General features: G+C 32.7%; 38 protein-coding genes and 1 tRNA gene (1 of these 39 only partly in view). 27 read left to right on the forward strand and 12 right to left on the reverse strand.

The window, feature by feature from the left end:
• Nucleotides 1–109, forward strand: the end of a protein-coding gene (locus tag Q0739_RS12780) for a DUF3667 domain-containing protein (RefSeq protein ID WP_298239131.1). Its footprint begins 686 nt before the window's first position; the window shows 109 of its 795 coding nt (coding positions 687–795); the start codon falls outside the window, past its left edge; its stop codon occupies nt 107–109.
• Between the two features lie 2 nt (nt 110–111).
• Here Q0739_RS12780 and Q0739_RS12785 read toward each other — a convergent pair whose 3' ends face one another.
• Both Q0739_RS12785 and truA read right to left on the reverse strand, forming a co-directional pair.
• Complete coding sequence (locus tag Q0739_RS12785) at nt 112–1878, reverse strand: ABC transporter ATP-binding protein (RefSeq protein WP_298239132.1); 1767 nt, start codon at nt 1876–1878, stop codon at nt 112–114.
• Entirely contained in the window at nt 1879–2622 is a 744-nt protein-coding gene (gene truA / locus Q0739_RS12790) for a tRNA pseudouridine(38-40) synthase TruA (protein WP_298239133.1), read from the reverse strand.
• 103 nt (nt 2623–2725) lie between these two features.
• Here truA and Q0739_RS12795 point away from each other — a divergent pair, with 103 nt between their 5' ends.
• On the forward strand, nt 2726–3220 hold the full coding sequence (locus Q0739_RS12795; protein ID WP_298239134.1) for a metallophosphoesterase family protein: 495 nt from the start codon (nt 2726–2728) through the stop codon (nt 3218–3220).
• 181 nt (nt 3221–3401) lie between these two features.
• On the opposite strand, the gene Q0739_RS12800 is transcribed toward Q0739_RS12795, so the two are convergent.
• Entirely contained in the window at nt 3402–3812 is a 411-nt protein-coding gene (locus Q0739_RS12800; RefSeq protein WP_298239135.1) for a DUF4293 domain-containing protein, read from the reverse strand.
• 193 nt (nt 3813–4005) lie between these two features.
• On the opposite strand from Q0739_RS12800, the gene rho reads away from it, so the two are divergent.
• A complete protein-coding gene (gene rho / locus Q0739_RS12805; protein WP_298239136.1) occupies nt 4006–5601 on the forward strand; it encodes a transcription termination factor Rho in 1596 nt (531 codons plus the stop codon).
• Nucleotides 5602–5786: 185 nt separating this feature from the next.
• Here rho and rpsT read toward each other — a convergent pair whose 3' ends face one another.
• The 3 genes from rpsT to proS form a co-directional block, all read right to left on the reverse strand.
• A complete protein-coding gene (gene rpsT, locus Q0739_RS12810) occupies nt 5787–6038 on the reverse strand; it encodes a 30S ribosomal protein S20 (RefSeq protein WP_298239137.1) in 252 nt (83 codons plus the stop codon).
• 28 nt (nt 6039–6066) lie between these two features.
• Nucleotides 6067–6138, reverse strand: a tRNA-Glu gene (locus Q0739_RS12815).
• 173 nt (nt 6139–6311) lie between these two features.
• Complete coding sequence (gene proS / locus Q0739_RS12820; protein WP_298239138.1) at nt 6312–7790, reverse strand: proline--tRNA ligase; 1479 nt, start codon at nt 7788–7790, stop codon at nt 6312–6314.
• A gap of 99 nt (nt 7791–7889) precedes the next feature.
• On the opposite strand from proS, the gene Q0739_RS12825 reads away from it, so the two are divergent.
• From Q0739_RS12825 to yidD, 6 genes are all read left to right on the forward strand, one after another.
• Nucleotides 7890–9068: a hypothetical protein gene (locus tag Q0739_RS12825; RefSeq protein ID WP_298239139.1), complete on the forward strand. Its 1179-nt coding sequence runs from the start codon at nt 7890–7892 to the stop codon at nt 9066–9068.
• Between the two features lie 66 nt (nt 9069–9134).
• The gene (locus tag Q0739_RS12830) at nt 9135–10613 is read left to right on the forward strand and encodes an outer membrane protein transport protein (RefSeq protein WP_298239140.1); all 1479 of its coding nucleotides are present in this window, start codon (nt 9135–9137) and stop codon (nt 10611–10613) included.
• Between the two features lie 167 nt (nt 10614–10780).
• Nucleotides 10781–11458, forward strand: a complete 678-nt coding sequence (gene folE, locus Q0739_RS12835) for a GTP cyclohydrolase I FolE (protein ID WP_298239141.1) — start codon at nt 10781–10783, stop codon at nt 11456–11458.
• A gap of 89 nt (nt 11459–11547) precedes the next feature.
• Nucleotides 11548–11910 (forward strand): four helix bundle protein, encoded by a 363-nt coding sequence (locus tag Q0739_RS12840; protein ID WP_298239142.1) that lies wholly within the window; start codon nt 11548–11550, stop codon nt 11908–11910.
• Nucleotides 11911–11923: 13 nt separating this feature from the next.
• Nucleotides 11924–13405, forward strand: coding sequence for a cysteine--tRNA ligase (cysS, locus tag Q0739_RS12845; RefSeq protein WP_298239143.1), 1482 nt, complete (start codon nt 11924–11926; stop codon nt 13403–13405).
• A 107-nt stretch (nt 13406–13512) separates the two neighbouring features.
• Nucleotides 13513–13749: a membrane protein insertion efficiency factor YidD gene (gene yidD / locus Q0739_RS12850; protein ID WP_298239144.1), complete on the forward strand. Its 237-nt coding sequence runs from the start codon at nt 13513–13515 to the stop codon at nt 13747–13749.
• Nucleotides 13750–14031: 282 nt separating this feature from the next.
• On the opposite strand, the gene Q0739_RS12855 is transcribed toward yidD, so the two are convergent.
• Nucleotides 14032–15492: an aminoacyl-histidine dipeptidase gene (locus Q0739_RS12855; protein ID WP_298239145.1), complete on the reverse strand. Its 1461-nt coding sequence runs from the start codon at nt 15490–15492 to the stop codon at nt 14032–14034.
• Between the two features lie 74 nt (nt 15493–15566).
• On the opposite strand from Q0739_RS12855, the gene Q0739_RS12860 reads away from it, so the two are divergent.
• The gene (locus Q0739_RS12860) at nt 15567–16634 is read left to right on the forward strand and encodes a DUF3810 domain-containing protein (protein ID WP_298239146.1); all 1068 of its coding nucleotides are present in this window, start codon (nt 15567–15569) and stop codon (nt 16632–16634) included.
• A 2-nt stretch (nt 16635–16636) separates the two neighbouring features.
• Here Q0739_RS12860 and Q0739_RS12865 read toward each other — a convergent pair whose 3' ends face one another.
• A complete protein-coding gene (locus Q0739_RS12865; RefSeq protein ID WP_298239147.1) occupies nt 16637–17425 on the reverse strand; it encodes a DUF6503 family protein in 789 nt (262 codons plus the stop codon).
• 115 nt (nt 17426–17540) lie between these two features.
• Nucleotides 17541–18479 carry a T9SS type A sorting domain-containing protein gene (locus Q0739_RS12870; RefSeq protein ID WP_298239148.1) on the reverse strand — a complete coding sequence of 313 codons (939 nt, stop codon included), beginning with the start codon at nt 18477–18479 and terminating at the stop codon, nt 17541–17543.
• Nucleotides 18480–18515: 36 nt separating this feature from the next.
• On the opposite strand from Q0739_RS12870, the gene Q0739_RS12875 reads away from it, so the two are divergent.
• Nucleotides 18516–19316 carry an RNA methyltransferase gene (locus Q0739_RS12875; RefSeq protein WP_298239149.1) on the forward strand — a complete coding sequence of 267 codons (801 nt, stop codon included), beginning with the start codon at nt 18516–18518 and terminating at the stop codon, nt 19314–19316.
• An 88-nt stretch (nt 19317–19404) separates the two neighbouring features.
• On the forward strand, nt 19405–20637 hold the full coding sequence (locus tag Q0739_RS12880; protein ID WP_298239150.1) for a M48 family metallopeptidase: 1233 nt from the start codon (nt 19405–19407) through the stop codon (nt 20635–20637).
• Nucleotides 20638–20697: 60 nt separating this feature from the next.
• Here the strand turns inward: Q0739_RS12880 and Q0739_RS12885 are convergent, their stop codons facing one another.
• Nucleotides 20698–21384, reverse strand: a complete 687-nt coding sequence (locus Q0739_RS12885) for a hypothetical protein (RefSeq protein WP_298239151.1) — start codon at nt 21382–21384, stop codon at nt 20698–20700.
• A 420-nt stretch (nt 21385–21804) separates the two neighbouring features.
• On the opposite strand from Q0739_RS12885, the gene Q0739_RS12890 reads away from it, so the two are divergent.
• Nucleotides 21805–23631, forward strand: a complete 1827-nt coding sequence (locus tag Q0739_RS12890) for a DEAD/DEAH box helicase (protein WP_298239152.1) — start codon at nt 21805–21807, stop codon at nt 23629–23631.
• 91 nt (nt 23632–23722) lie between these two features.
• Nucleotides 23723–24502, forward strand: a complete 780-nt coding sequence (locus Q0739_RS12895; protein WP_298239153.1) for a carboxypeptidase-like regulatory domain-containing protein — start codon at nt 23723–23725, stop codon at nt 24500–24502.
• Between the two features lie 172 nt (nt 24503–24674).
• Here the strand turns inward: Q0739_RS12895 and Q0739_RS12900 are convergent, their stop codons facing one another.
• Nucleotides 24675–25052 (reverse strand): VOC family protein, encoded by a 378-nt coding sequence (locus Q0739_RS12900; protein WP_298239154.1) that lies wholly within the window; start codon nt 25050–25052, stop codon nt 24675–24677.
• Between the two features lie 159 nt (nt 25053–25211).
• Here Q0739_RS12900 and rplS point away from each other — a divergent pair, with 159 nt between their 5' ends.
• From rplS to Q0739_RS12930, 6 genes are all read left to right on the forward strand, one after another.
• Nucleotides 25212–25562, forward strand: a complete 351-nt coding sequence (rplS, locus tag Q0739_RS12905; RefSeq protein WP_298239155.1) for a 50S ribosomal protein L19 — start codon at nt 25212–25214, stop codon at nt 25560–25562.
• Between the two features lie 856 nt (nt 25563–26418).
• Nucleotides 26419–28629, forward strand: a complete 2211-nt coding sequence (locus Q0739_RS12910) for an NADP-dependent isocitrate dehydrogenase (protein ID WP_298239156.1) — start codon at nt 26419–26421, stop codon at nt 28627–28629.
• An 83-nt stretch (nt 28630–28712) separates the two neighbouring features.
• Nucleotides 28713–31088: a TonB-dependent receptor gene (locus tag Q0739_RS12915; protein WP_298239157.1), complete on the forward strand. Its 2376-nt coding sequence runs from the start codon at nt 28713–28715 to the stop codon at nt 31086–31088.
• Between the two features lie 4 nt (nt 31089–31092).
• On the forward strand, nt 31093–31911 hold the full coding sequence (locus Q0739_RS12920) for a DUF4249 domain-containing protein (protein ID WP_298239158.1): 819 nt from the start codon (nt 31093–31095) through the stop codon (nt 31909–31911).
• 75 nt (nt 31912–31986) lie between these two features.
• Nucleotides 31987–32811, forward strand: coding sequence for an N-acetylmuramic acid 6-phosphate etherase (murQ, locus tag Q0739_RS12925; protein WP_298239159.1), 825 nt, complete (start codon nt 31987–31989; stop codon nt 32809–32811).
• The gene (locus Q0739_RS12930) at nt 32792–33037 is read left to right on the forward strand and encodes a DUF6095 family protein (protein ID WP_298239160.1); all 246 of its coding nucleotides are present in this window, start codon (nt 32792–32794) and stop codon (nt 33035–33037) included. The genes murQ and Q0739_RS12930 overlap by 20 nt, the downstream gene beginning before the upstream one ends.
• Before the next feature lie 2 nt (nt 33038–33039).
• Here Q0739_RS12930 and Q0739_RS12935 read toward each other — a convergent pair whose 3' ends face one another.
• Entirely contained in the window at nt 33040–33540 is a 501-nt protein-coding gene (locus Q0739_RS12935; protein ID WP_298239161.1) for a hypothetical protein, read from the reverse strand.
• A gap of 135 nt (nt 33541–33675) precedes the next feature.
• On the opposite strand from Q0739_RS12935, the gene Q0739_RS12940 reads away from it, so the two are divergent.
• From Q0739_RS12940 to Q0739_RS12970, 7 genes are all read left to right on the forward strand, one after another.
• Entirely contained in the window at nt 33676–37659 is a 3984-nt protein-coding gene (locus Q0739_RS12940) for a response regulator (protein ID WP_298239162.1), read from the forward strand.
• Nucleotides 37660–37761: 102 nt separating this feature from the next.
• Entirely contained in the window at nt 37762–37914 is a 153-nt protein-coding gene (locus tag Q0739_RS12945; protein WP_298239163.1) for a hypothetical protein, read from the forward strand.
• A 206-nt stretch (nt 37915–38120) separates the two neighbouring features.
• A complete protein-coding gene (locus Q0739_RS12950; RefSeq protein WP_298239164.1) occupies nt 38121–38948 on the forward strand; it encodes a hypothetical protein in 828 nt (275 codons plus the stop codon).
• 5 nt (nt 38949–38953) lie between these two features.
• A complete protein-coding gene (locus tag Q0739_RS12955; protein WP_298239165.1) occupies nt 38954–39904 on the forward strand; it encodes a DUF4412 domain-containing protein in 951 nt (316 codons plus the stop codon).
• Between the two features lie 36 nt (nt 39905–39940).
• Nucleotides 39941–40888: a hypothetical protein gene (locus Q0739_RS12960; RefSeq protein ID WP_298239166.1), complete on the forward strand. Its 948-nt coding sequence runs from the start codon at nt 39941–39943 to the stop codon at nt 40886–40888.
• A gap of 45 nt (nt 40889–40933) precedes the next feature.
• The gene (locus Q0739_RS12965; protein ID WP_298239167.1) at nt 40934–43225 is read left to right on the forward strand and encodes a tail fiber domain-containing protein; all 2292 of its coding nucleotides are present in this window, start codon (nt 40934–40936) and stop codon (nt 43223–43225) included.
• On the forward strand, nt 43225–43677 hold the full coding sequence (locus tag Q0739_RS12970; protein ID WP_298239168.1) for a T9SS type A sorting domain-containing protein: 453 nt from the start codon (nt 43225–43227) through the stop codon (nt 43675–43677). Before Q0739_RS12965 ends, Q0739_RS12970 begins: the two co-directional genes overlap by 1 nt.
• Nucleotides 43678–43787: the final 110 nt, after the last annotated feature.

The raw sequence follows: 43787 nt of genomic DNA on the forward strand, positions 1-43787 counted from the left end.
TATATTCTTATATATAGTTATAGTCATAGCAATTTTGGGAATCATGTTTTTAATTGAAGGGCCAGATTTTTTTAAGAATATTATTGAAGCTCAAAAGGCTGCAAAGTAAAGTTAAGCTACTTCTTCTTGCAAAAACTGAACCTCGTACAAATTTTTGTAATAACCATTTGCCTTTTTAAGTAATTCATTATGAGTACCTTGCTCAACAATTTCACCAGCATCCATAACTAGAATTTTATCAGCTTTTTTTATAGTCGCCAAACGATGAGCTATAACAATAGAGGTTCTACCCTTTGTAATTTTATCGGTAGCATTTTGGATTAGTTGCTCAGAATATGAATCTACTGAAGATGTGGCCTCATCTAAAACTAAAATACTTGGGTTGGTAACGTAAGCTCTTAAAAAAGAAATAAGCTGTCGCTGTCCAGAAGATAACATAACACCACGCTCTTTCACATTATAATGATAACCGTTTGGAAGTGTTTTAATAAAATCGTGTATACCAATATCTTTAGCTGCCTGGTGTACTTCTACTTCAGTAATTTCTGGATGATTGAGTGTAATATTATTTAAAATAGTATCTGCAAATAAAAACACATCCTGTAATACCACAGCTATTTGGGTTCTTAAAGAAGACAAAGTAACGTCTTTAATATTCGTGTTATCAACTACAATTTCACCAGCATTAATTTCATAAAAACGATTCAATAGATTAATTATAGTCGATTTACCAGCTCCAGTTGCTCCAACAATAGCAATGGTTTCTCCTGCATTTACATTAAACGATATCCCTTTTAATACTTCCTCATCTTTAACATAACTAAAATGCACATTTTTAAATTCTATAGTACCTTTAAAGTGTTCTGCAACATGTGTTCCAGTATCATCAATTTGAGATGTAGTATCTAGCACTTTAAAGACTCTTGTTGCCGCTACCATTCCCATTTGAAGCGTATTAAACTTATCGGCTATTTGACGAAGCGGTCTAAAAAGCATAGGAATAAACATTATAAAAGCTATTAAATCCCCTTCTGAAACTGTGCCTTGCAAAACCACATTTAAACCTCCATACCACGCTACAAGCCCAATGGTTATAGAACCAGACAAATCGGCTATAGGAAAGAAAATGGAATTATACCAAACCGTTTTTAACCACCCTTTTTTGTGACGTTCATTTATATTTTTAAAATTTTTATACTCTATTTTTTCACGCGTAAAAAGCTGCAAAATTTTCATTCCCGTTAACCGTTCTTGAACAAATGAATTCAAGTTAGAAACTTCTGTCCTTACTTCTTCAAAAGCTCTTTTCATATACTTTTGAAATATACGTGTTGCATATAACAAAATAGGAAGCATGATAAAAACAATGAGGCTCAATTTCAAATTAATATAAAACATCACAGCAAAGACTACGGTCATTGTCAATAAATCCCTAAAAATCATAAATAGTCCTTGACCAAAAATATCAGCAATACGCTCCATATCTGTCACAGCCCTTGTTATTAAAACTCCTACGGAAGAATTATCGAAATACTTCATTTTAAATCGAAGTAAATGATCAAAAAGTTTTACCCTTACATCCATGACTAAGTTTTGCCCTAGAAAAGCTGCATAATAAATAAATGATAACTGAAATACCGTTTGCATCATTAAAACTGCTAGCAAAATTAGTATGTAAAAAAGAAAATCCTTTGATTCTTTACTTGCTATACTATCATCAATAGCAAATTTTGTTATATAAGGTGTTGAAGCACTTAAACCAGCCAATAAAATTACCAATACAATAAGCCCAAAAAAGACTCCTCTATAAGGCTTTATGTATTGAAATAGTCGTTTAAACAACTTAAAGTCAAAAATATTTTCTTTTTTCTTCGTCATTTATATTCTTATCTCTTTTGGATATACAATTTTTGTTAAATATAAGCCATGAGCTGGAACCGAAAAACCAGCTTCACTCCTACTTTTAGATTTTATAATGTTATGTAAATCTTCTATATTAATTTTTCCTAAACCTATATTTATCAACGTTCCTACAATAGCCCGTACCATATTGCGTAAAAATCGGTCTGCCTGAATTACAAAATGAAGTTCATCGTTTTTATAAACCCACTCTGCCTTCATTATATTACAATTATACGTTTTAACATCGGTTTTATTTTTAGAAAAGCATTGAAAATCTTTATACTCTAATAAAACACGTGAAGCTTCTTTCATTTTTTCTAAATTCAAAGCTTGTTTAACATAATACGCATTATTGTATTCAAATACATTCTTACTCAGGCAAATTCTGTATAAATAGGTTCTACTTAGTGCATCAAAACGTGCATGTGCCTCTTCTTTTACTCTAAAAATATTTTTAATAGCAACATCTTCTTCTAAAAATGAATTTAACTTAAAAATTAGATTTGACGTTTCAAAAGTTTTTTCAGTATCAAAATGTGCGAACATTTGTTGAGCGTGAACACCTGTGTCAGTTCTACCAGCTCCCATTATGGCTACTTTTTCGCCTAATAATGTTGTTAACCCTTTCTCAACAACTTCCTGAACAGAAATTGCATTGGGTTGATTTTGCCATCCATGATAAGCACCACCATTATAAGAAAGCTCAATAAAATATCGCAATTTGTTTAATACTTTTGTAAAAACGCAAAGATAGATAGTTTTGTGATTCCTTTTAAAAAGGTAATCTTAATTATATATTAAAAGTTTGGGCAGAAATAAAAGGATGAAAAAAATATTGCTTCTTTCAGATACTCATAGTTACATTGATGAAGATATTTTAAAATATGTAAAAGAAGCCGATGAAGTTTGGCACGCTGGCGATATAGGTAATTTAAAAGTTACCGATGCTATAAAAAAAATTAAACCGCTTAAGGGAGTATATGGCAATATTGATGACGCTAAAATAAGAGTCGAGTACCCAGAAAACAATCGCTTTATGTGTGAAGATGTTGATGTTTGGATAACTCATATTGGTGGATATCCAAATGCATACAACGTTAGGGTTAGAGAAGAGATAAAAGCGAACCCGCCCAAACTATTTATAAGTGGTCATTCACATATTTTAAAAGTTATGCCAGATAAGAAGTTAAATTTACTTCATATGAACCCCGGAGCCGTTGGAAAGCATGGTCTTCATAAAAAGCGAACAATGCTACGTTTTACAATTGATGGTAAAAAAATTGAAAACTTAGAGGTAATAGAATTTAATAAAAGATAAAAAAACTTCCCTTGAACTTCCTTGAAGAAAGGCGAATACTCATTTTCTAAATAGTTTAATGTAAACACCTCCCTTAATCCCTCCTTTTTAGGAGGGAAACATTTCGATAATCCTCAAAGAGACAAAAAAACCCAAGGTTTTCACCTTGGGCTTACGCACTAATACTACTAAGATGTTAGGTTTATCGTAATCTATCTACAGATTTTACAAGATCTTCATCCTTCTTGATGGCCTTATTGGCTAAAGCCAAAAATACGATAGAAATGATAGGAAGAAGCATCCCAATACCTTTCTCAGAAACCGCCGTTTCTCCAGATATATTTAGAGATTGATATACAAAAAATCCTAGTAAAAAAAAGTTTAATATGATGTTAAGTCGTCCCAATATAAATTGGGACTTCCTATTCTTATATCTAAATATGGCTACAATTGAAAAGAAAGCTGATACTAAGAATGCAGCAAAAACATAATTAATATCATCTGCAAACACCTTAATATCATTAGATGATATCCATAACTCAAACACATAAATTAATCCTGCTGAAACACCAGCGGCACATAAAAGATAAATAGTTTGAATACGTTGTAGCATATAATTTTTAAAAACTAGACCGCAAAAATAATAGAATTAATGCTAAAAATTAAAATAAAGTTGTATAATTGCAGTAATAATTCACAACAATCGCAATAACAAGCGGTTATTTCTTCAGAATAAAATCATTTTTTTCAGAATAACTCAAGTTTGTATTCAAAATAAAATATTCAATATATCCAATTAAACATAAATGTTTGAAATTTCACAATTAAAAGAAAAGAAACTCACTGATTTACAGGAGATTGCAAAAAAATTAAACGTTCCAAAGTACCGTACGCTTAAAAAATTAGATTTAGTATACCAAATATTAGATCAACAAGCTGCAGACCCAAAAGCAGTTACATCTGCAGTTGCACCAGAAAAACCAGAGAGAAAACCAAGACAACGAGTGCAAAGAGAGGTTCCAGTTAAAAACACTACTGTGGATAAAGCCAAAGAAACTATAACACCAGAAGTAACAGTGGCTGAAATAGTTAAGGAAGAAAAAAAGCCTGTCCATAAGCCTAACCCTCGACCTTCTAATGATAATAATAAGGATGGGCAAAACAAACAAAACCAAAAAAGAGACAACAATCCTCAGCATAAAAATCAGCATAAAAACCAAAAAAACGGCAATGTAGATAGAGGAAATAAAGATGGAAGAAATCGCTATCGCGAGCCAGATTATGAATTTGACGCTATTATTGAAAGTGAAGGCGTTTTAGACATTATGCAAGATGGTTATGGTTTTTTAAGATCCTCAGATTATAATTACTTATCATCACCAGATGATATTTATGTATCTCAATCACAAATTAGATTATTTGGTTTAAAAACTGGAGACACAGTTTTAGGGCATGTACGCCCACCAAAAGAAGGAGAAAAATATTTTCCTTTAATTAAGGTGAGTAAAATTAATGGGCAGAGTCCAAATGTAGTACGAGACCGTGTGTCTTTCGAGCATTTAACGCCTCTATTCCCTCAGGAAAAATTTACATTGGCAGAAAAACAAAGCACCATTTCTACTAGAATTATGGACTTGTTCTCTCCTATTGGAAAAGGACAACGTGGTATGATTGTATCGCAGCCAAAGACTGGTAAGACCATGTTATTAAAAGATGTTGCAAATGCCATAGCAGCAAATCATCCAGAAGTATATCAAATGATATTGCTAATTGATGAACGTCCTGAAGAAGTAACAGATATGCAACGTAATGTACGAGGCGAAGTTATTGCTTCTACTTTTGATAAAGAAGCACATGAACACGTAAAAATTGCCAATATTGTTTTAGAAAAAGCAAAACGATTGGTAGAATGCGGACATGATGTTGTCATTCTTTTAGACTCTATTACTCGTTTAGCAAGAGCATACAATACTGTACAACCTGCCTCTGGTAAAATATTAAGTGGTGGTGTAGATGCCAATGCATTGCATAAACCAAAACGATTCTTTGGAGCAGCTCGTAACATCGAAAATGGAGGATCACTAACTATTATTGCGACAGCACTTACAGAAACGGGATCTAAAATGGATGAGGTTATTTTTGAAGAATTTAAAGGAACAGGTAACATGGAACTTCAATTAGATAGAAAAATATCTAACCGAAGAATTTTCCCTGCTATCGACTTAACATCTTCAAGTACACGTCGTGATGATATTCTATTAGACGCAAACACAATACAGCGCATGTGGGTAATGCGAAAATATCTTGCAGACATGAATCCTGTTGAAGCTATGGAATTCATTAATGAACGTTTCAAGCAAACTAGAAATAACGAAGAGTTTTTAATTTCTATGAATGGATAATTAAAAAACAGAATAACTAACTTCAAACTTTGAAAGCCTTAACCAATAAATTGGTTAGGGCTTTTTTTTAAAATTAAATTTTAGAAATACTCTTTTCCCTATTTAAATTCATTTCTAGAAATAGTAAACAAAAAAAAGCCTCTCATTTCTGAGAAGCTTTCATATATTTTAAAACTTTAATCTAATTAAAGCGCAGCAATGTGACTTGCTAAACCAGATTTAAGGTTCGCAGCTTTATTTGCATGAATAACGTTTTTCTTTGCTAATCTGTCTAACATAGAAACTACAGAAGGAAACATTTTTTCAGCTTCTTTCTTATCAGTTAACTCGCGTAATTTTTTAATCGCATTACGAGTCGTTTTATGCTGATACTTGTTAGTTAAACGTTTTGCTTCGTTACTTCTAATTCTTTTTAATGCTGACTTATGATTTGCCATTTTATTTTTTTTCTTAATTTTTTAATTGTAGCCCGTAGGGGAATCGAACCCCTCTTACCAGGATGAAAACCTGGCGTCCTAGCCGATAGACGAACGGGCCATTATTTTTTTGAGTGCGCAAATATAAATTTTTTAAAATCTAAACCTGCAATCGTTTCAAATAACGTACAACGTTTCCATTGCGGATGCAAAAATACAACTATTTTTAAATGTTGCAAGACCTATATAATCTTTTTTTAAAAAAAATTGTTTTGCACATATTCTTTAGAAGAATTAATACGCTTTCGCAAACAATACTCTACGTTTAGAAGGGTTTCCAGTATAGACACAAACGCCTATTTCTTCCTTACTTTCTAAAGGAATACACCTTATTGTAGCTTTCGTTAATTCTTTTATTTTATCTTCTGTTTCTGGAGTACCATCCCAATGAGCCGAAATAAAACCCGTTTTTGTTTCTAAAACTTCTTTAAATTCATCAAAATTATCAACTTTAGTAATATGACTATTTCTAAAATCTAAAGCTTTGCTAAACAACGCTTCTTGAATTTCCTTTAATAACCCTTCAATTTTTTGAGTTATACCATCTAAAGCAGTTACTTCTTTTGTTAAAGTATCTCTACGTGCTATTTCTACAGTTCCATTAGCCAAATCTCTTGCCCCAATAGCAATTCGTAAAGGCACACCTTGCAATTCGTGCTGTGCAAATTTAGCCCCTGGTCTATGCGTGGTTCTATTATCGTATTTAACAGTAATATTTTTTCCACGTAAATCACTTAAAATACCATTGGCAACTTCGGTAATTGCATTCAAGTCTTCTTCACTCTTATAAATAGGTACTATTACAACTTGGTTTGGAGCCAAACTTGGAGGTAAAACTAATCCATGATCATCACTATGAGTCATAATTAATGCACCCATTAAGCGTGTAGAAACACCCCATGACGTTGCCCAAACATAATCTTGCTTACCTTCCTTATTAGCAAACTTTACATCGAATGCCTTAGCGAAGTTCTGACCTAAAAAGTGCGAAGTTCCAGCTTGTAGTGCCTTTCCGTCTTGCATCAAGGCCTCTATACAATAAGTTTCTTCTGCCCCAGCAAATCGCTCACTTTCGGTTTTCAAACCTTGAATAACAGGTATAGCCATAAAGTTTTCAACAAAAGTAGCGTAAACATTATTCATTAATGCTGCTTCAGTAACAGCTTCCTGCTTAGTTGCATGTGCTGTATGTCCTTCTTGCCATAAAAATTCTGCAGTTCGTAAAAATAAACGTGTACGCATTTCCCAACGTACAACATTAGCCCATTGATTAATTAAAAGTGGTAAATCTCTATAAGATTGAATCCATCCTCTATAGGTATTCCAAATAATAGCTTCACTAGTTGGCCTTACAATAAGTTCTTCTTCCAACTTTGCTTCAGGGTCTACTCGCAACTTCCCAGGTTTATCTGGGTCGTTCTGTAATCTATAATGAGTTACAATAGCACATTCTTTAGCAAAACCTTCAGCATTTTTTTCTTCAGCTTCAAATAAACTTTTAGGAACAAAAAGTGGAAAATACGCGTTTTGATGCCCAGTTTCTTTAAACATTTTGTCCAATTCTGCTTGCATTTTTTCCCAAATAGCATAGCCATAAGGCTTGATTACCATACAACCCCTAACAGCCGAATTCTCCGCTAGGTCTGCCTTGACAACCAATTCGTTATACCATTTCGAATAATCTTCTGCTCTACTCGTAAGTTTTTTACTCATATTATTGTTTTGGCACAAATATTGTGACTAAGTTAAATAGAAAAATAGTTCAGCAAAACTAACTATTTTTGTTATGTTCAACAATTAAATTCTTGAGATATGCAATTAAATAACTACCTACAGAGAAAAATGCCTTTAATAGCCATTTTTGGATTACTAGTTAGCTTAGTATCATGTGGCTCTTACCAATATGTGGGCGTTGATAATGATGGTATTTACGGCACTAGCGATAATACAAATCAATATGAAGAAGCGGTTGTTGAAATACCAAACCAATCCAATAGCAATTATTATAAAAACTATTTTAGAAATAAATCTTTAGAAGCAGAAAATATCTCTGCCGAAGATGCCATTTTTACTGATATTGATTCTTACGAAAGTGGTAATTATGATGAAGCCGATCCTCTAGCAAATGATTATCAAGGTAATGCTGGTTGGGGTCAAAATAGCAATAATGTTACCATAAACTATATAGATAACGGTTGGAACAACTGGGGTTGGAACGCTGGATTTAATTGGGGATGGAATAATTGGAGATGGAACCGTTGGAACAGATGGGGATGGAATTCATGGGGCTGGAACAGCTGGGGATTCAACGATCCTTTCTGGTGTCCACCTTATTATGGTAGTGGTTTTGGCTGGGGCTGGAATACAGGTATTGCTTGGGGTTATAACAACTGGGGTTGGAATGGATTCTATGGCAATAGATATTATGGAAGAAATTACGCTTATAATGCTGGACGAAGAGGGTCTTATTATGGAAGAAACACCTCGGGCATAAGCAGCCGCAATAGTTCGTTATCTAGACGATCTAGCGTAACAAGTCGAAACACTAGAACGAATTCTAAATATTACACTTCAAGACGGAGTAGTGTAGCTTCAAATAGCAATAGGTCTGGCGTAAATTCAAATAATACCGCAAGACGTAGCAGTAGCACATATTCCTCTCCAAACAATAGATATAGTAGTCAAAATTCTCGAGGCACTTCAACCATGAGACGAAGTCGCTCTGTAACACCTTCTTCAAACTCAAGAGCGCGGTCTTCGTCATCTACAGCTAGAAGGAATTCTAGTTCGGTGTATAGATCATCGCCTTCATATAATAGAAGTTCTTCTTCAAATAATAATTCAACATACAGTCGAAGAAGTAGTTCATCTAGCAATAATCGCAGCTATTCACCTAGTAGAAGTAGCAGTAGTTCTAGATCTAGTTCTGCTTCCAGATCGTCAAGTAGTAGAAGGAGTTCAGGAACTTCAAGCACCAGAAGACGCGGATAAAATCATTAAAAAAAATAAATTTAACAGATGAAAAAGTTACAAATACTATTCATAAGCATACTTTCTATGTCCACAATATACGGGCAAGATATTACCGATGCTTTACGTTATTCGCAAGATGAAATTCAAGGGACGGCTCGTTTTAGAGCTTTAAGTGGCGCCTTTGGCGCACTTGGTGGCGACATGAGTGCCGTAAGCATAAACCCTGCTGGATCAGCTGTATTTAGCCAGAGTCATGCTTCCTTTAGTTTATCGAATGCCGAAGTTAGTAATGATACTCGTTACTTTAATGGTTTAGGATCATCAAGTGAATCAAATTTTGATATTCATCAAGGGGGTGCTTCTTTTGTTTTTGCAAGTAATAGTGATTCGCCATGGAAGAAATTCACCATAGGTGTTGCTTACGAAAGAACTAATAATTTTGATGATAATTGGTTTGCTTTTGGTACAAATACTAACAGTAGTAATTTCAATAATACAATTGGAAGTTATTTCTTCGATTATGCTGATGGACTTAGGCTGGATGAAATTTCTGCTTTTCCTGGAGAGGGTCTTAATCAAGCCTATCAAGAAATTGGAAGCGCTTACGGATTTGGTAATCAGCAAGCTTTTTTAGGCTTTGAGTCTTTTATAATTGATCCAGAAGTTGATGCTGACGATAACACTACTTATTTTTTAAATTTAGCTGAAGGCAACTTCGACCACGATTACACCAAAACCTCAACGGGATACAACGGGAAAATATCTTTTAATGTGGCTGCCCAATATGAAGAAAATTTGTACTTAGGGTTAAATCTAAATTCTCATTTTATAGATTACCAGCGTTCAACTTTACTTTTTGAAGAAAACTTTAACGGTTCTGATGTAGATTTTATTGAGTTCGAAAATAATTTATCTACTACAGGTACTGGCTTTTCATTTCAATTAGGTGGTATATTAAAATTAAGCCAAGAATTTCGAGTAGGACTAACTTACGATTCTCCAACCTGGTATACTATTGAAGAAGAAACGACACAATATTTAGGTACTGACGGCATTAATGGGTTTATAGAAATAAATCCTCAAGTAGTAAATTTATTTCCAGAATACAAAATTCAAACTCCTGCAAAAATCACGGGAAGCTTAGCCTATATTTTTGAAAAACAAGGTTTAATTAGCTTTGACTATTCAAGAAAAGATTATAGCAAAACCGAATTTAGACCAACATCTGATCCAGCGTTTGCAGACGAAAATAATTTTATTAGCAATACCCTAACAGATGCATCTACTTATCGTTTAGGTGGAGAATACAAACACAAACAATTTAGCTTTAGAGGCGGTTATCGTTTCGAAGAAAGCCCATATGCCAATGGCGTTACAGTAGGCGATTTAAATGGTTATTCACTCGGATTAGGATATAACTTCGGCAACACAAAATTAGATATCACTTATGATCAATCTGAACGATCGTTCGAAACACCACTTTATAGTTTAGGTTTAATTGACACCGTTTCAATTGATAGAACAAATTCTAATATAACCTTATCTTTAAGTTTTAACATATAATAAGAACAACTTCAATAAACCAAAAGCTTGAACCTAAAAATTCAAGCTTTTTTCATTTAAATGTAATAAGTTCCACATAAATGAGACTAACAAGCCATATTACAAATTGTTTAATTATGCAAAGTGAAATGCTTATCTTTGCAGACTAAAAACGTTATTTTTCGCAGATGAAATTTGAGAATAATTTAGAAGATTTTGATTCTTTAGGAAACGAACACATTGGCACTTCAGAAAACACGCCAATGCGCGGTGATGCTTTTAAGCTAAATAATGATGAAAAAATAGACATTATTAAGGATGATGTGCGCCATATTATGGAAACACTTGGACTCGATTTAAGTGACGACAGTTTGAATGGCACCCCAAATCGTGTTGCCAAAATGTTTGTTAACGAGATTTTTGGAGGCTTGAACCCTAATAAAAAACCAAATGCTTCTACTTTCGAAAATAAGTATAAGTATGGAGAAATGCTTGTTGAAAAAAACATTACCGTTTATTCAACCTGTGAGCATCATTTACTACCTATAGTAGGAAAAGCTCATATCGCCTATATTTCTAATGGAACAGTTGTGGGTTTATCAAAGATGAATAGAATTGTTGATTATTTTGCAAAGCGCCCGCAAGTTCAAGAGCGTTTAACCATACAAATTGTTAGAGAACTTCAAGAAGTGTTAGATACTAAAGATGTAGCATGTGTAATCGATGCTAAGCATTTATGTGTAAACTCAAGAGGAATTAGAGATATTGAAAGTAGTACGGTAACTTCTGAATTTGGGGGGAAATTTAAAGATATGGGTACACGTCGCGAATTTCTTGATTATATCAAGCTAGATACTAAATTCTAAATATGTTTGATGTTTAGTCGTAAAGACGTAAAGTTGAATAGAAATAATCAGCTTAACAACTAAACGACAAACAACTAAACAATATAAAGATGCACTTATACTCGTTTGAAAAATTAGAGGTTTGGAAAGAAGCTATTCAACTTGGAGTTAAAACGTATAAAATCACAGACTTATTTCCAAAAGAAGAAAAATTTGGATTAATTTCACAAATGAGACGATGTTCCGTTTCTGTTTCCTCTAATATAGCAGAAGGAACAGCTCGATTAACAAATAAAGATAAAGCACATTTCATGACTATGGCCTATAGTTCTGCGCTAGAATTGTTAAATCAAGCTATAATATCAAAAGAACTCGAATTTATTTCCGAAGAAAACTATAAAAATATTAGATTTGAAGTTGAATCTATAACCAACAAGATTAATTCATTACGAAATCATTTTCTAAAGTCCTAACGACTTAACAACTATGCAACTCTACAAAGAACACCAAATTAAATTATATAACTCGCTTACTGGCAAAAAAGAAAACTTCAAACCTATTAACGAAGGTTACATAGGCATGTATGTTTGTGGACCTACCGTTTATAGCAATGTTCATTTAGGTAATGTAAGAACCTTTATGTCTTTTGATATGGTTTTTCGTTATTTAAAACATTTAGGTTATAAAGTAAGATATGTTAGAAATATTACTGATGCTGGCCATTTAGAAAACGATGCAGACGTTGGAGAAGATAAAATTACGAAAAAGGCACGTTTAGAGGAAATTGAACCTATGGAAGTGGTTCAGCGTTATACTGTAGATTTTCATAACGTACTTAATACATTTAATTTTTTACCGCCAAGTATAGAACCCACTGCAACGGGACATATTATTGAACAGATTGAATTGATAAGTAAAATTATTGAAAATGGTTTTGCTTACGAGGTTAATGGATCTGTCTATTTCGATGTACATAAGTTTGATGAAACAAACGAATATGGAAAATTAAGTAAGCGTAAGCTGGAAGATTTAATACATAATACGCGTACACTTGACGGACAAAGTGATAAAAAGAATCCGCAAGATTTTGCACTTTGGAAAAAAGCCGAACCTCAGCACATTATGCGATGGCCTTCTCCTTGGAGTGATGGCTTTCCTGGTTGGCATTTAGAATGTACAGCCATGAGTACAAAATATTTGGGAGAACAATTTGATATTCACGGTGGTGGTATGGATTTAAAGTTTCCCCATCACGAATGTGAAATTGCTCAAAATGAAGCAGCCAAAGGAGTTAGTCCTGTAAACTACTGGATGCATGCCAATATGTTAGAGTTGAACGGGCAACGTATGTCTAAAACAACAGGAAACACCGTTAATCCTGATGAATTATTATCTGGAAATAACAAATTCTTCAGTAAAGCTTATGCACCTAGTGTTATTAGGTTCTTTAATGCACAATCATCTTACCGAAGTGTATTAGATTTAACGGATGATGGATTATTAGCAAGTGAAAAAGGATTTTATAGACTCATGGATGCTGTAAATCTTTTGGATAGTTTAAAAGCATCGGAAACATCTTCAATAGATATTCCTGCATGGAAACAGAGATGTTATGATGCTATGAATGACGATTTCAACTCCCCTATTTTAGTCGCTCATTTATTTGAAGCAGTAAAATATATCAACCAAGTTAAGGAAGGTTCTGAAACACTATCTATTGAGGATTTAAACTTACTAAAAGAAACAATTAACAATTTTGTTTACGACATTTTAGGCTTAGAAAACAACGCTAAAAGCGATTCTGGAACCGATAAACTTTCTGGAGCTGTAGATGTATTAATAAGGCTAAGACAAGATGCGAGAGCAAATAAAGATTTTGCTATGTCTGATAAAATTCGAGATGAACTTGCTGCCGTTGGCATTCAGCTTAAAGATGGTAAAGACGGGACGACGTTCAGCGTTAACTAAAAAGAACAATTGGAGTAATAAGTCATATTAAACCTGTAGAAATATATCAATTTATTTCATACTAAAAATAGGTTTCGACAAGCTCGACCTGACAGTATAGCACAAAAATGAAAAAACTACTCATAGCCCCATTTTTGTTTTTGATAAAAGTGTACCAAACACTTATATCTCCGCTAACACCTGCAACCTGTAGATTTCAACCAACTTGCTCTCATTACTCTAAAGAAGCATTACAAAAACACGGTTTATTTAAAGGTGGATGGTTGGCTATAAAAAGAATTTTTAGTTGTCATCCCTGGGGAGGCTCTGGCTACGATCCTGTACCTGAAAAGGATGACAACTAAAAACTATGCCATTGCGCCAGCTCGCCTGTTCTCTAAAAATGTACACTGTACATTTTCTTTACGCTCTATCGCCCTGGGGAGGCTCTGGCTACGATCCTGTACCCGATAATAATAAAAAGTAAAAAGCAATTTTTTGAATGTTTCTTTTTAGAGGCTGATTTGGGTGCTTACTTTATGTTTCACTCAAAAAATGCTTTTAACAAGTTTATTTTTGGTTGTTAACAAATATATATAAAATTATCCATGAAACGCAAATTTTATCGATTAAATGCGTTTTAGCGATTATTTACTTGGAATCTCTTTCAAAATCTCTAAAACAAAATTCCAATACTTTTGAACCGATGAAATTTGAGCGCGTTCATCAGGCGAGTGTGCGCCTTTTATATTAGGTCCAAAACTAATCATATCCATCTCTGGGTAATTTTGCCCTAAAATACCACACTCTAAACCCGCATGACAAGCAGCAACATGTGGTTTTTCACCGTTTAATTCCTCATATAACTTCGTCATAACTTTCAAAATTTCAGAGTCCATGTTTGGCGTCCATCCAGGATAATCTCCAGAAAGCGTCACTTCACAACCTGTTAATTCAAAAGTAGCACGAAGGGTATTGGCTAAATCCATTTTAGAACTTTCTACCGAAGATCGTGTTAAACAGCCCACCTTAATACTACAGTCCTTTACAATAACTCTTGCAATATTATTAGAAGTTTCAACCAAATCGGGAATATCTGCGCTCATTCTGTAAACACCATTAAGTGCTGTATACATAGCCCTTGTAAAACCTTCTTGAACCCCTAAATCCATGATTGATTTTGGTGTTTCAATTTTCGAAACCTCAATTATCAAATCAGGTTCCATAGTTTTAAGCTCTTTCTTTATGGCATTGGAAAGTATATTAATTTCTAATAAAAAAGCGTCTTCATGAATAGCATCTATAGCAACTATCGCACTACTTTCTCGTGGTATGGCGTTTCGTAAACTACCACCATCAATTTCAGAAATTCTTAACCCATAATTTTCGAAACCATCAAACAATAAACGATTCAAAATTTTATTGGCGTTACCCAAACCTTCATGAATTTGCATACCTGAGTGACCACCTTGTAAACCCTTAACCTCTATGTTATAGCCAATTTTAAACTCTGGTGTCTCCTCTTCCTCGTAACTTCTAGTCGCTGTAACGTCTATGCCTCCTGCGCACCCCACACCTATTTCATCATCTTCTTCGGTGTCTAGATTTAATAAAATACCTCCCGATAGCAAACCGCCTTTTAACCCCATCGCACCTGTCATTCCGGTTTCTTCATCTATGGTAAATAGGGCTTCAATTGCTGGATGTGGAATATCTGTACTTTCTAAAATCGCCATAATAGTTGCTACTCCTAGCCCATTGTCTGCTCCTAATGTGGTTCCTTTTGCTCTTACCCAATCGCCATCTACATACATTTCAATACCTTGTGTATCAAAATCAAAACTAGTATCTCCATTTTTTTGGTGTACCATATCTAAATGCGACTGCATAACTACAATGGTTCTATCTTCCATACCAGCTGTTGCAGGTTTTTTAATGATAACATTCCCAACTTCATCTTCAATGGTTTTTAAACCTAAGTTTTCACCAAAATCTTTCATAAAAGCGATTACACGTTCTTCTTTTTTTGATGGTCTTGGTACAGCGTTTAAATCGGCAAATTTATTCCACAATGCTTTTGGTTCAAGTTGTCTTATTTCTGAATTCATAATCTTAAAAATCTAATAAAACAAAGATACATTTTACTTGAGAGGATTAATAAACATTTTCCTATTTTTGATTTATGCTGAAGAAAACAAAATTAGTAATCGCACTAAGTATAGTTCCGCAATATTTACTTATAAAATTGCTTTCAAATTTCCCTGAATTTATTGAACACTATTACAGTAATGGACTATATCCTTTTCTATCAAAAATTTTTAGATATGTGTTTGGTTGGGTTCCATTTTCTTTTGGAGACATATTCTATGCTTTGGCTATTATATATTCTATTCGATGGTTTTATAAAAACAGAAAACGACTTAGAAAAGATACTAAAAATTGGGTTGTAGATATTTTTGCAGTTATTTCTATTATCTATTTTGCCTTTCATGTATTATGGGGAATTAATTATTATAGGTTACCATTACATAAGAATCTAAATTTAAAATCGGAATATTCGACCCAGCAATTAATAGATGTAACTAACAAGCTAATTGAAAAATCTAATTCAATACACTTAAAAATAACTGATAACGATACGGTTAAAATAAATTTACCTTTAAGCAAAAGTGATATACTTAAGTTAGCCCCAAATGGTTACGAAAACTTAAAAGAACGCTTTCCGCATTTAGAATACCATCCAAGAAGTATAAAAAAATCATTATTTAGTTACCCCTTGACATATATGGGGTTTAGTGGTTATTTAAATCCGTTAACAAACGAAGCGCAGGTAGATGGTATTATTCCTGTTTTTAAATTCCCAACGACGACTTCTCATGAAATGGCTCACCAACTAGGTTATGCTGCTGAAAATGAAGCTAATTTTATTGGCTTTATGGCTGCTACAAATCATGATAATATTTATTTTAAATATGCTGGATACACTTTTGGTTTACGTTTTTGCCTAAATGAAATTTATATGAGAGACGAATGTTTGTTTGAAGACATGGCCGCCGATGTAAATAAAGGCATCCTAAAAAACTATAAAGAAACTCGTGAGTTCTGGGAAGCTCATAAAAACCCAGTAGAACCATTCTTTAAACTTTTTTACGGTAATTTTTTAAAAGCCAACAATCAAGGTAAAGGTATGGAAAGCTACAGCTATGTTGTTGCTTTATTAGTAAACTATATCGAAAATCATTCCTTATAACATTACTCTACAAGTGTCGCACCTTCGGGAACTTCAAAAATTTCAGAATCAGGTTTTTCTTTTGAAAGTTTCGCATCAATAAACTTTAAATCGCTAGCTTTTACAGTAGGCATATTATTTTCGTATTTATACCATGTTAATGTTTCTGGCAATAACAAGCCATCTATAGTTTCCCAATTGCTATATTTTATAAACTTAAACGTTTTACTTTTTTCTTTAGAAAAATAGGTAACCGTATAACTTAACCAAACCATTTTGTATGTTTCGGCATCATAATACAACACATACTCATCATCTGGTGATTCGCCTACTCCTGCATCATAAGAAATTTTAATACCTGGATACGTTTTGCCTTCAAAAACCAAGGGATTAGTATCTTTATATATAATACCGTCATCTGCCAAAACAAATGGCATCGCATAAAAATAGAACATTAAATTATAATAAAACCTTGGATTTTCTTTAAATGCTGTACTGTCTTTACTTTGTAACCAAACATCTTTACCATTAAAACCAAGTGTATGTTTAGGCATTTCTATTAAAGATTTTCTGTTTTTTATGTTAGTAGTAGTTACTTCATTTCCATTTGCTCTTTCTATGGTAAACTCTGTTAATTTCATTGTATTCCATACATCTAAACCACCATGAGCATCAAATATTTTTGTAATATTCTCTGGGTAGATGCTTGTTGTTACGTCTAGGTTTTCTTCAGAATAATCTACTGTTGGTGTTGTTTTGTTTTTACAGCAGAATATTGAAATTACACTAATTAAGAAGAGTGTTTTTTTCATTTTAGTGTTTCTTAAATTTTATGATTTAGTATATCTATCTTATGGCGAACAAATTACAATAAAAAAAGCTTCAGATAACATCCGAAGTTTTTTATCAACTTAAATTAATGCCTCATTATTTCTTACATAGCCTTTTAATGTGCTCTTCTGTGTCATTGTCCACTTTTACAAAATACACACCAATCTTTAAGGAGGATATATTAAATTTATAAGTGTTGTGCTTTAGTTCATCTTTGAAATCTAAAACTAGCTTTCCTTGAATATCGTAAACTTTAATTTTTGTTTCATGAGATAAAGCTCTACCAAAGCTTAAGTTAACTAAATCGCTTGCTGGGTTTGGGTAAAGCAACACTCCTATACCATCAAAAGAATTGATACTCAAAGAATTTGAAGCAATAAGTTTCATCTCATGAACACTAAAACAACCTATATGAAAATCTGGTGTTGCTCGCACATATATGGTTTGCTCATTAGGAACAGTATTTACATAATTACCGTAAATTGCATTCTCATCATTTAAAGCATCATTTTCTGTTTCATGAAACGTAACGTAAGTATATAAGAAATTTGAAGATGAAGCTATTTCCGTACCTTTAACATCTAAGTCAAAAGTAGCAAAACCATTATCATCTTCATCTAATACTTCAAAATTTGAAACAGAAACCGACGGAGGTTCTGCTCCTTTTACTTCGCAAAAAACATTTACAAGAACAGGCAATCCTGATTCTAGGGGTTCTGCCCTTGCATATATAAATTCTCCTTCTTCACCATAAGTCATATAAACCTTATAAGCTTCGGGGTTATCTATTACATTAATACCTAAATTGGCATCATCCATACTATTATAATGTGTAGGAGTTTTGTACTTAGATGGATCTGCAAAAGTATAGCAAAAGGGATAAGTATCATTTAATTGGGTTAAATCAATAAGTACAGATTGATCAATTGACGAGCCATCATCACATTCGGTTAAAGATGTAATTCCACAAGGAACTTGAGAGTTTATGACCATTGAACATAAAATCATTAACATGAATAGTAAACTTTGCTTCATAATAACTTAAATTTGCATTATAAAATTAGTAAAAAATTGCCTACAAAGTTAATTACTAGTACACAAAACGCTTTTATTCGTCAACTCGCACAATTAAAAGATAAATCGCGCGAACGTAAAAAAACTGGCACTTTCATAATTGAAGGTGTACGCGAAATTTCTTTAGCCTTAAAAGGTGGTTATGAGTTTGAAACAATACTAATCTATTCTGAATTATTTTCTTTAGAACAGCTAAACAACTTAACAAATCAACAACTCAACATCATTGAAATTTCAAAAGAAATCTATCAAAAATTAGCTTATCGTGGAACTACTGAAGGTATTATAGCTATTGCAAAATCAAAAAAAAATTATTTAACTGATTTAACGTTTAAAAACGAAAACCCTCTAATTTTAATAGCAGAAGCTCCTGAAAAACCTGGAAACATTGGTGCCATTTTAAGAACTGCTGATGCCGCAAATGTGGATGCTGTCATTATTGCAAATCCTAAAACAGATTTATACAATCCTAATATTATTCGCTCTAGCGTGGGTTGTTTATTTACAAATAACATCGCTACAGGAACTACTACAGAGATTATTAAATTTCTTAAGGGTGAAAATATAAATATTTACTGTGCGGCTCTAGAAGTATCAGTGGGTTATCATACACTGAATTATACTAAACCAACTGCCATTGTTGTAGGCACAGAAGCTACTGGACTAAGTAGTGAGTGGTTAGAAAACGCGACTCAAAATATTATAATCCCTATGCAAGGTGAAATTGATTCTATGAATGTTTCTGTAGCTGCTGGAATTCTTATTTTTGAAGCCAAAAGACAAAGAGATTTTTTATGAAAATCTCAAAAAACAAATTACAAAAACTAAATTACAAATACGCTACGCTTTGGAATTTAGCGTTTTAAATATTGGAATTTTTTATTTTATGAATTCAACTACCCTATTTTACATCATCATCGCCATTATTGTTATCAATTTTATAGTTGATAAGGTTTTAGATGCTTTAAACGCAAAACATTTTAACGATAAACTTCCTAATGAGTTACAAGATGTTTATGATGAAGTTGAATATAAAAAATCACAAAACTATAAAGCTACTAATTACAAATTTGGATTACTAACTTCTACTTTTTCTATCATTCTAACTTTAGGGTTTTTAATTTTTGATGGTTTTAAATTTGTAGATAATATTGCTAGAGCTTATAGTGAAAACCCAATTATTGTTGCGCTTATTTTCTTTGGAATTATTATGATTGGCAGCGATATTTTAACCACACCGTTTTCATATTACAGCACTTTTGTTATTGAAGAAAAATTCGGGTTTAATAAAACGACTGTAAAAACATTTTTCTTAGATAAAATTAAAGGTTGGTTGATGATGGCTATTGTTGGCGGTGGCATTTTAGCACTAATCATGTGGTTTTACGAGACTATAGGAAAACATTTTTGGCTCTATGCTTGGGGACTTATTGCTGTTTTTTCCTTATTTATGAATATGTTTTATTCTAAATTGATTGTACCGCTTTTTAATAAACAAACCCCTTTAGAAGATGGTACTTTACGAGATAAAATTTCAGCATACGCTAAAACGGTTGGTTTTAAATTAGATAAGATTTTTGTAATTGATGGCTCTAAACGCAGCACCAAAGCTAATGCTTATTTTTCGGGTTTTGGTAGTGAAAAACGTGTAACACTTTACGATACATTAATTAATGATTTAGACGATGAAGAAATTGTTGCTGTTCTTGCTCACGAAGTGGGACATTATAAAAAGAAGCATATCATTTTTAATTTGTTTGCATCTATTTTATTAACTGGATTGACGCTTTATATTTTATCGCTGTTTATATCGAATCCGCTATTATCGCAAGCTTTGGGCGTTGAGACACCAAGTTTTCATATTGGGTTGATTGCTTTTGGACTCCTCTACTCGCCTATTTCTGAAATAACAGGGTTGATTATGAATGTGTTTTCTAGGAAATTTGAATATCAAGCAGATGATTATGCCAAAAACACCTATAAAGGTGAACCTTTAATTACCTCTCTTAAAAAGCTTTCCAAAAATAGTTTGAGTAATTTAACACCACATCCTGCCTATGTGTTTATGCACTATTCGCATCCTACGCTTTTAAAACGCATTGGGAATTTGAAGAAGTAGGTTTGTGTTGGGTAAATATATTTTAAGTCATTAAGGATAAGAGTCTACAAAAGAAATAACCTATTTTTTATTATCTATTTTATTCGATATATCATCTAATTTACGTTCAATGTCCTCCAAATTTGTTGAACCATATTCTCTAAAACTCCACAACTTTCTGGCGATCGTATCGAGTTTATCATTGTCATCATAACTATAACCTCCATCCCAATTTATTGCTCCATAAATTCGACTCACAATTGTTTCTGCCAAATTATCATCATCTTGAATAAGTCTTGTTGTGGTTGCAACAGTTACTGGAGAATCTGGAATGTGACCATTCTCTATCTCCTTAATTTGTTCTTCAATTTGTTTTTTTGCATTCTCTACATCATCTAAATCCTTTATATCTACCTGAATTGTTCTAATTCCTGCTAAATCAAATGGTATTTTTTGGCCTTTTTTAATAACCTGAATGTATGGCTTTCTACTTGCATGTCTTAGAGCTAATTCATAAAACACATTAGGGTTTTGATCTGTTAAATCAGCTATAACTAGGGAGCTTTCTAAAATTAAATTTATAATTTGTGTTGTAATTAATCCAACTTTTGCAACTTGGTCAGCTCTAATAGTATTATACTGCTTGGAATCTAAAACGGGTTTAAAAACATGATTCAGCAATTTGTCTGAATGTTTCCTCTCATCAGAATTTTCTTTTCCAATAGGACAAATAATAAAACAATCATCACTAAATATTTTTTCGCTCATAAACCTAAAGTATTTATTTCAAAAGTAATCTAAATAATAGAATTGAAGAAAGAAGTAGGCTACAACAACATATCACATGAACCCCTTAAAAACAAAAATAACCTTCTAATTAAAATATAAAATGGTAAATGACTCCGTTAACAATTGAATGTCTGTTTGATTTCCCGACGTGTAGTGAAAGCGTGTTAAAATGCCCAAAAGAATTAAATTTCAAATCCCAAAATCTAAATTCCAAACCTCTAATCAGCAATCGAAAATCGTTAATCGCCAATCAAAAATAATAATGTATCTTTGCCGCTTGAAACTCAAGACGAGTTTAAATTCCTCAGAGAGAGGATGTGTTACTAGAAGTTTAGGTTTAAGTATGTCGATTCACTTCTTTATGTAACACTGCATAATAAATCGCATACATTAATTAAAATGAGCACATTCCAAGATTTAGGTCTTAATGACGACCTATTACAAGCAATTACAGATTTAGGTTTTACAAAACCAAGTGAAGTACAAGAAAAAGCAATTCCAATTTTATTAGAATCGGAAACCGATTTAGTAGCACTGGCCCAAACAGGCACTGGTAAAACAGCTGCTTTTGGTTTCCCAATGTTAGAAAAAATAGATATAAACAGTAGAACCACTCAAGGTTTAATTTTATCGCCTACGCGTGAGCTTTGTTTGCAAATTACCAACGAAATGAAACAATACGGTAAGTACTGTAAAGGATTAAACGTTGTTGCTATTTATGGCGGATCTAGTATTACAGACCAAGCACGCGAAGTGAAACGTGGCGCACAAATTATTGTAGCGACTCCTGGACGTATGAAGGATATGATTAGCCGCCGTTTGGTTGATATATCTAAAATCCAATATTCGGTTTTAGATGAGGCCGATGAAATGCTAAATATGGGCTTTAAAGAAGATATAACCGATATTCTTTCTCATACGCCAGAAGACAAAAATACCTGGTTGTTTTCTGCAACAATGCCTCGTGAGGTAGCTACTATTGCTAAAAAATTCATGAAAGATCCGCAGGAAATAACTGTTGGAAATAAAAATGAAAGTACAAATCAAGTATCCCACGAGTATTATTTAGTAAATGCAAGAGACCGTTATCAAGCCTTAAAAAGATTATCGGATGCTAATCCAGATATTTTCTCAGTTGTATTTTGTAGAACAAAACGTGATACACAAAAAGTAGCGGAACAATTAATTGAAGATGGTTATAGCGCTGGTGCTTTACACGGAGATTTAAGTCAGAACCAACGAGATTTGGTTATGAAATCGTTTAGAAACAAACAAATACAAACACTTGTAGCTACTGATGTTGCTGCGCGTGGCATTGATGTAGATGATATAACACACGTTATAAACTACCAATTACCAGACGAACCCGAAACTTATACGCACCGCTCTGGTAGAACTGGGCGTGCAGGTAAAACAGGAATTTCAATGGTGATTGTTTCCAAAAGCGAAGTGCGCAAAATAAAAAGTATCGAACGCATTATTAAAAAGCAATTCGAGAAAAAGGAAATTCCTGATGGAGCAGATATTTGCGAAGTACAATTAATGTCACTTGCTAACAAAATTCATAACACCGAGATTAATCACGAAATTGATAAACATTTAACTAGTATAAATGAATTGTTTGCTGATACAGACAAAGATGAATTGATTAAAAAATTCTTCTCTGTTGAATTTACACGTTTTTATAACTACTATCAAAAATCTAAAAACTTGAATGTTTCAGAAAGCTCAAGAGACAGAGAAGGCGGACGTGAAAGTGGTAGAAATTTTGGTGGTAAAAATGATTCTACGCGTTACTTCATTAATGTAGGTGGTAAAGATGGTTTTGATTGGATGAAATTAAAAGATTTCTTAAAAGAACAATTAAACCTTGGTAGAGATGATGTTTTTAAAGTAGAAACTAAAGATAGTTTTTCGTTTTTTAATACTGAAAATGAATTAAAAGAGAAAGTATTAGCACATTTTACCGACTTTAAACACGAAGGTCGCTTTGTAAATGTTGAAGTTTCTGAAAATCGTGGTGGCGGAGGAAGACGCGATAGAAAAGGTGGCGGAAGACGCGATGGCGGAAGAAGAGATGATAGACGTGGTGGTAGAAGACGTGACGATAGAAAAGAAGGTTCTGGAAATAGAAGTGAAAGAAGACGAAGTGATAGTGCTTCTAAACCAAGACGTTCAGATTCTGGTGGTTCAGGCATTTCTAGACCAAGACGTTCTAGACGCTAATTATACTTTTTTTTGTTAATTTTAAGTCAAAATAAAACATACAACAAAGAATTGACATTTTGTTTATTACTTTAGCCTTGAAATTGATTGCATGAAAAAACACCTGCTTATTTTTATTTTAACACTAGTAGCTTCATCATTTTGCTTTGCTCAAAATAATGATAAGGTTTCTGCTATTGTTATAAATTCTGCAGATGAGACACCATTAGAAAGTGTTAACATTGTTAATCTTAACCAAGTTATTGGGACAACTACTAATATCAAAGGTGAATTTGAAATTCAAGCAAAAGCAAATGATACGCTTCACTTTTCTTATCTAGGTTTTAAATCTATTAAAGTTCGTGTAACAAACGATTGGTTAAAATTTGGAAATGCAACCATAGAATTAACCGAGTTAGCACTTGCTCTTGAAGAGGTTGTTGTAAATCAATTAAAACTTACAGGTTATTTGGAAGTCGATATAAAACAAGTCCCTATTATTAACGATAATTATCGTTATAGCATTTCAGGACTTCCAAGTACGGGTTATGAAGCAGGTAAAAAATCAGGACTAACCAAAGTTATTGGTTCCATATTTAACCCAGCAGATTTCTTGTATCGCATGTTTGGCAAAAAGCCAAACGAATTACGGAAGTTAAAAAAGATGAAACAAGATGATGAAATAAGAAATTTATTGGCATCACGCTTTGACAGAGAAATGCTTACCGTTTTACTACAGGTAGATCGTGTAGATTTAGATGAAATTGTAAGTCAGTGTAACTATTCCAAAGGATTCATTCAAACAGCCAACGACTTACAGATACTTGATGCTATTAGCGAGTGTTATGAAGAATACAAACTACTAAGCAGAGGTCGAAGTAAACGTTTGTAGTAATCTACATAAGTAATCAAAAAATCAATTCTGAAATAATTTATCACATTGATCCTTTTCATTTAGTCTTAGTTCAGGATAAACTAAAGCCAAAATGTTTTAAAAATTAACATCTAAAGGTTTTCGACTGCGCTCAAACTAACAATATAAATTACTTATAACCCAACTTTTTTTAAGCTCTTGAATGTAAGGCAATGCGGTTACCCTCACTATCAATAAAAATAGCCATATAACCAATATCTGGTGAAATTTGTGTCTTTGCTTGTATAATTTTACCACCATTACTTTCCACTCTGTTGATCTCAGTATCCACATTTTCAGATGAAAAATAGACTAACACGCCTTTACTTTCACTGGGAACATAAGCTTTGTTTAAAATTAATGACCCAGAAGCTCCCGGACTTCCTTCAGCAAAAGGAAACCAAGCCATTAAAGTACCTCCAAAATCTTGAACAGAAACATTAATGCTAAACACCTCATCATAAAAAGCCTTAGCTCGATCCATATTGGTTACAGGAATTTCAAACCAGCCCACCATATTATGATTCATATTTTATAAGATTACAATTGATATAACAAAGTACATAAAAAAGATAAATAAATTATTGTAGATTATTAATTTATAACTATTTTTGCACCCAATTTCGGGTTAACCTCTGGCGAGAATCGTGAATGTTGTTTCGAATCAACTATTATTAAATTTAAAGATATGGAATCTTTAGTAAAATTTGTTCAAGACGAATTTGTAACAAGAAAAGACTTACCAGAGTTTGGAGCTGGTGATACAATTACAGTTTATTACGAAATTAAGGAAGGAAGTAAAACACGTACTCAGTTTTTTAGAGGTACCGTAATCCAAAGAAGAGGATCTGGATCTTCTGAAACATTTACAATTAGAAAAATGTCAGGATCAATTGGTGTAGAGCGTATTTTTCCAATTAATTTACCTGCATTACAAAAAATTGAAGTTAATAAGCGTGGTAAAGTTCGTAGAGCAAGAATCTACTATTTTAGAGGACTTACTGGTAAGAAAGCTAGAATTACAGAACGCAGACGCTAAGAGTTTTAATAACTACATAAGGAAGCCTTTGATTAACATCAAAGGCTTTTTTTATTAACAAAAGTTAATAAGTATGGTTTATAAATAGTTAATATCTAATCATTTAAAAAATTTGTAATTCTCGATTCTTGATTTATATTAGCAGAAGAATTAATAACAACTTCGGTTGGTTTCATTTGAAAAAGCGAAACATTTAATTCTTATTAAAGTAACGTTCTTTATATAAATTGTTTTTTGAGGTTTCGTTGTGCCATGTGTATGCATGCGTGAGCAAGAGATCAAGATTCTGTAAAAAGCCCCAAATGCGCAAGTAGTTGGCAGCTAGTGCAGATGAAAGTTCAAAAAAGTAGCAGAGATCGAAAGTGAATGCTATAAATAAGAGCAATGCTTAAAACCAAACAGACATGAAAATGAATGTATGGTGATAAGTATCAAGAAAAACAATTAACAGGAGTATTTTAGTAATAGGTCAATACATATTGAAAATTACATAAAAGTACTTCTTTGAAATGACCAAACTTGAATTGAAAAGGTTTGATGAAAATTTAAACCAAATTTAGTAGCAATACTAAATAGATCACGGGAAGTTATTTCAAAAAAAGCCATGTCAACGCAGATTAAATTCTACAGTGATATGGCTTTTGTTATTTTATAAGCTTTTTAAAATATCTTTTAAATAATTCCTATTAGTATTATCGTTTTTTGGCATTATGCCAAATCAGTTCTACTAAAGCATTTTCATTAGTCTTTAGCACAATTATAAAAGTCTATTTTTGTATATTCGCAACGCTAAAAATGGAACTAATATTTTACTACAGTTTCTAGCGTTTTAATAATTCAAAAAAAATTGACACTAATGTCTAAAATTATTTACACGAAAACAGACGAGGCACCAGCGTTAGCAACTAGATCGTTCTTACCTATTGTAAAAGCTTTTGTAAAATCTTCAGGTATTAATATTGAAACTAAAGATATTTCCTTAGCCGCACGTATTTTAGCTGTTTTTCCAGATTTTTTAAATGAAGACCAACAAGTTTCTGATGATTTAGCATTATTAGGTGAGCTAGCAAAGAAACCAGAAGCTAATATTGTAAAATTACCAAACATTAGTGCTTCTATTCCGCAATTAAAAGATGCAATAAAGGAATTACAATCAAAAGGATTTAATATCCCTGATTACACTAACAATCCAGAAAACGATTCAGAAAAAGACATAAAATCTCGATACGATAAAATTAAAGGTAGCGCTGTAAATCCCGTTCTTCGTGAGGGTAATAGTGATAGGCGTGCGCCAAAAGCCGTAAAGAATTACGCTAAGAAAAATCCACATTCTATGGGTGCTTGGTCAAGCGATTCTAAAACTCATGTAGCAACGATGTCTAATGGAGATTTTGCTCACAACGAAAAATCTGTTACTTTATCTGAAGCAACTAATATTACAATTGAGCATACAGATAATAATGGTGTATCTACAACTTTAAAAGATAGTTTCTCCTTGTTAAAAGGCGAAATAATTGATGCTACCGTAATGAGTAAAAAAGCGTTAGTAAGTTTTTTAGATGAACAGGTTGCCGATGCTAGAAAAAAAGGTGTATTATTCTCATTACACATGAAAGGCACTATGATGAAAGTGAGTGATCCTATTATATTTGGGCATGCAGTAAAAGCCTTTTTTAAAGACGTGTTTGAAAAGCACGGACAAGTGATTGATGAAATTGGAGTAAATGTAAATTCTGGTTTGGGTAATCTTTTAGAGCGCATTCAAGAGTTACCAGAAGATAAACGTAAAGAGATTGAGGCCGACATAGAGGCGACTTATAAAAATGGATCTTCAGTTGCTATGGTAAATTCCGATAAAGGAATTACGAATTTACATGTACCAAGTGATGTAATTATTGATGCCTCAATGCCTGCAATGATTCGTACATCTGGACAAATGTGGAATGCAGAAGGTAAACTTCAAGATACTAAAGCTGTTATTCCAGATAGTAGTTATGCTGGAATTTACTCAGCAACCATAGAATTCTGCAAGAAAAACGGAGCATTCGACCCTACAACTATGGGTACAGTACCTAATGTTGGACTTATGGCTCAAAAAGCTGAAGAATATGGTTCTCATGATAAAACATTTGAAATCCCTTCAAACGGTATTGTAAAAGTAATTGATGCTTCTGGAAATGTTTTATTGGAACACACAGTTGAAACTGGTGATATCTGGAGGATGTGTCAAACAAAAGACGCCCCTATTCAAGACTGGGTAAAATTAGCAGTTACTAGAGCGAGAGCATCACAAACTCCTGCTGTATTTTGGTTAGATAAAAATAGAGCTCATGATGAACAAATAATTAAAAAAGTAAACACCTATTTAAAAGACCACGATACTTCTGGATTAGATTTAAGAATCTTATCTCCTATTGAAGCTACCATTTTCACTTGCGAAAGACTCATAAAAGGAAAAGATACCATCTCGGTTTCTGGTAATGTGTTACGCGATTATTTAACAGACTTATTTCCTATTCTCGAAGTAGGTACTAGTGCCAAAATGTTATCAATTGTACCATTAATGAATGGTGGTGGTCTATTTGAAACTGGAGCTGGAGGGTCGGCACCAAAACACGTACAACAACTACTTGAAGAAAATCATTTACGTTGGGATTCTTTAGGTGAATTTTTAGCACTAGCGGTTTCTTTAGAACACTTTAGTGATGTAAATAACAATCCAAAAGCTAAAGTTTTAGGTGAAGCTCTTGACGATGCCACAGATAAGTTATTGGAAAACAAAAAAGGCCCTTCGAGAAAAGTAGGAGAATTAGATAACAGAGGAAGTCATTTTTATTTAGCCATGTATTGGGCACAAGAATTAGCTAATCAAACTAAAGATAATAGCTTAAAAGAAGAATTCACCCCAATTGCAGAGCAACTAACAAAGAATGAAAAAATAATAGTTAAAGAGTTAAATGATATACAAGGAAAAGAAGTAAGTATTGGCGGTTATTATAAGCCAAAAGAATCTCTTCTAAATGAAGTAATGCGCTCAAGTAAAACATTTAATTCTATTCTAAACTAAAGATTAATATAAACTATATTTTAAAAGCTCCTTTATTAGGGGCTTTTTTTATATTTTTATAAAAAAAGAAAAATTGCTATCGGATGAAAAACCTTATTTTATGGTTTCTTTTTGGGCTATGTATTAATATTAATTCACTAAAAGCTCAAGAAAAATTCACCTTGAGTGGCACAATTTCAGAAGAAAAAAGTAACGAGACTCTTATTGGAGTAAATATTCTTTTTCCAGAAATTCAGGCTGGAACTACCACCAACGAGTATGGTTTTTTTTCTATCACACTTCCAAAAGGAACCTACAATATTTCCATAAGTTATTTAGGTTTTAATACCATAAATGAAACTATTGCCCTAACCCAAGATATTAGCAGGAATTTTAGTCTAATAGACAATTTAGAAAACCTCGATGAAATAGTTATTACAGAAAATATTGAAAAACTCAATATTAAGACACCTCAAATGAGTGTAAATAAATTAACCTCTGGGAGTATAAAAGATATTCCAGTAGTTCTTGGAGAATCTGACATTATTAAAGCCATCACCTTACTACCAGGAGTAACTAGTGCAGGCGAAGGCGGATCTGGATTTAATGTGCGTGGTGGCGCAGCCGATCAAAATTTAATACTTTTAGATGAAGCAACCATTTACAATTCATCACATCTATTTGGTTTCTTCTCTGTATTTAATCCAGATGCTATCAAAGACCTACGCTTATACAAAGGAGGCATTCCTGCACGATATGGTGGTAGAGTTTCTTCCGTTTTAGACATATACCAAAAAGAAGGAAATAGCAAAGAATTCCATATAAATGGTGGTATTGGTATTGTTTCAAGTAGGTTGCTTGCCGAAGGTCCAATAAAAAAAGAGAAAGGATCTTTCTTATTTGGAGGACGCTCTAGTTATGCACACCTATTTTTACCGCTTTTCGATATTGATAACATCGCATATTTTTACGATTTAAACACAAAATTAAGCTATAAAATAAACGATAGAAACAATATTTATTTGTCAGGTTATTTTGGGCGTGACGTGTTTAGAATTGAAGATACTTTTGAAAATATTTATGGCAATTCTGTTTTAAACTTTAGATGGAACCATTTATTTTCAGATAAATTATTCTCAAATTTATCATTAATCTACTCAGACTATTACTACGATTTAAAACTAAATTTTGTTGAATTTGACTGGGTTTCAGGAATTCAAAATTTCAATTTAAAATACGATTTTAAACACTATCTAAACGATAAAATAAAATTGCAATATGGTTTAAATAGCATCTATTACAAATTCAATCCAGGAGACATAAAACCTACAGTTCCTTCTTCGGGTATTAATCCTTTTAAGTTAATTGATAAATATGCATTTGAAAATGCTATTTATTTAGACGTCGAACATAAAGTTTCCAATAAATTAGCTTTATCCTATGGCTTACGTATAAGTTCTTTCCATCGCTTGGGACAAGATGAGCTTAATATATACGAAAATAATCTAGCAGTTATTTTTAATGAAGATTTTCAAATTTATGAAAAAGCAGCCCCAGTAGACACGGAATCATTTAACCGAAGTGATGTTATCGCAAAATTCTTCAATTTAGAACCACGAGCATCTTTAGCTTATCAATTAAACTCAAGAAGTTCGATAAAACTGAGTTATAATCGTATGAGTCAGTATTTACATCTCCTTTCAAACACCAACTCTCCTACACCGTTAGATATATGGACACCAAGCGGAAAATTTATTAAGCCACAATTACTCGACCAATTTGCTATTGGTTATTTCAGAAATTTTAATAATAGTGACTACTCAATAGAACTTGAAAGCTTTTATAAAATAGTAAAAAACAGAATCGATTATATTGACGGAGCCGATTTAATAGCCAATAATGCCATTGAGCAAGTTATACTAAATGGCAAATCTAGATCATACGGATTAGAGGTTTTACTTCGTAAAAACGAAGGTAGATTTAAAGGGTGGTTTGCTTATACGCTATCCAAATCTGAACAGCAAACACGAGGCAGAACAGTTAACGAATTAGGAATTAACAATGGTGAATGGTATAGAACACCTTTCGACAAAACCCACGATATTTCTATTACAGGAAGCTATCAATTAAACAAAAAATGGAAAATAAATAGCAATTTCTTATTCCAAACAGGGCAACCTGCGACATTTCCAAACAGTCAATATGAATATAATGGCTTAAACATTCCAAATTTTAGTGTTAGAAATTCAAACAGACTACCATCCTATAACAGGTTAGATGTATCGTTAAATTACACACCGAAACCAGACAAAAAAAGGGGTTGGCAAAGTTATTGGGTATTTGGCATTTACAACATCTATAATCGACGAAATGCCGCTTCTATATCGTTTGGTCAAAACATAACTACTGGATTAAATGAAGCTACTAGATTAGCCATTTTTGGCATTGTGCCATCAATTTCTTATAATTTTAAACTTTAAGATTATGAAAAAACTAACATATTTAATACTTCTTAGCTTTTTTACCATTGTATCCTGCGAGGATGTTATAGATGTAGATGTAAATTCTGCAGAACCAAGGTTAGTTATTGATGCCTCTTTAAATTGGATAAAAGGAACTGCAAGCAATATGCAATTAATTAAACTAAGTCTAACTGCACCCTATTTTAACAATACTATTCCGCCTGCTACAGGAGCAACTGTAATTGTAACAGATTCTAATAACAACACCTTTAATTTTATTGAAGAACCAAATACTGGTATTTATATAAATGAGGTATTTAGCCCAGAAATAGGCACTACTTATAACCTTAGCATTAGTTATAACAACGAAGTATACACAGGTACAGAAACATTATTACCAATAGCACCTATTGAGTTTGTTGAGCAAAAGAATAATGGTGGTTTTTCAGGTGATGAAACTGAAATAAAAGCTTTTTACACAGACCCCCAAAATATTGAAAATTTTTACTTATTTGAATTTATTGTTTTTACTAGTGATGAGCTAAGTATTGAAATTTATGATGATGAATTCACAGATGGAAATCAGATTTTTGCTTTTCATTCTGATGAAAACTTAGTGAAAGGCGATGAATTAGTCATTAGAAGTTCTAGTATCTCTGAACGTAATTACGAGTTTTTAAATATTTTATTACAACAAACAGATGATGAATCTGGCGACCCTTTCGAAACGCAACCCGCTACAGTAAGAGGCAATTGTATCAATCAAACAAATCCAAGTAATTTTCCGTTAGGCTATTTTAGAGTTTCAGAAACAGATGTTTTTACCTATATAATTGAATAGGTAAAATCCTTGTATCGTTTAATCTAATTTCAACTAATTATTAAGTCAACTAAAAAAATTACTTACTTTTGAAGCATGAGTTTTATTAAAACTACCGAACAAGATTCCAACTACAATCATCTAGAAAAGATGTCTGTCTCGGCATTGCTAACAAGCATTAATAATGAAGATAAAACTGTTCCTCTAGCTGTTGAAAACGCATTACCACAAATAGAAATTCTTGTTAATAAAATTGTAATTAAACTAAAACAAGGAGGAAGACTTTTTTATATTGGTGCTGGAACTAGTGGCAGATTAGGGATATTAGATGCTTCAGAGTGTCCTCCTACTTTTGGTGTTCCACATGAATTGGTTATTGGATTAATTGCTGGTGGAGACTCAGCCATTAGAAAAGCAGTAGAATTTGCCGAAGATTCTGAAACCCAAGGTTGGAAAGACCTTAATGCATATAACATTTCGAACAACGATGTAGTTGTTGGCATAGCAGCTTCTGGTACGACACCTTATGTCGTATCTGCATTAAAAGCATGCAATCAAAATAACATTACAACAGGATGTATAACGTGTAATCATAACAGTCCGCTCTCATTAACAGCAAAATTTCCCATTGAAGTTATTGTAGGACCTGAATTTGTAACGGGAAGCTCTCGAATGAAAGCAGGTACAGCACAAAAATTAGTACTTAATATGATAACCACCTCAAGCATGATTCAACTTGGCCATGTAAAGGGGAATAAAATGGTAGACATGCAATTAAGTAATAACAAACTGGTAGATAGAGGAACCAAAATGATAATGAAAGAAATAAATGTTTCAGAAACTGAAGCCTTAAAACTATTAAACCAATACAAAAGCGTGAGAAACGCAATTAAAAATCACAATGATGAAAGAAGAAAATAGAACGGATAAAAAAAAGTTATTTAAAGGTATAAAAACCATGTTATTCGCATTGTTAAGTTTATTTATGGGACCAATACTGCTTAGTTTCGCGTTCAGTCAACCAGATAACAAACTATATATACCGCTTTTGGTTATCGGTTGCGCTATTTCTGCAATGGCTGTAATTATGATGTTTAAAGGTATTAAAACCATTATGGATAGCATGTTTAAAAAGAAAAAAGCTTAAATTTAGTTGCTTACAACCTTCTTAGGTGTTGTTGGATTATAGCCAAAATCAGAATCATTTAAAATAATTCCCAATCGATCAAAAATATAATTAATTATCGCGTAATGGTGAATGGTATGGCTATTAGCTTGTGCTAATAAAGCCCCATAAGTATAGGGGATTTCAATTTTACCTAAGCCTAAATCATCAGATACCGAAAGCTCCTGATTAATATTAATACTTTTAGTATTTAGTTTGAAGATAATTTCCTCTAAATAATTGTTAGCACAATTACATCTAGATTCAACATCTATATTTCTACTTCTTGCAGTTAAATCGATTTTATTTTCTGCTGTAACATTAAGAATACAATCATAAAAATCTAAAATATGTCTAATATGGCTCCCTATACTCGAATGATAAGGAGGCACCGATGCATTGCATAACTGCTCATCTGTTAAGTTATTTAATAAATTTCTAGCTTTTTGAAGCGTTTTAAGGGTAGATTGGATAATAACATTCATGGAATTAAATATAATAAATTATTTAAATCAATCATACTTTAGTCTTAAATCTTATTAACCCTTACATCATTTTAAATTTCAATCTTATTTTAAGTTTATTAACTTTACAAATAGCTATTAACCATTTATATTAATTTGAAAACTATTCACTTCTTAGTTTTTGTCTTAATGACGATTACGCTTTCTGCACAAAAAAATCAGGATGGCGTATCTCGATTGACACCTCCTGAAAAGCAAATATCTTTTCATAATCTTAGCGTAGATCAAGGTTTATCTCAAAATAGTGTTGTAAGTATGGCTCAAGATAGTATTGGCTATCTATGGTTTGCCACTCAGGATGGACTAAATAAGTACGACGGAAAATCTTTTAAATATTACAACAAACAATTTGAAGATGTCACGAAACTTACCTACAGCAAATTGGGTAAGATTTATATTGACAAAACAAATACAATGTGGATAGTTGCAAATTCAGGAAAACTAGAAAAATACAATCCTATAACCGATAATTTTTCTCCCATAAAAAACATCCCTAATGTAAGCACATTATATCAAGAACATAATTTTAATTATTATGTTGGCACCTATAATCATGGGTTATTTTTAATCAATTCTAAAACAAAGGACACCACTCAAATACTAAACAAAGAAGACCGAACTCAAACTATATATGCTTTTCTAGAACTTGAGGATGAAATAATGGTATCTGGATCCAATATGATTTTAAAGGTTTCTAAAGAAGATTTTAGCTATAAAAAAATCGTTTCAGATAGAGGAAATAATATAAACTATAGTACGCTCACAAAGTTATCAGACAGTACTTTTGCTGTAGGCACATACAGTCATGGGCTCTTTTTGATGAATGAAAAAGATAATACTTTTTTAAAATTTTCGGGCTTCAAAGACACCCCCCTTCCTAATGATTTAAATATTGAAGCAACACTTCTTGATAAATATAATCGCCTATGGATAGCAACCTATGGCAGAGGCGTCTATGTGGTTAATTTTAAAGATAAAATAATTGAAAATTTTATGGTGCAAGGTTCTAACCCTTATGCGCTTCATTACAATGACAATTTATCACTTTTTGAAGATTTTACTGGAAATATCTGGGTGGGATCTGATGGTGGTGGATTAAGTTATTACGACGAACATCTTTTAAAATTTAATGTCCTTACCAACGAACAATTACCTCGAAATACTTATGTAGATGTTGCCAGAGCTATAAGTGTCAATCCTATAGATAATACTATATGGGTGGGAACCTCGGGAAAGGGCCTTACTAGAATTGACTACCCAAATAGAATCTTTAATACTCTAAATACAAAAAATTCCAATTTAAAGTCGAATAGAATAATGAGTCTAAAACACATTAACAATGAACTTTGGATTGGCTATCAAGATAAAGGTTTGGATATTTTAAATAAAAATGAAAAGTGCATTCCTTTTAATACAAAGGCAGAAGAAGAATTAATATCGACACCTGTATGGAGTATTTGCGAAGATTCCAATAGCAATATTTGGCTGGGAACTGGAGGAAAGGGCCTTTTAAGGTTTAGTAAAACAGAAGGGATAACTCAACGATTCCTTCATGATACTTATGACAATTCAACAATTGCCAGTAACAATATAAGAGCTATTACTGAAGGTGAAAATGGAATTATCTGGATAGGCACTGAAGATAAAGGATTATGTGTTCTTAATACTCAAACAGAAAAAGTCAACAGAATTATTGACATACCTGACAAAATCAAATCACTTTATTATAATGAAGAAACAGATATTCTTTGGCTTGGTACTAATGGCAATGGTCTAAAAAAGTTTAATACTAAAACCCTTGAAATTAAAGTCTATTCAACCGAAGATGGTCTACCAAATAATGTTATCTATGGCATAATACCAGATAGAAATGATAATTTATGGTTAAGTTCTAATAGGGGTATAACCATGTTTCAGGAAACAAATTCTAGTCTTAATTTGGTTAACTACGATCAATATGATGGATTACAAGCATTCGAGTTTAACACTGGAGCCTATTTTAAGGATCATAACAACATAATTTATTTTGGTGGACTTGATGGCATTAATTGGTTCAAACCAGAGCAGTTAACCTTAAATCAGGAAAAACCACGTACCGTTATTAATGAACTGCAATTATTCAATAGTTCAATTCCGCTAGAAGCAAAAAAGGTTTTTAATCATGATGAAAACACCATAAGTATTAGTTTTTCTGGGCTACATTTTTCTCAACCTGACCTAAATAATTATAAATATCAATTAGAAAATCATGATAATAATTGGATAGAATCTGGTAATAACAACACTGCTTATTACAGCAATTTAAGTCCTGGCAATTACACTTTTAAAGTTATGTCTAGTAATTATGATGATGTTTGGAATGAGTCTCCTGCAAAATTTTCGTTTAGCATAAAAAAGGCATGGTACAATACTGCAATAGCCAGAATAATATACGTGGCTTTAGGAATACTTACTATAATTATAATTTACAGATACTTTAAATGGCGATGGTACATTAATACAAAATTAAGACTCGAACATGCCGAGACAGAACGACTAAAAAATTTAGACGAATTCAAATCGAAGTTATTCACAAATATTTCTCATGAGTTTAGAACACCTCTTACTCTAATTTTAGGACCTGCAGAGCGACAGCTATCAGAAGAAAATCTATCGAATGAAAATAAGGAGGATTTAGCTTTAATAAGTCAGAACGCGAAACGGCTTCTCAATTTAGTCGATCAATTAATCGATCTAAGTAAATTAGAAACTGGTCATTTAAAATTACAAGTAGAAAAAGGGAATTTATCCAATTTAATACACCAATTAATTAGTGCTTTCAAATATCAAATCAAGGAAAAAGAATTAAAATTAAAGGTTAAAGTAAACGACATTGATAATGCATGGTTCGATAGAGATATTGTTGAAAAAATAGTAGTCAACCTTCTAGCCAATGCTGTAAAATACACACCTAAAAAGGGGTTTATAAATTTTAATGCGATGTTGCAAGATGACCATGTCGTTATAACTATAGTTAATGATGGAAACACGGTTAAATCAGAAGAAATTAATAATCTATTTACCCGATTTTACCAAGTAAACTCCAATGCAGATGGTGTAGGCATTGGTTTGGCTTTGGTAAAAGAGCTGGTTACTTTAACCAACGGAAGCTTGATTGCAAATACCATTAACGACGATGAACTTCAATTTACTGTTACCCTTCCAATTTCTAAAAAAGCTTTTAAAGAACAAGAAATAATTGAGCAACCACAAATAGCTACTACAGAAACTTACACCACCAACACATCGCATATAGAAGAAGAGGAAGACATAAATTTAAATTCAGATAAACCTATTGTGCTTGTAGTAGAAGATAACCTACAATTGCGTCAATATATTAAATCTATTCTAAAAGATAAATACAAAGTACTGTTAGCTATAAATGGCAAAAAAGGTCTGAAAAAAGCTTTAAATAAAATTCCAGACCTCATTATTAGTGATATTATGATGCCCGAAATGGATGGTATAGAGTTGTGCAACACACTTAAAAATGATACGCTTACCAGTCACGTACCTGTAATTTTACTAACTGCAAAAACAGGAGAAAGCAACGAATTAAAGGGATTAGAAGTAGGTGCAGACGACTTTATATCTAAACCCTTCAACTCTAAAATTCTGGTGAAACGCGTTGAAAATTTAATCAACTTTAGTAAGTCTCTTCAAAAGCGCTATACACAATATAGTAGTTTGAAACCAAAAGACATTGCTGTTACTAATCTAGACGAAGCTTTTCTCGCAGAAGTTGAAACTATATTTAATAAACATTTATCTGAACCCAATTTTAATGCTCAATCTTTTAGTGAATTAATAGGAATGAGTAGAATGCAATTGCATAGAAAACTAATGGCATTAACAGGTCTGTCTACATCACAATTTATACGATCGCAGCGCTTAAAAATGTCGATAAACTTACTTCAGGAATCCGATTTAACCGTTTCAGAAGTTGCTTACCAAGTTGGATTTAACACAGTTTCCTACTTTATTAAGTGTTTTAAAGAGGCTTACAACAACACGCCTAACGCCTATATATCCAAGGATTAACCGTTTTGTTACATATCTTCTATCATTTGTTACATATCTGATATCCGTTTAGGTATTCTACTCATACTTTTACATCACAAACAATTCTTAATTCCATTTCAAATGATACATGAAGATGTTTTAGAAAAAGAAAATGGTAAAAAGAATATAATTTATCTAAGCATAGACCACCTTAAAAAAGGCACCTATAATCTTAGAATAACCCAAAAGAACAAAATTGTAAAGTCTATCTTTTTTAATAAAGAAAAACTATAAAGATGCTATTAATCGGGAGAAAAATGGGGGTAATGAAATTTAACTAAAGTAGTTATTCCCTTTTTTATCTAAACATAGCATCCTTCTCTAAATCCATTAATAGTAGCTTAACGTAATACGTTTAATTTAAATCATAAAGTATGCATTTAAAGCTTCTACTAATATGTCTCTTGCTCTTCAATTTCCAATTCTCCCACGCGCAACTTATGGACAAACTAAAACAACGTGCCAAAGAAAAAGGTATTAAAACCAGTGAAAATGTTCAGTACGATCAATCAGCTTACGATCCATATATGGAAATGGATGAAGATGAAGGATTAATGGAACTAGAACTAAGTTCTGCCAGTGATTTCTATAACAAAGATGTGGTTATGGAGCTATATAATGATGGTTTACTAGTCCAAACAGCATATTTTGATTCAAATGTAATTGCCATGCGTACAGATTCGAAAGTTAATCCTAGACCCGTCTATCATGACGATAAAGGTAAAATCTACGGTTACGATGATAAGGAAGGCCATTATATCTCAATGAAAATGCTTCCATCTGCCTCAATGGGATTTATGACTGCAGGTCTAACGACTCAGGTTTACAAACTACCGCAGGGACCTTATTTTAATGCACTCAAAGCCCTGGAAGGTGTGAATTCCGGACTCAACTTTTTAATTCTGGAGATGGCATTTATTTATAATACAAGTCATTTTCAAAATAATGAATCTTACATCCCAGAAAATGTGACATGCAATGGTTCAAACAATTGTATTCGCTTTAACTACAATTTTCCAGATTACCCAGGAAGTTATATACAGTTTGATGACCAAGATAGATTAAATGAACTGTATATAAATTCTACTAGTGGTTCATTTAAAGATGAGCCAAAAGGAAAGTTTGTATTCTATTATAAGGACTGTACAGTAGAATTACCAGATGCCGTAGAACAATCTTTAGTTCCCGGACCATTAGGAAAACTCATTCCCTTAGAAAAAGGCTTAGAACCTTGGAAACACAATAAAAAAGACAAACAAAAAAATTAAACGTTATGAAAACCAAATTATTCACATTACTCGCATTATGTTTTTTATTCAGCACACCTGTAGAAGCACAATTTTTAAAAAAATTAAAAAAGAAAGCAGAACAAGCGGCAGAACGAACGATTTTAAGAAAAACTGATGAAATCGTTAGCAAAAAAACCGAAAAAACAATTGATGATGCTGCGTCTGGCGAAAAAAAAGATAATTCTGAAAAAAATCAAAATTCATCTAACGATACCATAAACAAAACATCTTCTACTTCATCTTCCTCAGGAGGTAGTCCAGTGGCTAACCCAATGATGGGTTCAAATAAAGGACGTAAAGGTAAGCTCCCAGAGACATATACTTTTACTTGGGAATTCAAAACCAAATTGCAAATGGTTGGGAAAAAGAAATCACAAAACGGTGAGTATCAAATGAATTATTTTATCAATAAAAACAAAGACTACTATGCCATTGAATATGAAAATGAAGAAACTAAAAAAATGGGAGGCAAAGTAACAATGGTTTTAGATTTTAAATCTGAAGCTATGGTTATGTTTAGCAAATATGGTGACCAAAATATGGCAATGCTTAGCAAACTTAAGAACCCATCAAAAAAGAAAATCAAGGATAAAGATCGAAACTACACTTTTAAAGAAATTGGTACTAAAACAATATTAGGTTACGAATGTTTTGGTATGGAGGTTGAAAACAAAAATTCTTTAGTCAAACTATGGTTCACTTTAGAAGCACCAGTAAACTTTAGTGCCTTTTTTGCATTTTCTAGCGAAGCAGCACCAAAAGGCTTTAGCGATCCGGAGTTGTTTGATATTCTTAAGGAAGAAGCCTTATTAATGGAAATGGATATGAAAGATAAAAAAAGAAATCAAAGTATGTATATGACAGCTATTAGCTTAGAAGAAAAGAAAATGGAATATCATAAAAAAGACTATCGTTTTATGAGTTTGGGTCTGTAGCAACGAACATTTAATAACCAACCAAAAAACCACATTATGACGTCTAAAATTTTTACTTTATTAATTCTTGTACTATTATTTAACTGTAAATCAGACAAAAAAGAAAACAACAATTCACAATCAAAAAATGAAACTACCAAAGAAATAGAGCCAGACTATATAGAAGTTACTACTCGCAGTATGGAATTTATCTGCCCAGACACCATTCCTTCTGGTTGGAACACCTTTAAATATTACAATCTGTCTAACGAAACACATTTCTTTTTAATGGATAAATATCCTGAAGGAAAAACCATAGACGATACTATAAAAGAAGTAGGCCCACCATTCGCAGATGGTATGGCATTGATAAATGAAGGAAAATCAGAAGAAGGCTTTGCCGAATTTAATAAACTACCTGCTTGGTTCTTCGAAGTTATATTCTCTGGGGGTTCAGGTTTAATTGCACCGAAAAACACCTCTATAACTACTATTAAATTAGACCCAGGATACTATATCATGGAATGTTATGTAAAAATGCCTAATGGAGAATTTCACACTTTAATGGGAATGGCAAAACCAATAATTGTAACCGAAGAAGACAGTGACAATAAGCCTCCGAAAGCCGATATAGATATTGTTATTTCCAAAGAAGAAGGCATTATATATTCTGGAAACCTTACTAAAGGAGAGCATATCTTTTCAGTTCATTTTAAAGATCAAAGCCCACATGAACATTTCATTGGGCACGATGTAAATCTGGTCAAGCTATCAAATGATGTCGATTTGGAAAAACTAGAAGCATGGATGAACTGGTCCACACCCTTTGGTTTAAAAACACCTGTTCCAAATGGCGTTACTTTTCTTGGAGGAGTAAACGAATCTCCAGCAGGAAGTACTGGCTATTTTAAAGCGACACTAACCTCTGGTAAATACGCCTTTATTTCCGAAGTACCTAAAAGTAAAGAAAAAGGGATGTTTAAAACATTTTCAATTACTCAATAATAAAAGCATCTAACCAATTTGTTTAATAAATTAAATCAACTAACTATGAAACCAATCTTAACATTTTTTTTAACCACATTTTTAGTAACCATCACTTTTGGACAAAAAGGCATAAATTACAAAGCACTTATTAAAGATGATAGTAATAATGTCCTATCTAATCAAAATATCACAATTGAATTTTCAATATTAGAGGGTCCAGAAATAGATTTTTTAGATGTTCTTTATACTGAAACCCACGCTGCCATCACAGATGCCAATGGTATTGTTATAGTTAATATTGGTGAAGGAACTCCTTCTACCGGTTTTGATGAACATGATTATGAAGATCTCGATTGGGGGCACCCATTTTTTTCACATTTTCTAAAGGTACAAATAGACTCAGGTTCAGGACTAATCAATATGGGTACTACAGAGTTTAAGGCAGTACCTTACGCATTATTTGCGTTAAACTCTAAAAGTACAGGTCTAGAACAAATTGATGAAGGCGGAGGAATAGGGTGGCGATTGATTGGGAGAAACCCCGAATTTTATGGTTCCATTGCCAATAGCGCTGTAGATTTAAGTATAAATTTTGCTCCATCAACAACACATGGAGCAACTGGACGATATTCCACTGCCTTAGGATACCAAACTACAGCGTCTGGTTATGGTTCTTTTGCTTCAGGAATCAATACTATAGCATCTCAGTCACAAGCTACTGCTATTGGAGCAGCTACCACAGCTTCAGGTGTTTCCTCTACGGCAATGGGAATAGGAACTAGAGCAGAAGCTCCTAACTCAACAGCAATAGGTCTTTATAATATTGGTGGAGGTGACCCATTGTTAGCATCATCAACAGATCCTTTATTTGAAATTGGAAATGGAAATTATGTAGATGGAACTAATGATAACCGCACTAATGCGTTAACAGTATTAAGAAATGGAACAATCACAGCCCCTAGTTTTGATATTTCTGAGATTACGGATGATAAAGCTCTAATTACAAAAGAATATGCAGATACAAATTATTCTGGTGGATCTGGAGCATCAACGGGTCTTGAAGCGATTAATGAAGGCAATGGTATTGGTTGGCGATTGCTTGGACGAGACCCAGTTAATTATGGAAACATAGGCTCGAATGCAATAGATTTGAGTGATGGATTTGTAGCATCTTCTGTTTATGGTGCAACTGGTGGTTCTTCATTCGCTCTTGGAAGAAGAAATACAGCTTCAAATTTATTTTCTTTTGTTGGTGGTTTTGATAGTCGAGCAATTGGATATACTTCTTTTTCTTATGGTTATAGTACTATGGCAGACGCTTATAAATCAATTGCTTTTGGAAACAGGAATATTGGAGGCGGGAATTCTGATTCTTGGATAGAAACAGATCCATTATTCGAGATAGGAAATGGCACAAGTTCCATAAGATCAAACGCTTTAACCATATTAAAAAATGGAACTATAAAAGCGCCAAGTTTTGATATCGCAGAAATTACAGACAATAAGGCATTAATAACAAAAGAATATCTGGAAGCTAATATTTCAATACCTAAAGGTATAGAAGCTATTGATGAAGGCAATGGTACTGGATGGAGATTAATTGGTAGAGACCCTGCTAATTATGGTAACATAGGTTCAAATGCAATAGATTTGAGCGATGGATTTGTCGCATCTTCAGTTTATGGTGCAACTGGTGGTTCTTCATTCGCTCTTGGAAGAAGAAATACAGCTTCAAATTCATTTTCTTTTGTTGGTGGTTTTGATAGTAAAGCAATTGGATATACTTCTTTTTCTTATGGTTATAGTACTATGGCAGACGCTTATAAATCAATTGCTTTTGGAAATAGAAATATTGGAGGCGGGAATTCTGATTCTTGGATAGAAACAGATCCTTTATTCGAAATAGGAAATGGCACAAGTTCCATAAGATCAAACGCTTTTACCATACTAAAAAACGGCAACGCTACATTGGCTGGTACACTAACACAAAATTCCGATAAGCGTTTAAAAATAAATATTGAAGATATGCCATATGGATTACATGAAATATTACAAATGAATCCTGTGTTTTATAATTGGAAACGCTATCCAGAAAAGAGAAAATCTTTAGGCCTAATTGCCCAAGACGTACAAACTATTATTAATGAAATTGTACATCAAGCCAAAGATAAAGACAAAACCCTAAGCGTTAGTTATACCGAATTAATTCCTGTAATAATAAAAGCCATACAGCAACAACAGGACATCATTGAGAACCAAAATACAAAGATTGAAGATTTATCTGCACAGATAAACCAATTTGAAGATTTGAGCAAGCGTATTACCCAGTTAGAATCCCTAAACACCCCACAATAATGAAACCGTTATTAATAAGTCTGGCATTATGTATTTGTACATACACTTTTGGGCAATCCATAGAAAAATTTAGTATTGATAGTGGTGGTGACTTTAGTTCTTCAGGAGTTTTAAGTATTCTTTACACCATAGGTGAAGTGAATATTAACGAGGTTGACAATACATTTATACTTTCTGAAGGATTTATTAATCCTAGTATTAGTGAATCATTGGGATTAACAGAATCTGAAATCTATAGCTTTTTAATTTATCCAAATCCAGCCTCGAAACACTTAAATATTAAATACCAAAAAGCACTTAAAAAAGTTGAGATTTATAATATGCTAGGCAAAAGAGTACTATTAACTAATAAGTATAATAAAATTGATCTTAGTCAATTACAGTCTGGCATTTATCTTATAAAAGCTTTTTCAGAAGAGAAAATTTTAACAAAAAAAATAATTGTAAAATAAAAAATCCTCAACAAATAAATGTTGAGGATTCTCAAAAAAGGCGACGACCTACTCTTCCACAAATGTAGTACCATCGGCGCTAATGGGCTTAACTTCTCTGTTCGGAATGG

The sequence above is a fragment of the uncultured Algibacter sp. genome (assembly GCF_947487605.1).
Taxonomy (GTDB): domain Bacteria; phylum Bacteroidota; class Bacteroidia; order Flavobacteriales; family Flavobacteriaceae; genus Algibacter_D.

Bases quoted from the DNA above. Each gene is read 5' to 3' on its own strand.
- Q0739_RS12785 (WP_298239132.1), bottom strand. From the start codon at position 1,878: ATGACGAAGAAAAAAGAAAATATTTTTGACTTTAAGTTGTTTAAACGA.
- Q0739_RS12795 (WP_298239134.1), top strand. From the start codon at position 2,726: ATGAAAAAAATATTGCTTCTTTCAGATACTCATAGTTACATTGATGAA.
- Q0739_RS12800 (WP_298239135.1), bottom strand. From the start codon at position 3,812: ATGCTACAACGTATTCAAACTATTTATCTTTTATGTGCCGCTGGTGTT.
- rho (WP_298239136.1), top strand. From the start codon at position 4,006: ATGTTTGAAATTTCACAATTAAAAGAAAAGAAACTCACTGATTTACAG.
- rpsT (WP_298239137.1), bottom strand. From the start codon at position 6,038: ATGGCAAATCATAAGTCAGCATTAAAAAGAATTAGAAGTAACGAAGCA.
- proS (WP_298239138.1), bottom strand. From the start codon at position 7,790: ATGAGTAAAAAACTTACGAGTAGAGCAGAAGATTATTCGAAATGGTAT.
- Q0739_RS12825 (WP_298239139.1), top strand. From the start codon at position 7,890: ATGCAATTAAATAACTACCTACAGAGAAAAATGCCTTTAATAGCCATT.
- Q0739_RS12830 (WP_298239140.1), top strand. From the start codon at position 9,135: ATGTCCACAATATACGGGCAAGATATTACCGATGCTTTACGTTATTCG.
- folE (WP_298239141.1), top strand. From the start codon at position 10,781: ATGAAATTTGAGAATAATTTAGAAGATTTTGATTCTTTAGGAAACGAA.
- Q0739_RS12840 (WP_298239142.1), top strand. From the start codon at position 11,548: ATGCACTTATACTCGTTTGAAAAATTAGAGGTTTGGAAAGAAGCTATT.
- cysS (WP_298239143.1), top strand. From the start codon at position 11,924: ATGCAACTCTACAAAGAACACCAAATTAAATTATATAACTCGCTTACT.
- yidD (WP_298239144.1), top strand. From the start codon at position 13,513: ATGAAAAAACTACTCATAGCCCCATTTTTGTTTTTGATAAAAGTGTAC.
- Q0739_RS12855 (WP_298239145.1), bottom strand. From the start codon at position 15,492: ATGAATTCAGAAATAAGACAACTTGAACCAAAAGCATTGTGGAATAAA.
- Q0739_RS12860 (WP_298239146.1), top strand. From the start codon at position 15,567: ATGCTGAAGAAAACAAAATTAGTAATCGCACTAAGTATAGTTCCGCAA.
- Q0739_RS12865 (WP_298239147.1), bottom strand. From the start codon at position 17,425: ATGAAAAAAACACTCTTCTTAATTAGTGTAATTTCAATATTCTGCTGT.
- Q0739_RS12870 (WP_298239148.1), bottom strand. From the start codon at position 18,479: ATGAAGCAAAGTTTACTATTCATGTTAATGATTTTATGTTCAATGGTC.
- Q0739_RS12880 (WP_298239150.1), top strand. From the start codon at position 19,405: ATGAATTCAACTACCCTATTTTACATCATCATCGCCATTATTGTTATC.
- Q0739_RS12885 (WP_298239151.1), bottom strand. From the start codon at position 21,384: ATGAGCGAAAAAATATTTAGTGATGATTGTTTTATTATTTGTCCTATT.
- Q0739_RS12890 (WP_298239152.1), top strand. From the start codon at position 21,805: ATGAGCACATTCCAAGATTTAGGTCTTAATGACGACCTATTACAAGCA.
- Q0739_RS12895 (WP_298239153.1), top strand. From the start codon at position 23,723: ATGAAAAAACACCTGCTTATTTTTATTTTAACACTAGTAGCTTCATCA.
- Q0739_RS12900 (WP_298239154.1), bottom strand. From the start codon at position 25,052: ATGAATCATAATATGGTGGGCTGGTTTGAAATTCCTGTAACCAATATG.
- rplS (WP_298239155.1), top strand. From the start codon at position 25,212: ATGGAATCTTTAGTAAAATTTGTTCAAGACGAATTTGTAACAAGAAAA.
- Q0739_RS12910 (WP_298239156.1), top strand. From the start codon at position 26,419: ATGTCTAAAATTATTTACACGAAAACAGACGAGGCACCAGCGTTAGCA.
- Q0739_RS12915 (WP_298239157.1), top strand. From the start codon at position 28,713: ATGAAAAACCTTATTTTATGGTTTCTTTTTGGGCTATGTATTAATATT.
- Q0739_RS12920 (WP_298239158.1), top strand. From the start codon at position 31,093: ATGAAAAAACTAACATATTTAATACTTCTTAGCTTTTTTACCATTGTA.
- murQ (WP_298239159.1), top strand. From the start codon at position 31,987: ATGAGTTTTATTAAAACTACCGAACAAGATTCCAACTACAATCATCTA.
- Q0739_RS12930 (WP_298239160.1), top strand. From the start codon at position 32,792: ATGATGAAAGAAGAAAATAGAACGGATAAAAAAAAGTTATTTAAAGGT.
- Q0739_RS12935 (WP_298239161.1), bottom strand. From the start codon at position 33,540: ATGAATGTTATTATCCAATCTACCCTTAAAACGCTTCAAAAAGCTAGA.
- Q0739_RS12945 (WP_298239163.1), top strand. From the start codon at position 37,762: ATGATACATGAAGATGTTTTAGAAAAAGAAAATGGTAAAAAGAATATA.
- Q0739_RS12950 (WP_298239164.1), top strand. From the start codon at position 38,121: ATGGACAAACTAAAACAACGTGCCAAAGAAAAAGGTATTAAAACCAGT.
- Q0739_RS12955 (WP_298239165.1), top strand. From the start codon at position 38,954: ATGAAAACCAAATTATTCACATTACTCGCATTATGTTTTTTATTCAGC.
- Q0739_RS12960 (WP_298239166.1), top strand. From the start codon at position 39,941: ATGACGTCTAAAATTTTTACTTTATTAATTCTTGTACTATTATTTAAC.
- Q0739_RS12965 (WP_298239167.1), top strand. From the start codon at position 40,934: ATGAAACCAATCTTAACATTTTTTTTAACCACATTTTTAGTAACCATC.
- Q0739_RS12970 (WP_298239168.1), top strand. From the start codon at position 43,225: ATGAAACCGTTATTAATAAGTCTGGCATTATGTATTTGTACATACACT.